Consider the following 55,301-nt stretch of genomic DNA (forward strand, 5'->3'; position numbering starts at 1 on the left):
CATCAGGCGGGCCGCGCTGTGCATCGAGGGCAGTGGGTCGATCTGCTGGGCGGCGATCGAGAGCACTCCGCCGGCGGAGTGCACGGCCGGGCGGAGGGCGTCGAGCAGGGCGAGGAAGTCGCCGTCGTCGCTGGGTACGGGCTCGACGTCCACGTGCACCCCCTCGAAGCCGGCCCGCATCACCTGCCGGGCACTGGCCACGACGGCGGCGCGGGCGGCCGGCGAGGCCAGCCACAGGCCGGCCCCGCCCGGCCCTTCCACCAGCTTGTTCCCCAGCCACGCCTGCACCCGGACGCCCGGCAGCTCGCGGTGCACGGCCCCGATCAGCCAGTTCACGTTCCTGTAGGCCGAGGCGGGCAGCGTGCCGTCGTGCTCCAGCGGCCCGGCGTGCACATAGAGGTCGCGGATGCCGGTGTCCCCGATCCGCCGCTTCAGCCGGGCGAGGTCGGCGTCGCCGCGGCGGCCGTCGACCCAGGCGTGCCCCAGCCAGATCGCGTCCCGGCCGCGGGTGACCGCGTCCTTGGCGGGCGACCCGGCGTACGAGGCCCGCAGCGCGCTGCCCGCCGTCACGACGGGTATGAGCACCAGCAGCACGAGGCCGACTGCGAAGCGCGCCGCGACGCGCTTGAGCAGCGCCTTGCGCTGGGTTTTTGGCCGGTTCATGTCGTCCCTCTCTTCCGAGTGAGGGACGTGTTCGAGCGGGTGCCGGTTGCGTTCCGGTCGCATGCGGAAGGGGAGGGGTGCCCGGGCACCCCTCCCCTTCCGTTCACGCGTCCGCCAGTGCGGGAGCGTCAGCGCTTTTCGCTCAGCACGTCCTTGACCCGGGCACGGACGTCCTCGGTGTCCAGGCCGCGGATGGTCAGGGTGGTGCGGCGGCGCAGCACGTCGTCCACCGTCTCGGCCCACTCGTGGTCGCGGGCGTAGACGACCTGGGCCCAGATCTCCGGGCCGTCCTCGTGGATCCGCTCGCCGAGCTCGGGGTTCTCGTTGACCAGGCGCGCGATGTCGAAGGACAGCGAGCCGTAGTGCGTCGCCAGGTGGCGGGCGGTCAGCGGGTCCATGCGGCTGCCGGGCTCGCGGTCCACGAGCAGGCGGTGGGCGACCGCGTTGGGGTTGGCGACGCCGGGCAGCGGGGTGCGGCGGACCAGCGAGGAGATGGGCTCCATGTCCTCGGTCAGCGGGCTGCCGGGCACCTGGGCCAGCTTCTTCATGACCGTACGGCCGATGTGGCGGTAGGTCGTCCACTTGCCGCCGGCGACCGAGAGCATGCCGCCCTTGCCCTCGGAGACGACGGTCTCGCGCTTGGCCTGGGCCACGTCGCCCGGGCCGCCGGGCAGCACGCGCAGACCGGCGAAGGCGTACGTCATCAGGGAGCGGTCGAGGTCCGCGTCCTGGATGGAGAAGGCCGCCTCGTCCAGGATCTGCTGGATGTCGGCCTCGGTGGCGTGCACGTCCGCCGGGTCGCCCTCGTAGGCCGTGTCGGTGGTGCCGAGCAGCAGCTGGTCCTCCCAGGGGAGGGCGAAGGTGATGCGGTACTTGTCGATCGGGGTGGCCATGGCGGCCCTCCACGGCGACTTGCGCTTCATCACGATGTGCGCGCCCTTGGAGAGGCGGATCGACGGCGCGGCGCCCTTGTCTTCCAGCTTGCGCAGGTGGTCCACCCACGGGCCGGTGGCGTTGAGGACGACGCGCGCGTCGATGCCGAACTCGGTACCGTCCGTGCGGTCCTTGAGCTCCGCGCCGGTGACCTTGCCGTGCGTGAAGCGCAGGCCGGTCACCTGGGCGTGGTTGAGGACGACCGCGCCGGACTCGACGGCCGCGCGGACCGTCATGACGGCCACACGGGAGTCGTTCATCTGGTGGTCGTAGTAGACCGCGACGGCCTTGAGGTTGTCCGTGCGCAGGCCCGGGTTGTCGGCCTGGGCCTTGGCCGGGGAGATCACCTTGCCGACGCCGTCGCCGAAGGCGGACAGCGCCGAGTAGGCGAACACACCGGCGCCGAGCTTGGCCGCGCCCACCGGCCCGCCCTTGTAGACGGGCAGGTAGAAGGTGAGCGGGTTGACCAGGTGCGGGGCCACGTCCTTGGCCAGCACCCGGCGCTCGTGGTGGTTCTCCGCGACCAGCTTGACCGCGCCGGTCTGCAGGTAGCGCAGACCGCCGTGGACGAGCTTGGAGGACGCGGAGGAGGTGGCGCCGGCGAAGTCACCGGCGTCCACCATGGCGACCCGCAGTCCGGACTGCGCGGCGTGCCAGGCGACCGAGGTGCCCAGGATGCCGCCGCCGATCACCAGGAGGTCGTACGTCGCGTTGGACAGTCGGTCCCGGGTCTCGGCGCGGCCCGGGTTGGTACCGGCAGCCGGGTGCGTTCCCAGGGTCGGAACGCTCTGCGGGGTGGTCATGATTACTCCTCGTCCTCGATCCAGCCCATGGTCCGCTCGACGGCCTTGAGCCAGCTCTTGTACTCGCGGTCACGCGTGTCCGCATCCATGCGGGGGGTCCACTCGGCGGCCCGGCGCCAGTTGGCGCGCAGCGCGTCGGTGTCCGGCCAGAAGCCGACGGCCAGGCCGGCGGCGTAGGCAGCGCCGAGGCAGGTGGTCTCCGCGACCATCGGGCGCACCACGGGGGCGTCCAGGAAGTCCGAGAGCGTCTGCATCAGCAAGTTGTTGGAGGTCATGCCGCCGTCGACCTTGAGCGCGGTCAGCTCGACGCCGGAGTCCTTCGTCATGGCGTCGGTGATCTCGCGGGTCTGCCAGGCGGTGGCCTCGAGCACGGCGCGGGCGATGTGCGCCTTGGTGACGTAGCGGGTCAGACCCGCGATCACGCCGCGCGCGTCGGAGCGCCAGTAGGGGGCGAACAGGCCGGAGAAGGCCGGCACGAAGTAGGCGCCGCCGTTGTCCTCGACGGAGCTGGCGAGCGTCTCGATCTCGGCCGCGCTCTTGATGAGGCCCATCTGGTCGCGCATCCACTGCACGAGGGAGCCGGTGACGGCGATGGAGCCCTCGAGGGCGTAGACCGGCTTCTCGTCGCCGATGCGGTAACCGACGGTCGTCAGCAGGCCGTTGTAGGACTGGACGGGCTCGTCACCGGTGTTCATCAGCATGAAGGTGCCGGTGCCGTAGGTGGACTTGGCCTCGCCCTTGTCGTAGCAGGTCTGGCCGAAGAGGGCCGCCTGCTGGTCGCCGAGCGCGGAGGCGACGGGCACGCCGGCCAGGGCGCCGCCCTTGGCGGTGCCGTAGACCTCGGCGGAGGAGCGGATCTCCGGCAGCACGGCGGCCGGGATCTCCATGGAGGCCAGGATGCGCTGGTCCCACTCCAGGGAGCGCAGGTTCATCAGCATGGTGCGCGAGGCGTTGGTGACGTCGGTGACGTGCACGCCGCCCTCGACACCACCGGTGAGGTTCCAGATGACCCAGGAGTCCATGGTGCCGAAGAGGATGTCGCCGCGCTCGGCGCGCTCGCGCAGGCCCTCGACGTTGTCCAGCAGCCAGCGGACCTTCGGGCCGGAGAAGTACGAGGCCAGCGGGAGGCCCGTCTCACGGCGGAAGCGGTCCTGGCCGACGTTGCGGCCGAGCTCCTTGCACAGGGCGTCGGTGCGGGTGTCCTGCCAGACGATGGCGTTGTAGACCGGCTCGCCGGTGGTCTTGTCCCACATCAGCGTGGTCTCACGCTGGTTGGTGATGCCGATGGCCTTGACGTCGGCGGCGGTGATGCCCGCCTTCTCTACGGCGCCGGCGACGACCTCCTGGACGTTGGTCCAGATCTCGACGGCGTCGTGCTCGACCCAGCCCGGCTTCGGGAAGATCTGCTCGTGCTCCTTCTGGTCGACGGAGACGATGCGCCCGTCGCGGTCGAAGACGATGCAGCGGGAGGAGGTGGTGCCCTGGTCGATCGCCGCGATGAACGGGCCGTGGCCGTGGGTGTCGGTCATGTGGAGTGTGCTCCTGAAATCTGAAGGGTCTCGGCGGGTGCGGGTCAGAACGCGATCTTGTGGATGCCTGCGGCGAGCGCGGCACCGACGAGCGGGCCGACCACCGGAACCCAGGCGTAGCCCCAGTCCGAACCGCCCTTGTTGGGCAGCGGCAGCAGCGCGTGCACGATGCGCGGGCCGAGGTCACGGGCCGGGTTGATGGCGTAACCGGTCGGGCCACCGAGCGAGAGGCCGATGCCGACGACGACGAGGGCGACCATCAGGGTGCCGGTGCCGCTGACGGCCAGGCCCTTGGTGAGACCCAGGGTGAGGATGAAGAGCACCAGGGCGGCGGTGCCGATGATCTCGGTGACGAGGTTCTGCACCGCGTTGCGGATCTCGGGGCCGGTGGAGAAGACGCCCAGCACCGGGCCCGCCTGGGGGGTCGCGGTCTGGTCGACCATGCCCTCCTTGGGGTTCAGCGTCGCGACCAGCTCAGGGTCGGTCAGGTGCGCCTGGAACTGGCCGTAGTAGGCGAGCCAGACCAGCGTCGCGCCGATCATCGCGCCGAGCAGCTGGGAGCCCATGTAGAGCGGCACGTCGCTCCACTCGACCGCGCCGTCTATGGCGAGGCCCAGGGTTACGGCGGGGTTGAGGTGCGCGCCGGACTTGGTGCCGATGTAGGCACCGGCCAGCACGGCGAAGCCCCAGCCGAACGTGATGGCGAGCCATCCCGCGTTGAGCGCCTTGGAGCGCTTCAGGGTGACGGCGGCGCACACGCCGCCGCCGAGCAGGATCAATACTGCGGTACCGATGAGCTCACCGGTGAAGATGTCGGAGCTGGACACCCGCGACTCCTTTGTCCTTCGTCCAGGGGAAGGCGAACCCCGGGTCCCTCCGGTGGTCCGCGCCCTCCGAGAGGGCGTTGATCGGTCCCGTGGCAATGCACACCATAGCGAATATTGTCGTTAGGTGTTCGACAATGCCGACCGATGAACGGCAGCTTCCAGCACGGTCAAGGGCGCGTCAAGGCCTGTGTGACGGGAAACTCTCGGCCAACTGGCCGTAAATTTACGTTCGGATACCGACCGGTAACGACCCGGTCTCGGGCGCCTTTACGCACCCGCATTATCCGACCGGACCACCGGTTTCAGAAGCGTCCGGCACCAAGGTCGCGGGAGACGGCCCGGGCGCAGTCCCGGACGGCCGCCACCAGGTGCGCCCGCAGCTCGCCGTCCTCGCAGACGCGCTCCACGGCGCCGGTGATGCCCACGGCGCCCACGGGCATCCGCCGCCGGTCGTGGATGGGGGCCGCGAGGGACGCGACGCCCGCCCAGGTTTCCTCGACGTCCGCCGCCCAGCCCCGGGCGCGGGTCAGGTCCAGCACGCCCTCGAGGTCGGGCAGGGCCGTCACGGTCTGCGGGGTGAAGGCCTCGCGGTCACCCTCGGTCATCTCGGCGTGGGCCACCGGGTCATAGGCGCACAGCACCTTGCCCAGCGCGGTGCTGTGCAGCGGCTGCATCGCGCCGACCTCCAGCACCTGGCGGCTGTCGTCGGGGCGGAAGACGTGGTGGATGATCAGGACGCCCTGCTGGTGGAGCACGCCGAGGTAGACGCTCTCGCCGCTGGAACGGGCCAGGTCGTCCGCCCAGACCAGGGCGCGGGCCCGCAGTTCGTGCACGTCCAGGTAGCTGTTGCCCAGCCGCAGCAGCTCGGCCCCGAGCTGATAGCGCCCGGAGGCGGGGTCCTGCTCGACGAACCCCTCCTGCTGCAGGGTGCGCAGAATGCCGTGCGCGGTCCCCTTCGCCAGCCCCAGCGCGGAGGCCACGTCGGACAGGCCGAGCCGCCGCTCGCCACCCGCGAGCAGCCGCAGCATCGCCGCCGCCCGTTCGAGCGACTGGATGGTCCGTGCCATCGAGCAACCTCCTCACACGCCGCCCGGCTGTCTCCGTTCGGCAATGCTGAACACTATCGGCCGATGCCGACCATGGGGTACGGCAGCCGCCATGACCATGATCATCCAGAGGGCGGCTCCCGGCGAAACCGGGTGGCCGGAACCATGGTGACCGAGGCGGCCCCGGGCCGGTCCGCAAGGTGGGACACCCCCTGCTCTCCACGATGCCGCCAGCTACGCTTGCCGCGTGCGCCCTCTGCAGGGAGGGCGTAAAGCCGACAGCCGTCGCACACCCGGGAGCACATCCATGGCCTCGCATACGCCATCGACCCTTTCCGCCCGAGCCGCGCAACTGCGCGAAGCACTGGCCACCCGAGTGGTGGTGGCCGACGGAGCGATGGGCACGATGCTCCAGGCGCAGGACCCCAGCCTCGAGGACTTCCAGCAGCTCGAGGGCTGCAACGAGATCCTGAACGTCACCCGGCCCGACATCGTGCGCTCGGTGCACGAGGCCTACTTCGCGGTCGGCGTGGACTGTGTGGAGACCAATACCTTCGGCGCCAACTTCGCCGCCCTGGGTGAGTACGACATTCCCGAGCGCATCGTCGAGCTCTCCGAGGCGGGCGCCCGTATCGCCCGCGAGGTCGCGGACGAGTACACCGCCGGCGACGGCCGCACCCGCTGGGTCCTGGGTTCCGTGGGACCGGGCACCAAGCTGCCGACCCTGGGCCACGCCCCGTACGTCAAGCTGCGCGACGCCTACCAGCAGAACGTCGAGGGCCTGGTCGCGGGCGGCGCCGACGCGATCCTGGTGGAGACCACCCAGGACCTGCTGCAGACCAAGGCCTCCGTCATCGGCGCCCGGCGCGCCCTTGAGGCGGCGGGCGTGGACCTGCCGCTGCTGGTCCAGGTGACGGTCGAGACGACGGGCACCATGCTGCTCGGCTCCGAGATCGGCGCGGCGCTCACCGCGCTGGAGCCGCTCGGCATCGACATGATCGGCCTGAACTGCGCGACGGGCCCCGCCGAGATGAGCGAGCACCTGCGCTACCTCTCCCGGCATGCCCGCACCCGCGTTTCCGCCATGCCGAACGCCGGACTGCCGGTCCTGGGCAAGAACGGCGCGCACTACCCGCTGACGCCGCGGGAGCTGGCGGACGCGCATGAGACGTTCGTGCGGGAGTACGGGCTCTCCCTGGTCGGCGGCTGCTGCGGCACCACGCCCGAGCACCTGCGCCAGGTCGTCGAGCGGGTGAAGGACCTCACGCCCACCGGGCGCAGCCCGCGCCCCGAGCCGGGTGCCTCCTCGCTCTACCAGACCGTCCCCTTCCGCCAGGACACCTCCTACCTGGCCATCGGCGAGCGGACGAACGCCAACGGCTCGAAGAAGTTCCGCGAGGCCATGCTGGCCGGCCGCTGGGACGACTGTGTGGAGATGGCCCGCGACCAGATCCGCGAGGGCGCGCACCTGCTCGACGTGTGCGTCGACTACGTCGGCCGCGACGGCGTCGCCGACATGGCCGAGATCGCCGGCCGCTTCGCGACGGCCTCCACGCTGCCGCTGGTGCTGGACTCCACCGAGCCGGCGGTCATCCAGGCGGGCCTGGAGAAGCTGGGCGGCCGGGCCGTGATCAACTCGGTCAACTACGAGGACGGCGACGGTCCCGACTCCCGCTTCGCGAGGATCACCCGGCTGGCCGTCGAGCACGGTGCCGCGCTGATCGCGCTGACCATCGACGAGGACGGGCAGGCCCGTACGCCCGAGCACAAGGTCGCCGTCGCCGAGCGGCTGATCGCCGACCTCACCGGGAACTGGGGGGTGCTGGAGTCGGACATCATCGTCGACTGCCTCACCTTCACCATCGCCACCGGCCAGGAGGAGTCCCGCAAGGACGGCATCGCCACGATCGAGGCGATCAGGGAGCTCAAGCGCCGGCACCCGGACGTCCAGACCACGCTGGGCCTGTCCAACATCTCCTTCGGCCTCAACCCGGCCGCCCGCATGGTGCTGAACTCCGTCTTCCTCAACGAGTGCGTCGAGGCGGGCCTGGACTCGGCCATCGTGCACGCGAGCAAGATCCTGCCCATCGCCCGGCTGGAGGCGGAGCAGCGCGAGGTCGCGCTCGACCTGATCTACGACCGGCGGCGCGAGGGCTACGACCCGCTGCAGCGGTTCCTGGAGCTGTTCGAGGGCGTGGACACCAAGTCCATGAAGGCGGGCAAGGCGGAGGAGCTGGCCGCGCTGCCGCTGGAGGAGCGGCTGCGGCGGCGCATCATCGACGGCGAGAAGAACGGCCTGGAGGCCGACCTGGACGAGGCGCTGCTGACCCGTCCGGCGCTGGAGATCGTCAACGACACGCTACTGGAGGGCATGAAGGTCGTCGGCGAGCTCTTCGGCTCGGGCCAGATGCAGCTGCCGTTCGTGCTGCAGTCGGCGGAGGTGATGAAGAACGCGGTCGCCTACCTCGAGCCGCACATGGAGAAGTCGGACGCGGAGGGCAAGGGCACCATCGTCCTGGCCACGGTGCGCGGGGACGTCCACGACATCGGCAAGAACCTCGTCGACATCATCCTGTCCAACAACGGCTACAACGTCGTCAACCTCGGCATCAAGCAGCCGGTCTCGGCGATCCTGGAGGCCGCCGAGGAGCACAAGGCGGACGTCATCGGGATGTCCGGGCTCCTGGTGAAGTCGACCGTGATCATGAAGGAGAACCTGGAGGAGCTCAACCAGCGCAAGCTGGCGGCGACCTATCCGGTGATCCTGGGCGGTGCGGCGCTGACCCGTGCGTACGTCGAGCAGGACCTGCACGAGATCTACGAGGGCGAGGTCCGCTACGCGCGTGACGCGTTCGAGGGCCTGCGTCTGATGGACGCGCTGATCGCGGTCAAGCGCGGCGTGCCGGGCGCGGCGCTGCCGGAGCTCAAGCAGCGCCGGGTGCCCAAGCGGGACGTGGCCGCCGTCCTGGAGGTCGAGGAGCCGAAGGGCTCGGTGCGCTCGGACGTCGCGGTGGACAACCGCGTCCCGGAGCCGCCCTTCTGGGGCACGCGGGTCGTCAAGGGCATTCCGCTGAAGGACTACGCGTCCTGGCTGGACGAGGGCGCCCTCTTCAAGGGCCAGTGGGGCCTGAAGCAGGCCCGTACGACCGGCCCGACGTACGAGGAGCTGGTGGAGACGGAGGGCCGGCCGCGGCTGCGCGGCTGGCTGGACAAGCTCCACACGGAGAACCTGCTGGAGGCGGCCGTCGTCTACGGCTACTTCCCGTGCGTGAGCAAGGGCGACGACCTGATCCTGCTGACCCCCCCTGGGGAAGATGGCGCCGGCACCGAGCGCACCCGCTTCACCTTCCCGCGCCAGCGGCGCGGCCGCCGGCTGTGCCTGGCGGACTACTTCCGCCCGGAGGACTCCGGCGAGCGGGACGTGATCGGCCTCCAGGTCGTCACGGTCGGCTCCCGCATCGGCGAGGCGACGGCGAAGCTCTTCGCCGAGGACGCCTACCGCGACTACCTCGAGCTGCACGGCCTGTCCGTGCAGCTGGCGGAGGCGCTGGCCGAGTACTGGCACGCGCGCGTCCGCTCCGAACTGGGCTTCGGCGACGAGGACCCGGACGACGTGGAGGACATGTTCGCCCTGAAGTACCGGGGCGCGCGCTTCTCCCTGGGCTACGGCGCCTGCCCGAACCTGGAGGACCGCGCCAAGATCGCGGACCTGCTGCGTCCGGAGCGCATCGGCGTCCAGCTGTCGGAGGAGTTCCAGCTGCACCCGGAGCAGTCGACGGACGCGATGGTGATCCACCACCCGGAGGCGAAGTACTTCAACGCCCGCTGACGGCGCTTGACCTCAAGCATGGTTGAGGCTCCATGATCCACACATGGATCTCACCCGGATGACCGAGCAGCTCCGCACGCTCACCGACCGCGCCGACGTCGACCGCCTCGTCACCGGCTACCTGCGTTCCCTCGACGAGGGAACGTTCGACGAGGCGTGGGCCCGTCCTGGCCGGGTGAGCGGCGGCCGCTAGGGGGTCGCGGCCGTGGCGCGGGCGAGGTTGGCCTCGAGGCGTTCGAGGACGCGCAGGGCCGTGGCCCGCTCGTCGGCGGTAAGGCCGCCGGTGACGCCGTCCTCCAGCTCGGACCAGATCTGTTCGACCTCGCGGCGCAGGGCGTGGCTGGCGGCGGTGGGTTCGACGATCACCGCGCGCTTGTCGCCGGGGCAGGTGCGGCGGCGGACGAAGCCGGCCGCCTCCAGCCGCTGGACGGTGCGGGTCATGGTGGCGGCGTCGGAGTCGAGCAGGCGGACGAGGTCCGTCTGGCGCTGGGGGCCGACGTCCCACAGCTGCATCATCACCAGCTCCTGGCCGCGGTGCAGTCCGACGCGGCGCAGGAGCTGTCCGGCGATCATGCGGTGCAGCCGGGCCACGCGGAAGATCGCATGGCTGACCGGCCCCGTACGGGCGGACGCCGGCACCGTCGCCTGACCGGAAGGGTTCCCGCCTTCGGGCGTCGGCCCCGTCATGGCCCACGCTCCCCTCAGATAGCTGCTCGAACAGACATCAGGCTAACGCAAGCCTTCGAACGGCGTGACACAGGACACTTTTCGGCAGGGGAATGACTTCGGCGCCTTTACTTGTTCGGACAGGTAATTGCGCCTCACTCGCTCCCCTCTCGTTGGAGGAAACGGACATGACGAACGCTTTTGACCCGATCGACCTGGGCGGGACGCGTCTGGCGAACCGCATCGCCATGGCCCCGATGACCCGCGGCCGCGCCTACGGTCCGGGCACCTCCCCGACCCCGGCGATGGAGACCTACTACGCACAGCGCGCGAGCGCCGGGCTGATGGTCACCGAGGGCGTCCAGCCGTCGGTGGTCGGCCAGGGCTACCCCGACACCCCAGGACTGCACTCCCAGGAGCAGGTGGCGGCCTGGCGGAAGGTGACCGACGCCGTGCACCGCGAGGGCGGAGTGATCTTCGCTCAGCTGATGCACACCGGTCGCATCGGCCACCCCAGCCTGCTGCCCGACGGCCTGGTGCCCGTCGGCCCCTCGCCGGTCGCCGCCCAGGGGCAGGTCTTCACCAAGGAGGGGCCGAAGGACTTCGTGGTGCCCCGGGAGCTGAGCGAGGAGGAGATCCGGCGGACGATCGCCGACTTCGCCGCCGCGGCACGCAACGCGATCGCCGCCGGGTTCGACGGGGTGGAGATCCACGGCGCGAACGGCTACCTGATCCACCAGTTCCTCGCCCCCAACGCCAACCACCGCACCGACGCCTGGGGCGGCTCTGTCGAGCACCGCGTCCGCTTCGCCGCCGAGGTCGCCGCCGCGGTGGCCGAGGCGATCGGCGGCGAGCGCGTCGGCTTCCGCGTCTCCCCCGGCAACCCGTACAACGACATCGCCGAGGACGACGTCGCCGAGGTCTACGAGGCCCTGCTGGCGCGGCTGGCGCCGCTGGGCCTGGCGTACCTGCACATGATCGAGGGACCGGACCGCGAGCTCACCCACCGGCTGCGCAAGCAGTGGCCGGCCGCCTTCGTCCTCAACCCGCTCACCTACCCGCGGCCGACCGGGCCGGACGCCCTGGGCCTGATCGCGGACGGCACGGCCGACATGGTCTCCTTCGGTGCGCTGTTCCTGGCCAACCCCGACCTGCCGGCCCGGCTGGCCGCCGACGGCCCCTTCAACTCCCCCGACCCCGCCACCTTCTACGGCGGCGACGAGCGCGGCTACACCGACTACCCGGCCCTGACCGCCGGCGCCTGACCGGCTTTTGCCGGTCGCCCGGGCCGGGCGGCGTTCCTCCCGCCGCCCGGCCCGGCCCCCGTGCGGAGCGCTCCGCCTCACCCCGCCCGGAGGGTCAGTGCGAAGGCGCGGTCCGTCGCCCGGGTCCCGGTCTTGACCTGGACGACACCGCCCCGGTCGGCCGGGTCGTACCACCAGCCCTGGTCCGCCTTCTCGAAGGCCTCCTTCGAGTCCAGCCTCGGCAGTTCCCGCCCGTCCAGCACGGCGGCCGCGGGTGCCGCGCCCGTGTGCACGGTGAAGCGGTACGGACGGGCCGTCTGCTTGCCGCGGAAGTCGCCGTTCAGCGCGTCCAGCGACAGCGTCACGTCACCGGGCCCCGACTCCGGCGCGCGGACCGTGAGCTTCTGCTCGGCGTAGGCGCCCGTGCGGTGGGCGCGGGTGACGCCGTCGTCCTCGTACAGGGTGAACGACGAGGTGCCCTGCGGATAGACGTCCCACGCCACCGGGGAGCCGGCCGTGCGGTCCTCGTAGGAGCGGATGCCGGGCCACATGGGGATGTTCGCGCCGGCCTTCACGAACAGCGGGAGCGTGTCCAGCGGGGCGCGGTAGCCGTTCACGGTCGTCGGGCCCTGGTACGTACGGCCCGTCCAGTAGTCGGTCCACTTGCCCTCGGGCAGGTAGATGCCGTCGCGGACCTCCTTGTCCTCGTACACGGGGGCCACCAGGAAGTACTCGCCCGTCAGGAACTCGTACTTCGCCGCGTCGGAGGCCGCCTTGGGATCGCCGGGGTACTCCAGCGCCAGCGGGCGCACCGGCCCGACGCCGGTCCTGCTCGCCTGGGCCGCGTAGGAGTACATGTACGGCAGCAGCGACTCCTTCAGCTTGAGGTACTTGCGGTTGATGGAGGTGTACGGATCGCCGTACCGCCAGGGCTGCTTGTCGCTCGGCGCCCAGCCGTCCATGGTCATCACGGCCGGCAGGAAGGCCTTCCACTGCAGGTCGCGCACGTACGTCTTCGGGCTGCCGCCGAAGATGCCGTCCACGTCGCCCGTGGTGTAGGCCAGGCCCGACATCGTCGCGCCCGCGTATGTCGGGATCTGCCAGCGGATGTACTCCCAGGAGCCCTTCTGGTCGCCGGACCACTGCACTCCGCAGCGCTGGGCGCCGGACCAGCTCTCGGGGGCCCAGGTGAAGCCGCGGGCGTCGCTGTTGTCCTCGATGCCCTTGTAGGCGTCCTTGCAGCCGTCGAGCGCGAACTTGTAGCCGTCGCCGACCCAGGCGACGTCCAGCTTGGCGACCCGCTGACCGGCCTTCACCTGCTCGCCGAGCCTGGCGAGGCCGTCCTCGGTCCACAGGCCCATCTTCATCTTCCGGTCGCCGAGCCCCTTGTTCACCCCGGCGAGGTTCTCGTAGCCGCAGCCGTAGCCGTCGTTGACGAGCATCCAGCCCAGCGGCAGGTCGTTGGCGGTGTAGCCGTCGGCGACCTTGAGGGCGTCGAGCGTGCGGCGCTCGCCGCGGTTCTTGTTGTGCAGGTAGCAGTCGGAGTCGCCGATCTCCAGCCCGTACAGCGGCGGCAGGAAGGGCCTCCCGGTCAGCTTCGTGTACCGCCCGATGACCTCCTTCGCCGAGCGCCCGGCGAAGTAGTAGGCGTCGAAGCGCCGTTCCTGCTCGCTCGTCGTCACCGGGTCGGTGAAGGCGTACGTGCCGGGCGCGTAGGTGTTGCGGTAGACGCCGTAGCCCGCCGAGGAGAGGTAGAACGGGACGGAGTTGGGGTGGCCGCCGTCGTCCCAGTTGTAGTCGACCCCGACCTCGACAGCCTTGCCCCGGTGCGAGGTGTTGCCGCGCCCGTTCTGCATCCCTGCGCCGTAGAACTGCTCGTCGGCGCCGCGCGCCAGGGTCTGGGTGGTGCGGTCCTTGGTCCAGGTCAGGCCCTTGGTCTCGGCCCACAGCCGCGAGCCGTCGGCGCGGTGCAGGGCGAAGCGCAGCGGGCTCTTGTACGCGCGCAGGGTGACGGCCGGGGTGCTCATCTCGTAGCGGTCGGCCCGCTCCCGCCAGCGGGTGGCCGGGGGCGGGCCCTGCGGCTGGACGATGTCCTTGCCGACCGGGTCGGTGAAGGTACCGTCGGGCGCCAGTTCGACGCGGAAGGTGTCGGCCGCCACGAAGGTGACGCGCACGCGGGCCTCGCCGGCGCGGAGGTGGAAGACGGCGCCCGCGGTCGAGAAGCCGGTGAGGTCTCCGACGGTCCGTTCGGCCGGGGCGGCGGGGCCGGCCGGCTCGGCGCGAGCGGCGCCGGCCGGGGCCGCGATGGCCGCCATGAGCCCGAGGAGGGCGGCGGCGGCCATCGCTCTGAGTCGTCGTGGTGTTCTCATGGTGGCGTGCCTAGCGCGCTTGGCGCGTACACGACCATGGACTCCCGTGCCGGGTGCGTGGACTTGTGGAGCGGGGGCCTCAGCGGGGTACCGCCACCGCGTCGTATTCCGTCGACGGCGTGGGGTCGACGTCGAAGCGGGCGTTGGGCAGGTAGAGGCGGTCGCCGTAGGCGGCCACCGTCGTGGGGATGCGGAAGCGGGGATCGGTGATGCGGCGGACCGCGCCGCCGCGGCGGCCGCCGGCGTCCAGGTGCAGCACGTCGACGGCGTTCTGCTTCTGCTGGACGACGTAGAGGGTGCGGCCCAGCAGCAGGACCCCGTCCCCGTCGGGGAGCCGGGTGGTGCCCAGGTCGACGCGGCGCGCGTCCCCGGTGCGCGGGTCCACCCGCAGCAGGCTGCCGCCGTCCTGGAAGACGTTGACGACCAGCAGCGCCCTGCCGTCGGGCGTGGGGGCGATGCCGTTGGAGGTGAAGCCGTCGTCCGGGGCCTCGGCCCACTCGCCCGTCAGCCGCAGCGTCACCACGTCGCGGGCCGGCGGCAGCTCGCCGCGCGGGCCGAGCGGGAGTCCGTAGACCTGGGCGTGGGTGGAGTCGGTGAACCATGCCGCGCCGGGCGTGAGCACCACGTCGTTGACCATGGTCGAGGCCGCGCCGACCTCGTACGTGGCGAGGATCCGGCCGCTGCGGGTGTCGACGACGCGCAGCTGGCGGGAGGTGCCGCCGGCGATGAAGGCCCGGCCGTGCCGGTCGGTCTTCAGGCCCACGGACATGGCCTCGGTGCCCGTGGGCACGATCGTGCCGCGCCCGGTGGCCAGGCTCACGCGGTACAGGGAGCCCCCGCCCAGCGAGCCGAACCAGGCGTACGGGCCGGGGCCGACGGCGATGCCCTCGGGCCGGAAGCCGGCGGGGAGCGGGAAGCGGTCCGGCCAGCGTCCGGAGGCGGCCGCGGCGGCGCGGGCGGCGGGACCGAGCGGCCCCACGGCCGTGCCGGCGCCGAGCGCGGCGCCGGTCAGGAGGAGTCTTCGCCGGGCCAGGGAGCGTGCCATGGTGTGCGTCCTTCCGACGGACGGTCAGCCGACGTGGCACACCCCAGCACAGCGCCCGCGCACCGCGCGCCCCCCACGCCGCGATCTCCACAAACGAAGGGGGGCGCTCCCCCGCAGGCGTTCCTGCGGGCGGGCGCCCCCTGACGGATGATGGATCAGCGCGTCACAACGCCACGCCGAGCAGCGCGTCGACCGCGCGGGAGACCAGGCCGGGCGCACCCTCGTCCGTGCCGCCGGCAGCGCTCTGGGCGGCGGCCCAGCGGTCGACCGCGGCGAGCGCGGCAGGGGCGTCGAGGTCGTCGGCGAGGGCCTCGCGGATCTCCTCGACGAGCGCATCGGCGCCGGGGCCGTCGGGCCGGGAGACCGCGGCGCGCCAGCGGGCCAGGCGCTCGACGGCCTCGTCCAGGACGGCGTCCGTCCACTCCCAGTCGGCGCGGTAGTGGTGGCTCAGGAGCGCGAGCCGGATGGCGGCCGGGTCGACGCCCTCGCGGCGGAGCGCGGAGACGAAGACGAGGTTGCCCTTGGACTTGGACATCTTCTCGCCGTGCAGGGCGACCATGCCGGCGTGCACATACGTCTTGGCGAAGGGGTGCTCGCCGGTGAGCGCCTGGGCGTGCGAGGCGCCCATCTCGTGGTGCGGGAAGATCAGGTCGGAGCCGCCGCCCTGGACGTCGAAGCCCATGCCGAGGTGCTCCAGCGCGATGGCGACGCACTCGATGTGCCAGCCGGGGCGGCCGGGGCCCAGGGACGCGCCGTCCCAGCTGGGCTCGCCCGGGCGGGCGGCCATCCACAGCATGGGGTCGACGGGGTTCTTCTTGCCGGGGCGCTCGGGGTCGCCGCCGCGCTCGGCGGACAGCAGGCGCATCGCCTCGGCGTCGAGGCGGGAGACGCTGCCGAAGGAGGGGTCGGAGGCGACGGAGAAGTAGATGTCGCCGTCGAGTTCATAGGCGGCGCCCGCGGCGCGCAGCCGCTCCACCAGGGGAACGATCTTCGGTATCGACTCCACGGCGCCCACGTAGTGGCGGGGCGGGAGCATGCGCAGCGCGGTCATGTCCTCGCGGAAGAGGGCCGTCTCGCGCTCGGCGAGGGCGGTCCAGTCGTCCCCGTTGGCGATGGCCCGCTCCAGCAGCGGGTCGTCGACGTCGGTGACGTTCTGGACGTAGTGGACCTGCCGCTTGGTGTCGAGCCACACGCGCTGCACGAGGTCGAACGCGTTGTAGGTCGCCGCGTGTCCCATGTGGGTGGCGTCGTACGGCGTGATGCCGCAGACGTAGATACGGGCGACGGGACCGGGAACGAGGGTCACCCGTTCACCGGTCGCGGTGTCGTGGATCCGGAGGTCGCGGCCACTGCCGGGCAGGGCGGGTACCTCTGAAGCGGGCCAGGCATGCATGACCTGAGCGTAACCGGATGCATGTTCCGGATACGAACCGGGCGCGGGGGTTGGCCGAACTTCCCTTCTTGCGAAGGGCTCCCGACATGTGTATTCCCGCATGCCGGCCCGGAAAGATCACACCGGCGGCCAGGGGATGGCCGGCCACTGCCCACTCGGCTCGCGGTGCCGCCCGGTGCGCAGCAGCTCGGCCACCCGTCCCCGCAGCGCCTCGATCTCCGCCGGAGTGATCAGTTCCGCCAGTCGCCCGGCCAGGGGGCGCCCCTCGGCCAGATCGGCCGAAAGTCGCCGCAGGGCCGCCAGCGCCTCCTCGGGCAGCGGCTCCCCCGCCCAGCCCCACAGCAGGGTGCGCAGCTTGTCCTCCGCGTTGAACGTCACCCCGTGGTCGATGGCGTAGAGCCGGCCGTCCGCGGCGGGCAGCAGGTGGCCGCCCTTGCGGTCGCCGTTGTTGATGACCGCGTCGAGGACGGCCAGCCGGCGCAGCCGCTCGTCGTCGGCGTGCACGAGCAGCGCGGTGCGGTCCTCGCCCACCTCCGCGAAGCCGACGGCCTTCCAGCCGGGCCCCGGCTCCTCGCCCTCGACCAGGGCCAGGAGCGCCTCACCGGTCTCCTCGTCCGCGGACGCCTCGATCCACAGCTGGCACATGCCCGGCCCGTACGGGCCCTCCCGCAGCACGGTCGGCGGGACGAGCCCCCAGCCCATGGCCTCGGAGAGCTCGTAGGCGGCGACCTCGCGCTGGGCGAGGGTGCCGTCGGGGAAGTCCCACAGGGGCCGCTCCCCCGCGACGGGTTTGTAGACGCAGGCGGCGCTCACGCCCTCGTACTCGACCGTGCAGTAGAGGACCGCGTTGGAGGCCTCGCGGACCCGCCCGCGGACGGTCAGCTCGCCCTCGGCCAGCAGCTCGTGCGGGGTCACGCTCCGCGGCGGTATCCGTTCTGGCGCGGACATACGTGTCCCTCCGGGTCGAGCGGCAGGCTGCACAGCGGGCACGGCGGCCGGCCGGCGTTGACGACTTCCAGGGCGCGCTTGGCGAAGGCGCGGGCCATGGTGCCGGTGAGCCGCACGCGCAGCATCGGCGGGCCGTTCAGCTCGTCCTGCAGCAGCCGCTCCTCGGCCTCGACGAGGTCCTCGTCGGAGCCGGCCTCCAGCTCCACCAGGGCCTGTGCCTCGACCACCATGCGCTGGCCCTCGCCGTCCCAGGCCAGGGCCATGGTGCCGACGCGGAACTCCTCCTCGACGGGGGATTCGAGGGGCTCGGAGTCGGTGAACTCCACGGGTGCCACGGCCGGCACCGGGGCGCTGCCGCCGGTGCGCCGCACGACCTCGTCGAGGAGCTCGTCGATGCGCTCGGCGAGCGCCTCGACCTGCGCCTTCTCCAGGGCGACGCTGGTGGTCCGGCCGGCCGCGGTGGCCTGGAGGAAGAAAGTGCGGCGGCCCGGCAGCCCGACCGTACCGGCGACGAAGCGGTCCGGTGGGTCGTAGAGGAACACCTGACGGGACAACGTCCTGCTCCATTGGGTTCGGTGGTCGGAGTGTCTGTGCCGGGTGCGGGATCACGTACGCGTCCCCCGGGCGCGGCCCGGGCGCTCCCGCGTCACCACCCTACTGCGCGCGACGATCACGGTGCTCCCGCACCGCCTCCCACGGCCGCGTCCGCGGCGGCCTCCTCGCGGGAGGGCTCGGCGGGGACGAGGCCGGCGAGGTCACCGGTGTCGCCGAGGCGCAGCAGATAGGGGCGCAGCCGGGTGTAGCGGATGGCGGTGACCGAGCAGGGGTCGGCGGTGATCCGCTGGAAGTGGTCCAGGTGCAGGCCCAGGGCGTCGGCGACGAGCGACTTGATCAGGTCGCCGTGGGTGCACACGAGGTAGGCGGCGTCCTGGCCGTACTCCCCCTCGATGCGCTCGTTCCACTCCCGTACGGCGTCGACCGCGCGCGCCTGCATGGCGCGGACGGACTCCCCGCCGGGGAAGGCGGCCGCGGCGGGGTGGCGCTGGACGACCTCCCACAGCGGTTCGCCGGCGAGGTCGGTGAGTTTGCGGCCCGACCAGTCGCCGTAGTGGCACTCGCCGACGCGCTCGTCGGTGTGCAGCGGCAGGGAGGGCCGGGCGTCGAGCAGCGGCTGGACGGTCTCGAGGCAGCGCTGCAGGGGGCTGGTGACGGCGGCGGCGAGGGGGACGTCCGCCAGCCGGGCCGGCAGGGCGGCGGCCTGGGCGGCGCCGCGCTCGTCCAGTGCCACGCCGGGGGTCCACCCGGCGAGCACTCCCTGGGTGTTGGCGGTGGACCGGCCGTGCCGGACCAGGATCAGCGTGGGCATGGCCGCCAGCCTACGACGCCGCCCGGTGCCGTCGGAGTGTGACGGAAGTGTCGTGGGAATGGGCGTGCGGGGGAAGGCGCGGGGGGTAGTTTTCCGGGAACGTTCCAGGAAAGGCTGTCTCGCGTGATCGTGGACTGCGCCATCTACCGCGACGGGCACCGCACCGAGGGGCCCGCCGACTTCTCCGACGCGCTGGACCAGGCGCGCGCCGACGGGAACTCGTTCCTGTGGATCGGCCTGCACGAGCCCACGGAGAAGGAGTTCGAGCTGGTCACCAGCGAGTTCGGGCTGCACCCGCTGGCCGTGGAGGACGCCCTGCACGCCCATCAGCGGCCGAAGCTGGAGGTCTACGACGACTCGCTGTTCATGGTGCTCAAGCCCGTGGTCTACGACGACGAGGCGGACACCGTCACCACCGGCGAGCTGATGCTGTTCGTCGGCGACTCCTTCGTGGTCACCGTGCGGCACGGCGAGGGCAGCCCGCTGGCGCGCGTGCGCAAGCGGCTGGAGCAGGACCCGGAGCTGCTGTGCCACGGGGCGACGGCGGTGCTGTACGCGGTCAGCGACGAGGTCGTGGACCAGTACACGGAGGTGGCCGCGCTGCTGCAGGCGGACCTGGACGAGCTGGAGGCGGAAGTGTTCGCGCCGCTGGGCGGGGACACCAAGCACACCGCGTCGCGGATCTACTCCTTCAAGCGGCAGGTCGTGGAGTTCCGGCGGGCCACGATCCCGCTGACCGAGCCGGTGGCGCGGCTGGCGTCGGCGGGGCTGCCGTTCGTCGACGACCGCTCGCGGCCCTTCTTCCGCGACGTCAGCGACCATCTGGCGCGGGCCAACGAGTCCGTGGAGGGCCTGGACCGGCTGCTGACGGACATCCTCTCGGCCCACCTCGCGCAGATGGGCGTCCAGCAGAACGACGACATGCGCAAGATCTCCGCCTGGGCGGCGATGGCGGCCGTGCCGACGATGGTCGCCGGGGTGTACGGCATGAACTTCGACCACATGTGGGAGCTGCGGCAGCCGTGGGGCTACCCGGCGGTCGTGGTGCTGATGGTCTCTCTGGTGTTCTGGCTGTACCGGATGTTCAAGCGGCGCGGCTGGCTGTAGGAGAGCGCCCCGGCCGGCGGCTCAGGCGAATTCGACGGCCGTGGTGGGGGCACCGCCCAGGGCGTCCCGCCGCTCCGGCATGCGCAGGGAGACCATCCGCCGCCAGCCGACGAGCCGTTCGTAGGCGTACACGGCGTGGACGGCCGCCGCGAGCGCGGCCGACTTGGGCTTCGGCCAGCGCAGGATGCGGCCCATGCGGCTCATCACGGCGAGGCTGACGTCCCGGTAGACGGCGATCTCCGCGAGCGCGCTCTCCCGCAGCAGGGCCTGGATGGTCCGGCCGTGCCCGGCGGCGGCGAGGCGCAGCAGTTCCTCGTGGCAGTAGGCGAGGTGGTTGGCCTCGTCGTCGCCGATCATGCGGACGGCCCTGCCGACCTCGGGGTGGTCGCCGAAGTACGTGATGAGCAGGGCCATCTGCTCGGAGGCGCGCTGCTCGGTGACCCGGCTGTGGGCGAGGTAGGCGATGATGTCGCGCTCGGTCAGCGGCTCCTCGCCGCGCAGCTTCCCGTGCGGGAGGCCGATGCCCTCGCGCTCGAGGATCATGGTGTAGTCGGTCTCCGGCGGCGCCTCGATCCGCGTCAGTCCGCGCTTGTGCAGCAGGGCCTGGAAGATCCGTCCGTGCTTGTCCTCGTCGGCACCGTGCCGGGCGATCTTGGGGGCGAGCGTGCGCCGGCTCTCCGGCACCAGGGCGGCGATCCGGCCGTTCTCCCAGCCGCCCTGCTGCTCACCGCTCGCGGCGATGGAGCAGAACAGCTGATAAGCCTCGTCGTTGTCGATGATCTCCTGGAACAGACTTCTGGCCGTGAGCATGGCCCTCACCTCCGTCTGCACCGAGTCAACGGCCCCGCACAGGGCGCGGCAATCAGGGACGGCGCACGCTCGGCCGAACGGAGGAGTTCGGGCGGAGATTCGAGGGTTCCCCGGCGCGTAACCACCGGGGCGCCCGGGCGTTGTGTTCGGTGTCGGCCGTGGCGGGGAAGACGACCCCCGAGCCCCCACCACGGCCGCGGCCCCTCCTTCGAGGGGCCGGTCGGGGTCCGCTCAGGCCAGTCCGGCCCGCTCCAGCGCCTCGACGCCGGTCCGCAGGCTCGCGAGCCGCTCCTCCCGGGTGAACCCGGCGGGGGCCAGCGACAGGGTGGTGACGCCCGCGTCGGCGTAGGCCTGCATGCGGTCGGCGATGCGCTCGACCGGCCCGAGCAGGGACGTGGAGTCGATCAGCTTGCGGGGGACGGCCGCGGCCGCGCCGGCCTTGTCGCCGCTGAGGTACTTCTCCTGGATCTCGGCGGCCTCCTTCTCGTACCCCATCCGCTGCGCGAGCTTGTTGTAGAAGTTCTGCTTGGCGCTGCCCATGCCGCCCACGTAGAGGGCGGTGTAGGGGCGGAAGAGGTCGGCGAGGGCGTCGACGTCCTCGCCCACGGCCATGGGGACGGTCGGGGCGAGGTCGAAGCCCTCGAGGTCCTTGCCCGCCTTGGCGCGGCCGGCGCGCAGGGCGCCGAGGGTGGTCTCCTCGGCGTGCTCGGGGGCGAAGAAGACGACGAGCGCGCCGTCGGCGATCTCACCGGTCTGCTCGAGGTTCTTCGGGCCGATCGCGGCGATGTACAGCGGGATGCGCTCGCGCACGGGGTGCACGGTGAGCTTGAGGGGCTTGCCGGGGCCGCCGGGCAGCGGCAGCGTCCAGTGGTCCCCCTCGTGGGTGACACGCTCGCGGGACATCGCCTTGCGGACGATCTCGACGTACTCGCGGGTGCGGGCCAGCGGCTTGTCGAACTTCACGCCGTACCAGCCCTCGGAGACCTGCGGGCCGGAGACGCCCAGGCCCAGCCGGAAGCGGCCGCCGGAGAGCGAGTCGAGGGTGGCGGCGGTCATCGCCGTCATCGTGGGCGTACGGGCGGGGATCTGCAGGATCGCCGAGCCGACGTCGATGCGCTCGGTCTGTGCGGCCACCCACGACAGCACGGTGGGCACGTCCGAGCCGTACGCCTCGGCGGCCCAGCAGACGGAGTAGCCGAGGCGGTCCGCCTCGCGGGCGACGGCGAGGTTGTCCGCGTCCATCCCGGCTCCCCAGTAGCCGAGGTTGATTCCGAGCCTCATCCCGCTCACGGGCACCCCTTACTCATCAGTAACGTCGTTGTCGCCGGACTCTAGCGCGCGGACCTGGGGTACGTCATCGGGCAGTTCACCGGGCCCGGCGGCGGCACGGCGACGCGGTGCGACGCGAACAGTACTCTCAGCGCTCATGGAACAAAGGCATCTCGGCCGCACTGGCCTGCGGGTATCCCGGCTCGGGCTCGGCACCCTGACCTGGGGCCGGGACACCGGGGAGCACGAGGCGGCCGGGCAGCTCAAGGCCTTCTGGGAGGCGGGCGGCACGCTCGTGGACACCGCGGACGTCTACGCGGACGGCGGCGCCGAGTACCTCCTCGGGCGGCTCCTGGAGGACCTCGTACCGCGCCGCGACCTGGTCATCGCCACCAAGGCCGGCAGCGTGCTGGACCCCGACCGGCGCGTCGACTGCTCGCGCGGCCACCTCCTCGCGGCGCTCGACGCCTCCCTGGAACGGCTCGGCACCGACTACGTCGACGTGTGGCAGATACACGCCTTCGACGCCGCCACCCCGGTCGAGGAGACGCTGCAGGCCGTCGACCTCGCCGTCCGCAGCGGCCGGGCCCGCTACGCCGGGGTCGCCGGATTCTGCGGCTGGCAGCTCGCCAAGGCCGCGACGTGGCAGCTCGCGGAGCCCGCGGTGCGCACCCGGCTGGCCTGTACGCAGATGGAGTACTCGCTGCTGCAGCGCGGCATCGAACGCGAGGTCCTGCCCGCGGCGCTCGACCTCGGCATCGGCGTGCTGCCGTCCTCGCCGCTGGGCCGGGGCGTGCTGACGGGCAAGTACCGGCACGGCACCCCGGCCGACTCCCGGGGCGCCTCCGAGCACCTCGCCCCCTTCGTCGCCCCCTACCTGGACGACACGGCGGCCCGCATCGTCGACGCGGTCACCACGGCGGCCCACGGCCTCGCCGTCACCCCCCTGCAGGTGGCCCTGGCCTGGGTCCGCGACCGCCCCGGCGTCGTCGCCCCGCTCGTCGGCGCCCGCACCACGCAGCAGCTCGGGGCGGCACTGTCAGTGGAGACCCTTAGTCTTCCGGACGAGATCTGCCAGGCGCTCGACGACGTGTCGGCGCCCGTGCACCGCTACCCCGACCAGGACTGGAGCACGCTGTGACCAACGACCGCGGTCACCTCGCCGGTGAACCCACCGCCGCGCCCGCGGAAGAGGCCGCCCCCCGCCCGACCGGCCCCGCCCCCGAGGCGGCCGAGGCATCGCACGGCAGCACCGACGACGCCGGCGCTACGGAGCCGGCCGCGCCCGGCGAGGGCGGCGGCGCCGAGGACACGGGTGCGGTGCGGGCTTCGCACGGCGAGGGCGGCACCGACAGCGGGGGCACGGCGCCGGACGTCCCCGGTGCGGCCGGCACTCACGCCGCGGCGGACGCGGAAGGCGGTGCCGAGCGCGGCAGCGACGCCGGGGCGGACGCGGGCGCGGTGCCCGCCGCGCGCGGCGAGGGCGGCGAGGGCGGCGAGGGCGGCGGCCAGGCGCGGTCGGCCGTGGCCGAGGCGTTGGCGGCCGCGGTGCGGGCCGTGGAGAGCGGGGAGCGGTCCGCGGCGTCGTTCTTCAACGAGCCCAAGCCCAGAACCAGGCCGGTGGCGCGGACCTCGCCCGCCCAACCCGCCCGGCCCGTACCGGCCCCCGCCGCCCGGGCGGCGGTCGCCCCCAGCGCGGGCCTCGTCGAGGTGCTCGCCGCGGGCGGCGCGCCGGAGCAGCTCGCGCCGCAGGCCGCGCAGGCGCTCGGCGAGCAGGCCGCCGGCGTCCTCCGCGAGGACCCCTGGCGGCTGCTCGCCGTGCCCGGCGTCCGGCCCGAGCAGGCCGACGGCTTCGCGCGCGCCCTGCTGGGCCCCGAGTGCGGGCCGGGCGACGAGCGGCGGGCCCAGGCGCTCGTCGTATGGCTGCTGGAGCGCGCCGCGCTCGCCGGGCACACCGTGCTGGACGCCCCGGCGCTGCGCGCCGAGCTCGCCCGGCGCTCGGTACCCGACCCGGACGAGGCGCTGCAGAGCGCCATCGCGGAGGGCGCGGTGCTGGTGTTCCAGGAGGGACCGGAGGGCGAGGGCGAGAGCGAGGAGGGCGACGCCGGGTCCCCGGTGTCCCTGCTGCTGGGCCTGGACCGCTACGCCATGGCGGAGGAGAGCCTCGCCGACGGCCTCGCCCGGCTGATCGCCGCCACCCTGCCCGAGGCCGACTGGGAAGCGGCGGCCGGCGCCGCCCCCTCCCCCTCCGCCGCCGAGCTGATCCGCGCGGCCGGGGCCTGCGGCCTGGTCGCGCACAGCGGCGGCGAGGCCGCCCGCGCCGAGCCCGCCGCACTGATCACGGCGGCGGCCGGGCTGGGCCTGCGCGCCTGCGCCGCCGCGCACACCGAGGACGGCCGGCGCCGCCTCACCGAGCTGGGCGTCCCCGACGCCGTCACTGTCGGCGGGCTGCTGTCCGGCCAGGAGGGCCCCGGGCGCGACGAGGACGACTGCCTGGCCCTGGACGTGCTCGCCGTCCTCGACGCCCCGCAGCTGGACGTGGAGACGGCGGCGCTGCTGGTGGAGTCGCTCGCGGACGGCACCCGGCTGGTGCTCGGCGGCGACCCCGGCGTGCTGTGGTCGGCGGGCCCGGGCCGTGTGTTCGCGGACGTCGTGGCGGCCCGCGCCTGCCCGGTGGTCGTCTCCCGCACCCCGGACCCGGGCCCCCTCGGCGAACTCGTCTCGGGCATCGGCGTCGGCGAGCTCCAGCAGGTGGCCGCACCCGGCAAGGAGGTCGTGATCGTCCCGGTGCGGGACCCGGGCGAGGCGGTGCACCGCACGGTGCAGCTGGTCGCCGACTCCGTGCCGCGCGCGATCGGCGTGCCCGCCGACCGCACCCAGGTGATCACCCCGGGCCATGGCGGCCCCGCCGGTACCCGCGCGCTCAACGCGGCGCTCAAGGAGCGGCTGAACCCCGGCCCCGGCCGGTTCGGCGGCTTCGACCCCGGCGACCGCGTCGCGTACGTCCCCGCCCCCGGCCGCATGCTCCCCGGGACCGTGACCTCGGCGGACGCCGAGGGGCTGCGTCTGGACTGCGGCGGCACACCCGTGGTCGTACCGCCGGACCGCGTCGCGGACGAGGTGCGCCACGGCTGGGCCGTGACCGCCCACCAGGCGGCCGGGACGCGCTGGCCCGCGGCCGTGGTGGTCCTGCCGGGCGACGCCGCCGCGTCGCTGACGCGCTCGTGGGTCTATACGGCGTTCAGCCGCGCCGAGCGGCATCTGTCGGTGGTGCACGGCGTGGACCAGGCGCTGCCCCGCGCCGTCGCCGAGGTGCCGGCGAAGGAGCGGACCACCCGCCTGCAGTCCCTGCTGCAGGCGCAGAGCCGCCCCGCCGAATGAGCGACGGCCGCCCCGCCGGCTCCGTCAGGAGCCGCCGCGGCGGCCGGAAAAGCCGAGGTCAGCGGCGTGGGCGCCGCACGGTCCGGCCGTCGTCGCCCTCCCCGTCGTCGACGTCGAGATCGTCGTCGAGGCCGTCGTCGTCCTCGTCGTCGTCATCGCCGTCCTCGATGCCCAGCTCCTCGTCGAAGACGGCGCTGACGTCGAAGCGGCAGATGACCCGCTGCGGATCGGCCTGGTCGAAGGGCTCGCCCAGCCACTCCCCCGGCTCGGCCGGTTCGTCGGCGGCCGACACCCACAGCGTGGAGTCGCCCTCCTCCAGGCCGAACTCCTTGTGGCGGGAGGCGATTTCGTCCGGCTCGTACTCGCCGAAGAGCACCCCGAGGGCGGCGTGCACGCTGTGGCCGACGATGCCCGCCGCGCCGCCGTGCCCCCCTGCGTCCGTGTCGACGTCGACGTCCGGATCGAGGTCGGCGACGCGCTGGGCCTGGGCGAGCAGCCGCTGTGGCTCGACCACCGCGTAGTCCCTGCGGATCAGCACGCTCAGCGCGCTGGGCTCGTCCGGCCCGGCGTAGGCGGGCAGCGTGTCGTCCCCGGGGATCTCGAAGGGGGTGACCTCGTCATAGGCGTCGTAGAGCAGCTCGTCGTACGCCTCGGCTGTCGCGGCCAGCTCGTTGAACGCGGCGTAGACGGCCGGGTCGTCCTCCCCCGAACGGCGTTCGACGGCCTCGAGGTGGCGGTCCAGAGCGGCTTTGACCGCCTCGGCGGCGGCCCGTACCTCGGCAGCGGTTGGCTGCGCAGCATCAGACATAGTGCAGACGCTATCCGCACCGGGCCCGTTCCCGCACAATAGATGCGATGCCGGAATACGAATTCTGCGATGTGTATGTGCCCCGGGGCGTCTCCCGCGGGGCGACCACACGCCTGCTGACCGAACACGCCGAGTACGGACACTGGGAGTTGGACCGACTGCGCCTCTATCCCGACGGCAGCCGCAGGGTGCGGCTGCGCCGACGGATCATCCGCCAGATCCGCGCCACATGGTGACCCGGTACCGCGTCGCGGTACCGCACGGCGACCGGGTGAGCACCCGGGCGTGAACGCATACGGAGCGGGCCCCGCGACCGCGGGACCCGCTCCGTGCCGGTGCTGGACCGGCTCAGCCGTTCAGGCGTGTCAGCCCTGCGCCCCACGGGCACGGCGGTAGAGCATCGCACCGCCGAGCAGCAGGCCCGCGCTGGCGGCACCGGCCGCACCCAGCTGACCGGCACCGGTGTGGGCGAGCTCCGCGGCCTTCTGGGCGACCGTGGCCGGACGGTGCTCGGCGAGGGGCGCGGCGGGAAGGTGCGCGTCCTTCACCTCCATGGCCGGCTTGGCCTGGTGGTGACCCGGCGCGCCGGGGTGGCCGGCCGGCTCGTCGTGGTGCTTGGCCGGCGGCTTGTGGCCGGGCTTCTCCTCGGTGGGCGGGTTGTGGTGCCCGCCACCGGGCTTCTGCGGGCCCGGGTGCCCCGGCTTCTCGCCGTGGTGCGGCGGCTTGTGGCCGTGGTCGTGGTCGTGACCCTGCTGGGCCGGACCGTGGCCGTTGTTGACGCACGTGTTGCCGTGCGTGGAGTTACCGATCCCGACGACGTTGACGCTGTTGCCGCACGCGTTGACCGGGATGCTGACCGGGACCTGCGCGGTGTTGCCGGAGGCCACACCGGGCGAGCCGGCGCTGTGGCCGTTCGCCAGCGCGCCGCCGTTGCCGTGGCCGCCGTGGCCCTTGTGGCCGTGGCCGCCGTTGGCACAGCGGTTGCCCGTCGCGGGGTTGAGCAACCCGACGACGTTCACGGTGTTGCCGCACGCGTTCACCGGCACGTGGACCGGAACCTGAACGGTGTTCCCCGAAGCGACGCCCGGGGAGTGCGCCGCGGCGCCGTTGGCACCCGAGTCGGCGTGAGCGTAGCCGCCGGTGACAGCGGCGATGACCCCACTGGCCGCCGCTACGGTGATCAGGCCCTTCTTGGTGACCTGTCGCATTTTCGTCTTGCCCCTCTGCTGCTCTGCTTGCCATGCGGAATGCGCAAGGGCGTACATTTCCCCACCCATGCGCGGAAAACCTGGTCCCATCCCTATGGCCCCAAAGCCCGGCGGCCCCGGAGCGCATGGCGCGCGCTCCGGAGCCACCGCGGTTCAGTCCCTCGGGTGGGGACACGGCGTCACTTGTTGACGCAGGTGTTACCGGTGGCGGGGTTGAGCAGCCCGACGACGTTGATCGTGTTGCCACACAGGTTCACCGGCACAGCCACCGGGACCTGGATGACGTTGCCCGAGACGACGCCGGGAGAGTTCACGGCAGCACCCTGGGCACCCCCGCTGGCGGCGGCGACGCCCGCGCCCACGAGTACGAGACCACTGGTGGCTGCCGCGGCGGCGACGACCTTCTTGAGCATGGATTCCTCCTTGTTGGCAATGCGGTCCCAGCCGCGGACCGCACACCTGTAACGACGAGGAGGAATAGGGGCTACGTAAGGACGTAGGCGTTCACTCTTTCCGGCGAAGGAAGCGCCAAATACGCGCAGCCTGACGCCCTTTCAGGACTGAAGTCAGCACTCATCCAGGAAGCGGTCGAGCACCCGCGCACCGAATTTCAGACCATCGACGGGCACGCGCTCGTCCACTCCGTGGAACATCCCGGCGAAGTCCAGCTCCGGCGGCAGCTGGAGCGGGGCGAAGCCGAAGCAGCGGATGCCCAGGTCGTCGAAGTGCTTGGCGTCCGTGCCGCCGGAGAGCATGTACGGGATGGCGCGGGCGATCGGGTCCTCGGCCCGCAGCGCCGTCTGCATCGCGTCGACCAGCTTGCCGTCGAAGTCGGTCTCCAGCGCCTTGTCCAGGTGCGAGCGCTCCTGGTCGATCTTCACCCGGGGGCCGAGGATGCGGGCCAGGTCGGCGTGGAACTCCTCCTGGTGCCCCGGCAGGAAGCGCCCGTCGACATGGGCGCTGGCCTGGCCCGGGATCACGTTCACCTTGTAGCCCGCGTCCAGCATGGTGGGGGCGGCGGAGTTGCGCAGCGTGGCGCCGACCATCTTGGCGATGCCGCCGAGCTTGGCGAGGGTGCCCTCCATGTCCTCGGGGTCCAGCTCCGTGCCGAGCGCGTCGGAGAGCTCGTCCAGGAAGGACCGCACGGTCTTGGTGACCCTGACCGGCCACTCGTACCGCCCCAGCCGCCCCACGGCCTCGCACAGCTCCGTGATGGCGTTGTCCTTGTTGGTCATCGAGCCGTGCCCGGCCGTGCCGTCCACGGTGAGGCGCATCCAGTGCATACCCTTCTGGGCGGTCTCCACCAGATAGAGCCGGAGCTGCTCGTTGACGGTGAAGGAGAAGCCGCCGACCTCGCCGATCGCCTCCGTCACGCCCTCGAAGAGGCCCGGGTGCTTGTCGACCAGGTAGCGCGCGCCGTACGTGCCGCCCGCCTCCTCGTCGGCGAGGAAGGCGAGCACGATGTCGCGCGGGGGCTTGCGGCCGCTGCGCAGCCTGTCCCGTACGACCGCGAGGGTCATCGCGTCCATGTCCTTCATGTCGACCGCGCCGCGCCCCCACACGCAGCCGTCCGTGATCTCCCCGGAGAACGGGTGGTGCGTCCAGTCGTCGGCGTTGGCCGGGACGACGTCGGTGTGGCCGTGGATGAGCAGCGCGGGCCGGGACGGGTCCTCGCCCTCGATGCGGGCGATGGTGGAGGCCCGCCCCCGGTGGGATTCGAGGATCGTCGGCTCCAGGCCCACCTCGGCGAGCTTCTCGGCGACGTACTCGGCCGCGGCGCGCTCGCCCGGGCCGGAGTGGTCGCCGTAATTGCTGGTGTCGATCCGGATCAGGTCGCGGCAGAGGTCGACCACCTCGGCCTCGGCGTTGCCCGCGCTCCTGCCCGTGCCGGCGGTGGCCGGCTTCGACTCGCTCACGCTGCCTCCTCGTGGTTCGCCGCCGGTCGGCCGCGGCAGGTGTGCGCGGCCCCCGGCGTGGGTCCACGGCCATCCTCCCCCTCCCGTTCCCCCAGCCCAAGGCCGCAATGCGGCCGACACACGCCCGCAACGACCGGCGCCGCCGGTGGCCCGGGAGCGTGATCGAGCACCGCTGAATGTTTGGTATTGTTTTCCATGTCGCCGCGGGGAACACCCCGCGAAGACAGACACCTGGTCCGGGTGGCGGAATGGCAGACGCGCTAGCTTGAGGTGCTAGTGCCCTTTATCGGGCGTGGGGGTTCAAGTCCCCCCTCGGACACCAGCGGGAACCCCAGCTATCAGCTGGGGTTCTTCTGTTTTCCCGGCCCTTTCGCGCCGGTGCCCCCCGGCGACCCCTCGTGCTGGCGTTCGACCCTGCGTAAGATCATCCGGATGACGCCCCAGAGCCCCCGCAGCGCCGCCCCGTCCGCCGCACCCTGCCGGGTCACCGTGTGCCGGGGTTGCTGCTGCGGCGACCCCGCGAAGGTGCCGGGCGTGGACCACGCGGGGCAGATCGCGCGGCTGCGGCGGGCCCTGGGGGATGCGGCGCCGGTGCGGGCCTCGGAGTGCCTGGACGTGTGCGACCAGGCGAACGTGGTGGTGGTGCAGCCGTCGGCGGCGGGGCGGGCGGCCGGGGGCCGGCCGGTGTGGCTGGGCCTGGTCAACGACGACGACGCGCTGGCGGACATCGCCGCGTGGGTGCGCTCGGGCGGACCGGGTCTGGCGGAGCCGCCCGGGGTGCTGGACCTGTACGAGTTCACCGTCTCGCGGCGGGTGGGGAAGGCGCTGGAGAGCTGAGGGCGCGTCCTCCCCCGGGCGTCACACCGCGCGGTGGCCGCGGCCCTTCTCCGCGGGCAGGTCCAGGGCGGGGTTGCGGTCGAAGAACCCCGTGGGCTTGAGGGAGAAGCCGGTGGGGTCGACCGGCATGACCGGCCACTCCTCCAGGCGCGGCAGGTGCGTGGGCCCGAAGGTGTGCCAGACGGTCAGCTCGGTGTTCTCCAGGTTCTCGCCGCCGGCGGTCCACTGCGGCAGCCCGGCACCCCCGGGGTGCTGGTTGGGGTAGTCGCCCGCCGGGTAGCGCCGGTCGGCGCGGTGGCGGGTGACCCACAGGTGCTTGGCGCCGTAGGCCGTGCGCCGGGCCACGGCCGAGTCGGGCCGGGCCAGGACGAGCGGCCCCGGCTGCGGTACGAGGGTGTAGGCGACGGGCTGTCCCATGCGGTTGTGCGAGCCGGGGTTGGTGATCCGCCAGCGCCGCCCCGCCGCGGGGTCGGCCACCCGGCCGCCGTCCGCGCTGTCGGCCAGGACGGTCGTGCGGGTGGTGAAGGCGTTGCCGGCGGGGTTGCCGGGGCCGGCGGGGACGGGGACGACGTCCACTTCCTCGACGGTGTTGGCGAGCCCGTCGACGGCTACGTCGAGCCGGACGCAGAACAGGTGCTGGTGGTACGGGGCGAGCAGGCCCGGCGCGACCTCGGTGCCGTGGGGCGAGCCGGCGCCGGGCTCGACGGCGGTGGTCTGCACCATGCCGGTGGACTTGGCCTCGAAGGCGATGGTGCCGTCCTGGTGGAAGTACCAGTAGAAGCCGTAGTCGTAGTTGCCGACGGTCGCGATGAAGGAGATGACCAGGCGGCGGGAGCGGCGGCTGTGGGCGGCGTTGTCGTTGAAGATGTCGGTGTGCTTCCACAGGAGGCCGTGGTCCTCCTCGTGGATGCAGATGGCGTTGGACAGGGTCTCGGGGTGGCCCGAGTCGTCGGCGACGACGGCGTCCAGGTAGCGGATCTCGCCGAGGCAGTCGCAGCCGAGCCGCAGGGCGTTGGCGTTGCGGCCCAGGGAGTACTCGCCGGCGTCGAGGAAGGCCACCCAGTTGCGGCTCTCCTCGGGCTCGCCGTAGGTGACGGCCATCTCGGCGAGGGAGGCGCGGTGCAGGACCGGCCGCTCCCTGCCGTCCTGCCCGTCCCGGTGGGTGATCCGGTGCAGGACGAGGCCCTCCCGCGCGTTGAAGTCGACGCGGAAGCTCCAGTTCTGCCAGGTCAGCAGGGGCCCGTCGAGCCGGAAGGACGGCCCCTCGGGCTGGGTGATCTCCAGCGGGCGCAGGTCGGTGCGGGGCGGGCCGGTGAACTCGGGCTCGTACCGGCCGCATTCGGTGGGTACGGGCACCGCTCCGGTGTCGATGATCCGTACGACGCGCCGCTCGATGACGTCGACGTCGGCCACGAGGCCGCCCACGGGGTGGGCCCAGGCGTTGTCGGTCGCGTCGCAGCGCAGCCAGGTCAGGCAGCGCAGCAGCCGGCGGCCGGGCCGGTCGAGCACGAGGTCGCCGGCCGCGAGCGGGGCGCAGACGGCCAGGCCGGTGTCGTCCACGCCGCGCTCGGCCATGGCCTTGCGCCAGCCGGGGTCGGCCTTCACGATCGCCTCGACGACCGGATACTCCTCGAACATGACCTGCGGCTGGCCGTCGGTGGCCACGTCCAGGGCGCGGTAGGAGAGCAGCAGGGCGCCGGTGACGTCGACGAGCGCCTCGGCGGCCGCGCCGGTTAAGGAGTCGAGCAGGGTGACGCGCAGCCGCCGTACGACGGGGTCGCCGGGCCGGTGGACGGCGGCGGTGTGCCGGTCGGGCTCGTCGAGCAGGACCAGCGGGAAGCGGGTGGACGGTGAGACCTTGCCCGCCTCCTCGAGCACGCGCCGGGCCGTCGCGATCTCGGCGGCGCTCAGCGGGTCGAGCGGATGGGGCGCGACGGCCGGGGAGCCGGAGGGGCAGCACGTCATGAGGAAACCTTTCTGGATGTCGTGGGACCGGTGGTTCCGGAGGGCTCCGTGGATGCCGCCTCCTTGGCGGCCTTCTCCAGCTGGAACGCCTCGTTGCCGAGCCCGATGCGGGCGTGCACCTGGGGGCGTACGGCCTTGAGCACGAGCCCGTAGCCGAGCCCGAGGACGACGGCCGCGCCGATCAGGCCGGGCAGGATCCAGGCCAGGACGCCGCCGGGGCCGGCGCCGAGCAGGACGTCGAAGTCCTTGACCGCGTAGCCGACGATGACCAGCAGGATCAGCCCGGCGGTCCCGGAGGCGATCAGCCGGGGCGCCTGGGCGCGGGCCGCGCCGCGGCGGACGAAGAAGACGATGACGGCGGCGCTGGCCGTGGCCATCAGGACGATGACGCCGAGCGCGCCGACGTTGCCCATCCAGGTGAACAGCCGCAGGACGGGCGCGGTCGGGTCGCCGTGGGGGCGGTCGTCGGTGAAGGCGAAGAGCGCGACGGCCAGCAGGGAGACAGCGCTCTGCAGCAGCGAGCCGTAGGCGGGCGCGCCGCTGGTCCTGGAGGTGCGGCTGACGGCGGCCGGCAGCAGGCCCTCGCGGCCCATGGCGAAGGCGTAGCGGGCGACGACGTTGTGGAAGCTGAGCATCGCGGCGAACATGCCGGTCACGTAGAAGAGGTGCATGACGTCGGTGAAGGTCGTGCCGAACCGTTCCTCCGAGAGGGCGAAGAGGAGGTTCGGGCCCTGCTTCTGCGCCAGCGCGATGATCTGCGAGGGCCCGGCGGCCACGCTCAGCGCCCAGGAGGCGAAGGCGAAGAACAGGGCGACGAAGCCGACGGCGAGGAAGGTCACGCGGGCGACGGCCACCTGGGGCCGGCTGGTCTCCTCGGCATAGACGGCGGCCTGTTCGAAGCCGACGAAGGAGGCGATGGTGAAGCACAGCGCGGTGCCCAGACCGGCGCCGGAGAGGGTGGCGGGGTCGAAGGCGTCGAGGGAGACACCGTCCGGGCCGGGGCTGCCGAGGGCCGCGGCGTCGAAGACGACGACCATGGCGCACTCGACGAGCAGGAGCACGCCGAGGACCTTGGCGTTGAGGTCCACCTTGAGCCAGCCGAGCGCGCCGACGAGGGCGACGGCGGCGAGTGCGGGCACCCACCAGGCGACGGCGATGCCGAGGTGCTTCCCGAGGAGCCCGGAGAGCTCGAAGCCGAAGATGCCGTAGATGGCGAACTGCATGGCGCTGTAGGCGACCAGGGCGACGACGGAGGCGGCGGCGCCCGCGGTGCCGCCGAGGCCGCGGGCGATGTAGGCGTAGAAGGCGCCGGCGTTGTGGACGTGGCGGCTCATCTCGGCGTAGCCGAAGCTGAAGAGTGTCAGGACCACGCCGAGGATGACGAAGAGCAGGGGCTGGCCGACGATGCCCATGGTCCCGTATGTGGTGGGCATGACGCCCGCGGTGACCATCAGCGGGGCGCTGGCGGCGACGACCGACAGCAGCAGGCCGGCCACTCCTATGCGGCCTGCGCGCAGGCGTCTCTCCTGCCCTTTGAAGGTGCTGATCTCGCTCGTGCTGCCCGTCGACATGGCGGGGCCGTCCTTCCCGTGGGGGTGAGCGGAGCCGGGGTGGTGCGGGTGGTGCGAGGCGGTGCGGGCCGCGGTTCAGGCGGCGCCGAGGGCGGCGCGGCGGGCGGCCCGGAAGCTCTTTCTGGGGTCCCGGTCGGGGTAGGACCAGGGGGCGTGCGTGGCGTGCGACCCGATGCGGGTGAGCAGCGCGGCGGCCTCGGCGGGCCGGCCCTCGTGCAGCTTGGCGTGGGCCAGGTAGTTGAGGTCGACCTTGCGTCGGGGGTGGGACGTGGTGCCCGCCGCGTCCGCCGTGTCCGCTGCGTCCTCATCGATGTCCCATTCGAGCCACCAGTCGAACGCGGCCTTCATCACCTGCCGGGCCCGGCGGGTGGACCAGTGTCCCGAGCGGGCGGGGTCGGCGGGCTCGAGTCCGGCGCCGGCCAGGACGCGGTAGCGCTCGGCGTGGGCGACGACGGGCAGCACGGCCAGCGGGGAGTCGGCGGGGGCCTGTTCGGCGGCCCAGGAGGCGAAGTCGTAGACCTCGTGCAGCGGGTCGTCGCGGTCGCCCTCCTGGCGTTCGGCCAGGCAGGCGGCCATCAGGTGGTGGGCGTGGTGGTGGTCCCGGTGCCGGGCGCGCACCTGGTCGAAGGCGCGCACGCGCTCGTCGTCGGTGCCGGTGCGGCGGGCGAGGAGGAGGATGGCGAGCCAGGGCGTCGGGTCGCGGGGGGCCATGCGGGCGGCGGTCAGGCACAGGGCGCGGGCGGCGTCGGGGCTGTCCTTGCCGTGCAGGGCGCGGACGACGGTGGAGCAGGCCAGGAGGGCGGCGGCGTCGGGGCTGTCGGGCTCGGCGAGCTGCCACTCCCGGGCCCAGGCGGCGCTGGTGGAGCCCTCGGCGAGGACGACGAGGCGGTGACCGCGGCGGTCCCAGTCGTCGCCGGTGCGGGCGAGCAGGGTGCGGGTGTCGGCCCAACGGCCCCGGATCAGCGCGTCGCGTACGGTCGCGAGTTCGCCGTCGTCCAGGGCGGGGTCGAAGTTCGGCCCGTCCTTGTTCCGGGGGCGGCCCAAGGGGGGTGGGGGCGTCATCTGCGGGGTTCCTCCACGGCGTACGTCCCCTCCGGGCGCCGGGTCGGGGGCGTCCGTGCGCATGCGTTCTCGATCACGCACAGCAAACCGGTAGTCACGGCTCCGAGTCAAGGCCGGTCTTGATGCTGACATTACGTCAAGTAACGTACCGTCAGCCCCAGTTGCCGAAAGGCCCCCGAGCGGGGGATGCGGAACGTCACGGGCATGCACACCTCTGCGAACTAGTGTTCGAAGAAGCCCGGGAATCGTCAACGCCCCGACCGGATGAAAGCCCTGAAAAGGGGTACTCGACCGCCACGTCGTCCCCTGCGGCGGCTATCGTCTGTGGTGTCAAGTCTCCGACGACCGCTCGGTCTTGAGGTGCGCGACGTGATGGTCTTCGCCTTCGCCGTGAGCGCGGCATGCTTCCTGGGTGTGGGGTTCGTCCTCCAGCAGGACGCCGCGCAGCGGGCCCCCATGAGCGACTTCCTCTCGCTGCGGCTGCTGCTGGACCTGGCCCGCATGCCGCGCTGGCTGGCGGGCATCGCGCTCATGGTGTGCGGCATGGCACTTGGCGCGATCGCGCTCGGCCGGGGCGAGGTCTCGCTGGTCGAGCCGCTGCTGGCGACGAACCTGCTGTTCGCGATGGCGTTCTCCCGATGGCGGACCAGAGCGCCGCTCGGGCTCACCGGCTGGGGCGGCCTGTGGCTGCTGGCGGGCGGGGTCGCCGCCTTCATCGTCGCGGGGCGGCCGCACGGCGGGCGCACCGTGACCGATCCGCTGCGCCACTGGCTGGTCGTCGGCGTCATGGTGGGTGGGGCCCTGCTGCTGGCGGCCCTGTCCAAGCGGGTGCGGATGAGCACGGAGGCGGCCCTGCTGGCGGTGGCGGCCGGGCTGCTCTACGGCGTGCAGGACGCGCTCACCCGGGTGTGCGGCGGCCTGCTGGGCCAGGGGTGGACCGTCCTGGCCACGAGCTGGCAGCCGTACGCGGTGGCGGCGCTCGGTGTGACGGCGCTGGTGCTGGTGCAGAGCGCCTTCGAGACGGCTCCCCTGCGGATGTCGCTGCCCGCCCTGACCGCCGCCCAGCCGCTGGCGGGGATCGCCTGCGGCGTCGGGTTCATGGGCGACCAGCTGCGGACGACGCCGGGGGCGCTGGCCGCCCAGGCGGCGGGCGTGGTGGCGATCGTCCTCGGGATCGTCCTGATCGGCCGGCATCCGGCCATGCCCTCGGGGACGGCGGCGCCCGGCCAGGTCCGCGACCTGCAGCCGCACTGACCCCCGGCTGGTTGGATGGCCCCATGACCGATCAGCAGCCGCTCGGGGCCGATGAGGTGCTGGACATCGTCGACGAGCACGACAGGGTGGTGGGGCAGGCGCCGCGGGGCGAGGTGTACGCGCGGAAGCTGCGGCACCGCTGTGTGTTCGTCCAGGCGCGGGACGCCCGGGGGCGGATCTTCGTGCACCGGCGCACCGCGCGCAAGCTCGTCTTCCCCTCGCACTACGACATGTTCGTCGGCGGGGTCCTCGGGACGGGCGAGTCCTACGACGGGGCCGCGCTGCGGGAGGCGGAGGAGGAGCTGGGTGTCAGCGGCCTGCCCGCCCCCACGCCGCTGTTCCGTTTCCTCTATGAGACACCCGAGCACAGCTGGTGGTCAGCGGTCTACGAGGTCCGCTTCGACCTTCCGGTCCGGCCCCAGGAGGAAGAGGTCGCCTGGTACGGCTTCCTGTCCGACGAGGAGCTGGGGGCCCGCCTGGACGACTGGCTGTGGGTGCCGGACGGGCTCGAGGCGTACCACCGGCTCGTAGAACACCGCGAGGCCCGGGGATAGCCCCCGGGCCCCGCTCGGCGGGCGGGCCGGCCCGCCCCGTACTCAGTCGACCGTGACGACGATCTTGCCTCGCGTGTGTCCCGCCGCGCTCAGGCGCTGGGCGTCGGCCGTCTTCTCCAGCGGGAAGACCTCGGCCACCTCGACCGACAGCACGCCCTGCTCCGCCAGGCGGCTGAGCGCGGTGAGGTCGGCGGTGTCGGGGCGCACCCACAGCAGGCGGCCGCCGAGGCCGGCGACGGCCGGGTCCGCGATGGAGACCAGGCGGGCGCCGTCCGCCGCGACCTCGGGCGAGGTCTCGATCGCCCCGCCGCCCACCAGGTCGAGGACCGCGCTCACGCCCTTGGGGGCCAGGGCCCGTACGCGCCCGGCCAGGCCCTCGCCGTAGGTGACGGGCTCGGCGCCCAGGGAGCGCAGGTAGTCGTGGTTGCGCTCGCTGGCCGTGCCGATGACGCGGGCGCCGAGGTGCCGGGCGAGCTGCACGGCCATGGTGCCGACGCCGCCGGCCGCGGCGTGGATCAGCACGGTGTCGCCCTCGCCCGCGCCCACCGCCTTCAGGGCCTGGTAGGCGGTCAGGCCCGCCAGCGGGATGCCCGCGGCCTGCTCGAAGGTGAGGTTGGCGGGCTTGGGCGCGAGCGTGCGCGCCGGGGCGGCCACGTACTCGGCGAACGTGCCCCGGGAGAGGAAGTCCTCCCGGACGTAGCCGATGACCTCGTCGCCCACCTGGAACTCGGGGGTGTCCGCGCCGAGCCCGACGACCACGCCGGAGACGTCCCAGCCGGGCACGACCGGGAAGACGGGCTCGATCATGCCGTCGAGGTAGCCGGCCTGCGCCTTCCAGTCGACGGGGTTGACGGCAGCCGCCTTGACCTTGATCAGGACGGCGTCGGGGCCGACCTTGGGCCGGGGGAGGTCGCCGTACTCGAGGACCTCGGGGCCGCCGTAGGTCCGGTAGCTGACAGCCTTCATCGTGCTGGCTCCTTTGATGCTGTGGGCGGTGTTCAGCGTGTGGCGGGTGCGGTTTCAGCCTGGGACGCGCCGGCCGGGCCCGCCACCGCTGCCGGCCGCAGGGTCCGGATCTTCCGCAGGCCCAGCCAGGCCACGGCGGAGACCAGCAGGAACGCGGTGCCCGCGATGACGAAGGTCAGCGTGAACTGGCTCTCCGCGGGAAGCTTGGGCGCGCCCGGCGGCAGGTGCTCGATGCTCTTGGAGGCGAGGACCGTGGTGATCATCGCGCTGCCGATGGCGCTGCCGGTCGAGCGGGAGATGGAGTTGATGCCGTTGGCGATGCCGGTCTGGTGGTGCGGGACGCTGGCGACGATCACGGCCGGCATGGCGGCGTAGCCGAGGCTGATGGCCGCGCCGACGAACATGCCGGCGGCGATCACGGAGAACGTGTGCTCATGGTCGAGGGCGATCCACACGAAGCCGGCGGTGCCGATCAGTGAGGCGAGCAGCAGCACCAGGCGCGGGCCCTTGTGGCGGACGAGCTGGCCGCCGACGGGGGCCGCGAGCAGCGAGACGATGGTGCTGGGCAGCAGGTACTCGACGGAGGCGCGCAGGACGCTGGCGTCGAAGCCGTAACCGGTGATCTTCGACGGCATCTGGACGAGGTAGGAGACACCGATGAAGAGGGCGAAGGAGCCGAAGCCTACGAGGAGGCCGGCGAGGTTGGCGAAGAGCACCGGGCGGTGGGCGAACATCTTCATGTCGACCAGCGGCTCGCGGACCTTGCGCTCGACCAGCGTCCACACCGCGGCCATCACGACGGCGCCGGCGAAGCAGCCGAGGGTGCGGGCGGAGGACCAGCCCCACTCGTGGCCCTGGGTGATGGGCAGCAGGAGCAGCACCAGGGTGGCGGCCAGGGTGAGGGCGCCGAGGACGTCGGTGCGTCCGCCGGTGGTCTCGCGGGTGGCGGGCACCAGGGTGACGACGGCGATCAGGGCGAGCGCGGCGAGGCCGGTGGCCAGCCAGAAGGCGCTGCGGTAGTCAGGGTCGTCACCGGAGGTGAGCAGGCCGGTGGCGACGAGCGCCAGGCCGCTGCCGAAGGCGAGGGTGCCGCTGACCATGGCCATCGCGCCGGGCAGCTTGGCCGGGCGGACCTCCTCGCGCAGGACGGACAGCGCGAGCGGGAAGATCGCGGTGGCGGCGCCCTGCAGGACGCGGCCGACGATCAGCCAGAGCAGGGAGTGCGTCACGGCCGCGAGGACGGATCCCGCGACCATCACGATCAGCACGCCGACCAGCGTCTTCTTCTTGCCGTGCTGGTCGCCGAAGCGGCCGAGCAGCGGGGTGAAGACGGCGGCGGAGAGCAGGGTCGCGGTGGTGACCCAGCTGACGTTGGCGGAGGTGGTCTCGAGGTCGTTCTGGATGAGGCCGAGGATCGGCACGACGAGGGTCTGCATCATCGAGACGACCATGGCGGCGAGGCTCAGGGCGAAGACGATGACGGTCTCGTTCCGCGTGCCGGCCGGTCCTGCGGGCGCTTGCGAGGTCATGAGGGGGTGGGGTTCCTTCGGGCTGCTTCTCGTTACTTCACGACATTGATGCTTGAGATCGTCAAGCAACTCACACCACGGTATGACCCAATACTTCACATAGTCAAGTTAATGATTTAAGCCATCAAGCTCTTTGAGTACACTCGACCCATGACCGGCCCGAACGCACCGCACCCGACCAAGGCCCAGCTCCTGGAGCTGGTGGCCGCACTCGGCACCGCCCAGTGGCAGGACTTCGCGGCCGCCGCCGCCCGCCACGGCCTCACCTCCGTCCAGGCCAAGCTGCTGGCCCAGCTCAAGGGCCCGGTGCCGATGCGGGGCCTGGCCACGCTGCTGGTCTGCGACGCCTCCAACGTCACCGGCATCGTGGACCGGCTGGAGGCGCGCGGCCTGGTGCGCCGCGAGCCCGACCCGGCCGACCGCCGCGTGAAGAACGTGGTCGCCACCGACGAGGGCCACGAGATCATCCGCCGGGTGCGGGCCGAGATGCAGGCCACACACAGCGCCCTCGACGCCCTGGACGAGGACGAGCGCGCCACGCTGTTCACCCTCCTCGAACGGCTGCGCCCCGGACTGGAGCACCGCGCCTGACACGCGCCTGACACGCGGCCCCACCTCCTCGCCCACGCCCTTCCGGCCGCCCGTATTCTGACGGTCGGTCGGATCCGCCCAGCCGTGCGGCGGACGGCAAGGGAGGCCATCGATGACCACGACGCACAGCAGCGTGCCCACCGACGGGACGGCGGCCACCGAGCCGTACACCGTCCCCCTCGCGCCCGGCGTGAGCGCCTTCATCCAGCCCGACGGCGGCTGGTGCCTGAACAACGCGGGCTTCGTGACCGACGGCGGCCGCACCCTGCTGATCGACACCGCCGCCACCGAGCGGCGCGCCCGTCTGCTGCGCGACGCCGTGGCCGCGAGCGGCGCGCCGCAGCCGCAGCTTCTGGTCAACACCCACCACCACGGCGACCACACCTACGGCAACTGCGTCTTCACGCCCGGGGCCACGGTCATCGGCCACACCGACTGCCGCCGCGAGACCCTCGCCTGCGGCCTGCAGCTGCACCAGGCCTGGCCCGGCGTCGACTACGGCGAGATCGAGGTCAGCGCCCCGAACCTCACCTACACCGACACGCTCACCGTGCACATCGGCGACATCGAGGTGCGGCTGATCCACCCCGGCCCCGCGCACACCGTCGGCGACACCATCGCCTGGCTGCCCGAGCAGGGCATCGTCTTCACCGGCGACCTCGTCTTCAACGGCGGCACCCCGTTCGTGATGATGGGCTCGCTCAGCGGCTCGCTGCGCGCCATGGAGACACTGCGCGCACTGGACGCGCAGACCGTCGTGCCGGGGCACGGCCGCGTGACCGACCCGGGCGTCTACGACACCGTCGAGCGCTACCTGGCTTACGTCGAGGAGCTGGCCCGCACCGCCCGCGCCGCCGGCCGCACCCCGCTGGAGGCCGCGCGCGAGGCGGACCTGGGCGAGTTCGCCGCCCTGCGCGAGAGCGAGCGGCTGGTCGCCAATCTGCACCGCGCCTACGCGGAACTGGACGGGCTGCCGCTGGGCTCGCCGCTGGACCTGATGCCCGTCCTCGGCGACATGACGCAGATGAACGGCGGCAAGCCCCTGCCCTGCCACGCGTGATCCGGCCGGGGTGACCCCTGGACGGCATACCGACTGGTCGGCATGATGAGGCCGGTCGTCATGCCGTCCGTCCACGGGACGTACGGCCGTTACGTTCACCTGCGCGTGGAGGGGCACTCGATGAGCAAGGACAACCTGCCGGGGCTCGACACGGAGCGGCTGCGCGCCCATCTGGAGCGGGAGCGCCCCGGGCTGGTCCGGGGAGCGCTGCGGGCCGAGCTGATCGAGGGGGGCCGGTCCAACCTCACCTACGCGGTGCGCGACGAGGGCGCCGGGCGCTGGGTGGTGCGCCGGCCCCCACTGGGGCACGTGCTGGCCACCGCACACGACATGCGGCGCGAGCACCGGGTGATCGGCGCGCTGCGCGGGACGGCGGTGCCGGTGCCCGAGGTGCTGCTGCTGTGCGAGGACGAGGACGTCATCGGGGCGCCCTTCTACGTCATGGAGTTCGTCGAGGGCACGCCCTACCGCACGGCGCGCCAGCTCACCGCCCTCGGCCCGGAGCGCACCCGCACGGTCGTGCTGGGCCTGGCCGACACGCTCGTCGCGCTGCACGCCGTGGACCCGCAGGCGGCCGGGCTGGCGAACTTCGGCCGGCCGGAGGGCTTCCTGGAGCGGCAGCTGCGCCGGTGGGGCAAGCAGCTGGAGGCCTCGCGCGGGCGCGACCTGGCCGGCATCGACGAGCTGCACCGCACGCTCGCCCGGGCGCTGCCCCACTCCCCCGCGCCCACCGTCGTGCACGGCGACTACCGCCTCGACAACGTCCTGGTCGGCGCCGACGACACGATCGCCGCGGTCCTGGACTGGGAGATGTCCACCCTCGGCGACCCGCTCACCGACCTCGGCCTGCTGATGATGTACAGCGGGCAGCGGGAGGTCCCCGGCTCCCCGCTCGCCACCACGCGCGGCGCTCCCGGCCACCCCGAGCCCGCCGAGATCGCCGAGCGCTACGCGGCCCGCTCCGGCCGTGACGTCTCGGCGCTGCCCTGGTACACCGCCTTCGCCTACTTCAAGCTCGCGGTGATCCTGGAGGGCATCCACCGCCGCTACACCCTCGGGCAGACGGTCGGCGACGGCTTCGACCGCATCGGGGAGCTCGTCCCGCTGTTCATCGGCAACGGACTCACCACCCTGCGGAAGGGCTGAGCGCGCCATGGACTTCGCATTCGACGCCCGCACCGAGGAGCTGCGCGGCCGGCTGCTGGCCTTCATGGACGAGCACGTCCACCCGGCGGAGGCCGTGGCGGCCGGGCAGCGCGAGGCGGCGGCCTCGCCCTGGGACGTCCCGCCGGTGGTGGAGGAGCTCAAGGCGGAGGCGCGCCGGCAGGGGCTGTGGAACCTTTTCTTCACCAATGAGCACAGCCTGCCCGGCCCCGTGCACGGCGCCGGCCTGACCAACCTCCAGTACGCCCCGCTGGCCGAGATCACCGGCCGCAGCCCCCAGCTCGCCCCCACCGCGCTGAACTGCGCGGCCCCGGACACCGGGAACATGGAGCTGCTCGCGCAGTTCGGCACCGAGGAGCAGCGAAGGCTCTGGCTGGAGCCGCTGCTGGCGGGCACGATCCGCTCGGCGTTCGCGATGACCGAACCGGACGTGGCCTCCTCGGACGCGACGAACATCGAGACCCGCATCGAGCGGGACGGCGACGCGTACGTCGTCACCGGCCGCAAGTGGTACATCTCCGGTGCCCTGCACCCGGATTGCCGGATCTTCATCGTGATGGGCAAGACCGACCCCGGCGCCGCGGACATCCGCCGTCAGCAGTCCATGGTGCTCGTCCCCCGGGACGCACCCGGCGTTCAGGTCCGCCGCGCCATGCGGGTCTACGGCTACGAGGACCATTACCACGGCGGGCACGCGGAGGTCGTGTTCGACGGCGTACGCGTCCCGGCGGACCACCTGGTCGGCGAGGAGGGCGGCGGCTTCGCGATCGCCCAGGCCCGGCTCGGCCCGGGCCGGATCCACCACTGCATGCGGCTGATCGGCATGGCCGAGCGCGCCATCGAGCTGATGTGCCGGCGGGCGGTGGCGCGCACGGCCTTCGGTGAGCCGCTCGCGCGGCAGGGGGTGGTGCAGGAGTGGATCGCGGACGCGCGCGTGGCCGTCGAGCAGCTGCGTCTGCTGGTGCTCAAGACGGCGTGGATGATGGACACGGTGGGCAACCGCGGCGCCCACACCGAGATCCAGGCCATCAAGATCGCCACGCCGCGCACGGTCGTCGGCATCATCGACCGGGCGGTGCAGTTGCACGGGGCGGGCGGGGTGAGTCAGGACTTCCCGCTGGCGGAGCTGTGGGCGGCCGCGCGGACGCTGCGGCTGGCGGACGGGCCGGACGAGGTGCACCAGCGGTCGCTGGCGCGGCGGGAGCTGGGGCGGTACCGCTAGCGCCGCGCGCGTGCGGCCCGCCGGTCAGGGCCGCAGCGCCCGCATCAGCAGGTCCGCCAGGTGGTCGGCGACCTGCCGGGCGCTGAGCGGGCCGTCCGGGCGGTACCAGCTGGCCAGGTGGTGGACGGAGCCGAAGTGGTAGTCCACCACCAGGTCGGCGGGGGTCGCCGAGCCGAACACCCCCGAGCGCTGGCCCTCCTCCACCAGCGCCCTGAACCGCTCGTGGTAGCGGCGCCGCTCGGCGCGCACCTGCTTGAGCTTCTCGGGGCCCAGGTGGTGCATCGACCGGAAGAAGATCTTCGTGTCGTCGAGGTTCTCGATGGTCGTCACCACGACGTCGGCCGCCGCGTCCCGCAGCCGCCGCTCGACCGGCGCGTCGGCGCCCGCGAAGGCGTCGAGCCGCTCCTGCTGCAGGCGCAGGACCCTTCCGTACACCTCGTGCAGCAGATCGTCCTTCGAGCCGAAGTAGTGGTAGAGCGCCCCCTTGGTGACCCCGGCCGCCCGCACGATCTCCTGCACCGACGTGCGGTCGTACCCCTGCTCGGCGAAGAGCCGGGTGGCGGCCGCCAGCAGCCGCTGCGGCACGGGCCTGCCGCACTTGTCCGTCGCTCCGGCCACCGCCGTCGTGGCAGTCATCGTCACCACCTGCCTTTCCGTGTCCGGCACACTAACCAGTCGGTATGCCGGGGCGGAAGACCCTCACGGACGGGTGAAGTGGCCGCGGGAAGGCTGGACACGCACCCTTGACGGCAGGACGATGCGCGCACATTCGGACCGGCCGCAGGGGGACAGCGTGACGGGCATAGGCGTGGAGCCGTACTGGGAACTGACGTTCGATGCCGAGGGAGACATGGCCCCGGCAGGGCGGGATGCCCTGGTCCGGGGCGTGGCGGACGCCCGCCTCACCGATCTGGTGATCTTCGCCCACGGCTGGAACAACAGCCGCACGCTCGCCAACGACCTCTACGGCCGGTTCTTCACCCCCTTCCCCGCCGTCCTCGCCGCCTCCGGGGCCCCCGCGCGCCTCGGCTACGGCGGCGTGATCTGGCCGTCCATGCGCTTCACCGACGAGCCCATACCCGACTTCCCGCGGCAGCCCCCCGCGCTCGCCGGCGCCGGCCCGGTGCTGGAGCCCGGCACCCTCCAGGCGCTGGCGGGCGTCTTCCCCGGCAGCGAGGCCCTGCTGGACCGGATGGCCGAGCTGATCGAACGGCGGCCGGAGGAGCCGGAGCGGCTGGAGGAGTTCGCCGGGCTCGTCCGCCGGCTCGTGACCGGACCCGGGCGGGGCGCGGTGGCCGGCGCGGCGGACCCCTGCCTCCACGACACCGAGCCGGGGCCGGACGAGCCCGGGGAGCCGGCCATGTTCACCGACGGCGCGGCGGCGGTGTGCGGGCGCTTCGCCGACGCCGTGGCGCCCGGCGGCACGGCCGGGGGCGAGCTGTTCGGGGGGCTCGGCCGGCTGTGGGCCGGCGCCCTGGAGCTGCTGCGCCAGGGCTCGTACTGGGAGATGAAGCGGCGCGCGGGCACGGTCGGCGAGGGTGGTCTCGGCCCGGTCGTCGGGGCACTGGCCGAGGCCTCGCCGGACCTGCGCGTGCATCTGATCGGGCACAGCTTCGGGGGGCGGCTCGTCGCCTTCGCGGTGCGCGGCCTTGCGGAGCGCGCACGGTGCGTGCACTCCCTCACCCTGCTTCAAGGCGCCTTCTCGCACTACGCGTTCGCGCCCCGCCTGCCGTTCGCCGCGGACCGCTCCGGGGCCCTGAAGGACGTGCACCGCACGGTCTCGGGCCCGGTGCTGTGCTGCCATTCGCGCCACGACCTGGCACTGAGCGTGCTCTATCCACTGGCGTCCCGGCTGTCCGGGGACAGCCAGTCGGCACTGGGCCTGAAGGATCCCCGCTGGGGCGCGATGGGCCACGACGGCGTCCAGGCCGTGGACGGCTCCCTGACGCTGAAGCTGGAGCAGGCACTGGCCGGACCGCTGCCGGAGCGCGGCTGCGTCAACGTCGACGCCGCGGCGGTCGTACGGCGCGGAGGCCCGCCGTCCGGCGCGCACAGCGACATCTGCCACGGGGAGCTGGCCCGTCTCGTCCTGCTGGCCGGGAGGGTCGTGCGCTGACCGGTGGACGAGGATCCGCCACCTTCGCACGGGCCCACATCTGTGCGCCCGATGGGGGTAGCAGAGCGGAGTCGGCCGCGTATCGCGTCCGGGTTCGCATATCCGATGGATCCGAATCGCGACGGGATACGTCCCTTCCATGTCGATCCGAGTCCGCGCCGCCGGAGGTGGGATGCAGTGGCAGGTTTCAGAGCACTAGCCCGGGAAGTCCGCAATCCACGGAACACCATCGCACTGCGACGGACCTCTTTGCGCAAATGCCTCGAGCGCTTCGCTCCCTACGGGCACCGGGCGACCTGGCGCCATCTGTGCGCCCGCGCCGGCCTCGCCCCTGACGACCGCGCCCCCGACCCCGCGCTGCTGATCGCCGCGCTGTCCGAGCTGGAGGAGGCCCGCGAGGTCTGGCTGGCGTACGAGGCAGAGTTCGCCGGCCGGCGCCGCAAGGAGAAGCACGACGGCATCCGCCAGCCCAGCGCCGTCGACGACTGGCACCGCAACACCTGGGGCGGCTGCGACATCGTGCCGTGCGCGTCACCGGAGGTGCAGCCCGACGCCCGGCTCGCGGAGGTCCTGCGCCGGGTGATCAGGGCCATGGAGTCCGCTCCCGGCGACGCCTGCCCGGTGTGCGCCCAGGAGCGCATCGAGTGGCGCACGGACCTGGAGCGCTACCCACTGGAGGGGCCCGTCTGCACGGACTGCGGCATCGTGGTCCCCGTGCCCGTCCTCACCCCCGCCGCGCTGTCCGCGGCACGGCGGTACACCTTCGCCGAGCGCTACGCGGCGGTGTGACGGCGTTCCCCGGGGCGCCCCGGGGGACGTCCGGACCGGGCGCGGGATCAGGTGTTGCGCTGGCCGTACAGGATCGAGCCGGTGCCCAGGGTGCCGAACCGGTCGTCCGGGTTGGACAGGGCGCACTTGTCGAGCGAGAGGCAGCCGCAGCCGATGCAGTCCTCGAGGCGGTCGCGCAACGCGTTCAGCTGCTGTATCCGCTGGTCGAGCTCCACCCGCCAGACCTCCGACAGCCGGGCCCAGTCGGCACGGTTGGGGGTGCGCTCGTCCGGCAGCTCGGCGAGCGCGTCACGGATCGTGGCGAGCGGGATGCCGACGCGCTGGGCGGCGCGGATGAACGCGACCCGGCGCAGCGCGTCGCGGTCGTAGCGGCGCTGGTTGCCCGCTGTTCGACGGCTGTTGATGAGCCCCTTGGTCTCGTAGAAGTGCAGTGCGGAGACGGCCGCGCCGCTGCGCGCGGAGAGCTGCCCGACGGTGAGCTCGTGAATCTTGTTCGAAATCTGCGGCACGGCTCAGACTGTACGTCAGCACTCGTCGGGCAGGGGCCCGCCGTGTCCCACCATGCGCAGCACCAGGCCCGCGTGGAGTTCGCCGACCTCTTCGGGGGTGCGCTTGCCGTCCGCGTTGAACCAGCGGGCGACGTCGATGCACAGGGAGAGCACGGCCAGGGTCGTGCCGCGTACGTCGGGGACGTCGAAGTCGCCCGAGGCGACGCCGTCCTCGATGATGGCGCGGACCGCGGCGTCGGTCTCGCGGCGCATGGCGAGGATCTCGGCGTAGTGCTCCTCGGAGAGCGCCCCGAGTTCGTACTGCACGACGCGTGCGGTGGTGTGGTGCTCGGCGTGCCAGCGCACGAAGCGGCGCACGGCGGCGGCGAGCCGCTCGGCGGGCGTGCCGGCGCCGTCGTGGGCGCGGCGCAGGATGTCGAGGGCCAGCCGGTGGCCGACTCCGCTGATGCGGAAGAGGAGTTCTTCCTTGGTGCGGTAGTGGATGTAGAGCGCGGCGGGACTCATTCCGGCGCGGCCGGCGATGTCGCGGGTGGTGGTGGCGTGGTAGCCGCGCTCGGCGAAGGCCTGGACGGCGGCGGTCAGCAGCCGCCTGGCGGCGTCGGGCGTGACGTCGGCCCACTCCTCGCTGCGCTGCGCCTGCGAGCCCATCGTGTGCCCCGCTCTCCGGGCCCGCTCCGGGCCCCTCGCCGACAGAAGAACGAACACCATACCCCGGAGCTGAGCAAGCGCTTAGGCGGGCGTACGGGTCCGGTCGCAGGGGAAGGAATCGCCTTATGACCGCTGAGCGCACCCTGCCGGTGGCGGCCACGGCTCTGACCGCCACGGTGGCGGTCTACATCACCCTCGTCGCCTTCGGCAACATCACCGACTTCGGCACCAACCAGGAATTCGTGCGGCACGTCCTGGCCATGGACACCACGTTCCAGGACGAGGACCTGATGTGGCGGGCCGTCACGAACCGCACACTGCAGGACGCCGCCTACGTCCTCATCATCGGCTGGGAGGTCGCCTCCGCCGTCGTGCTCGTGGCGGCCACGCTGCTGTGGATCCGCGGCCTGACCCGGCCCGGGCACGGCTGGGCCCCGGCCCGGCGGGCCACCACGCTGGGGCTGCTGATGCTCATGCTGCTGTTCGGGCTGGGCTTCATCGCCATAGGCGGCGAGTGGTTCGCGATGTGGCAGTCGGCCAAGTGGAACGGACTGCAGGCCGCCGTCCGCACGGTCACGCTCGCCGGGTTCGTGCTCATACTGATCCATCTGCCGTCCCCGCAGTGGCTCCGGCGCTAGCCCGGGAAGATCACCAGGGTCCGGCCGCCGCGCCCCGCCAGCATCGCCGAGAACGCCTCGGCGATGCCGTCGAGCCCCGTGCGCGCCGTCACCATGCCCGACAGGTCGAACCGCCCGGCACGCACATGGGCGGCGACGGCGGGGAGGTCCTTGGCCGGGTCGCTGTTGCCGTAGACACAGCCGGAGAGGCTGCGGCCGAAGTGGAAGAGCTCCAGCGCCGAGAAGGCCACCTGCTGGTCCCGGCCGCCGATGCCGACGACGGTCGTACGACCGCCCCGGCGCGTGGAGGACCAGGCGGTGCGGATCGCGTCGGCGCGCCCGGCGCACTCGATCGCCACGTCCGCGCCGTGCCCGCCGGTGAGCTCGCGCACGGTCCGGGCGGTGTCCTTGGACGCCAGGAGGAACTCGGTGGCCCCGGCCGCCCGCGCCAGCTTCTCCTTCTCCGGTGAGACGTCCACCGCCACGATGGTGCGCGCCCCCGCGATCCGCGCGGCCTGCAGCGTCGCGAGCCCGACCCCGCCGGCGCCGAACACCGCCACCGACTCGCCGGGCCGCACGCGGGCGCTGTGGTGCACGGCGCCGTAGCCGGTGAGCACCGCGCAGCCCAGCAGGGCGGCCTCGGCGAGCGGGACCCCGTCCGGCAGCGGCAGCACGGCGTTCGCCCGCACCACGGTCTCCTCAGCGAAGACCGCGGTGCCCAGGGCGGGGTAGAGCGGGCTGCCGTCGCGGCGCAGCGTGGCGTACGGGGTGCCGGCACCGGCGGCGGCGTCCGTGCACAGCCAGGGTTCGGCCAGGCCGCAGAAGTGGCAGTCGGCGCAGGCGGGCGCCCAGTTGAGGACCACCCGGTCGCCGGGCGTCACCTCGTGCACGCCCTCGCCCACCGCGGTGACGGTTCCCGCGCCCTCGTGGCCGAGCACGGCCGGGACGGGCTGGCGCAGGGTGCCGTCGGACAGGGAGAGGTCGGAGTGGCAGACGCCGGCGGCGGCGAGCCGGACCCGCACCTGGCCGGGCCCGGGTGCGGGCAGGTCGATCTCGGTGATCTCCAGAGGGGCGCCCACGGCGGGCAGTACGGCGGCGCGGACCATGACGAACCCTTTCTTCGGCGGGGGCGGTGCGAAAGGCGGGTCAGAACTGGAGCGACTTGGTCTGCAGGTACTCCGTCAGGCCGTGGACGCCCAGCTCGCGGCCGATCCCCGACTGCTTGTGGCCGCCGAAGGGCGCGAGCAGGTTGAAGCGGCCGCCGTTGATGTCGACCTGCCCGGTGTCCATGCGGCGGGCGAAGGCGGCGGCGTGGTCGTCGTCGCGCCCCCACACCGCGCCCGCGAGGCCGTAGACGGTGCCGTTGGCGATGCGCAGGGCCTCCTCCTCGTCCTCGTACGTCATGACCGAGACGACGGGCCCGAAGATCTCCTCCTGGGCGATGGTCATTCCGGGCGTGACGTCGGCGAAGACGGTCGGCCGGACGTAATAGCCCTTCTCGAGACCCTCGGGGGCCCCGGGGCCGCCCTCGACGAGGCGGGCGCCCTCCTCGACGCCCTTGGCGAGGTAGCCGCGGACCCGCTCGCGCTGTGCGGCGCTGACGAGGGGGCCGAGGCGGGTCGCGGGGTCGGTGGGGTCGCCGGGCGCGAAGCCGCGCGCCGCCTCGGCGGCGAGCCGGACGGCCTCCTCGTAGCGGTCGGCGTGGACCAGCAGCCGGGTCAGGGCGTTGCAGGACTGGCCGGTGTTGCGCATGACGTCGGCGACGGTGACGGTGACCGCCTTGGTGAGGTCGGCGCCGGGCAGGACGACACAGGCGGACTTGCCGCCGAGCTCGAGGGCGACGCGCTTGATCGCCGCGCCGGCGGCCGCGGCGACGGTTCTGCCGACGGCCGTCGAGCCGGTGAAGGAGACCAGGTCGACGCCGGGGTGCTCGGCAAGCGCCCGGCCGGCGACCGGCCCGAGGCCGGTGACCAGGTTGACCACGCCGGCCGGCAGGCCGGCGGTCGCCACGCACTCGGCGAACAGCTGCGCGGTCAGCGGGGTGTCCTCGGCCGGCTTGAGCACGACCGTGCAGCCCGCGGCGAGGGCGGGGGCGACCTTGGCGACGATCTGGTGGAGCGGGTAGTTCCAGGGCGTGATCGCGCCGACGACGCCGACCGGCTCGTGCAGGACGGTGGAGTGGGCGATGCGCTCCTCGAACGCGTGGGTGGCGGCCAGCTCGGCGTAGGAGCCGGCCACGGCGACCGGCACGCCGGCGTGGACGCGCTGCGCGAAGCCGATGGGCGCGCCGAGCTCCGCGGTGACGGTGGCGGCGATCTCCTCGCGGCGGGCGTCGAGCGCGTCGCGCAGGGCGGCCAGGTGCTCGCCGCGCCGGGCGGGCGGGGTGGCGGCCCAGCCGGGCAGGGCGGCGCGGGCGGCCCGTACGGCGGCGTCGACGTCCTCGGCGGTGCCCGCGGGGACGGCCGCGATGACCTGTTCGTCGGCCGGGTTGATCACCTCGATCGTGTCGGTGCCGGCGGCGGGCCGCCAGCTGCCGTCGATGTACATCCCGTCGTGGGCGATCACAGGTGCTCTCCTCGCGGTGTGGGTCGCTCGGTCGCCTTCGACCCTACCCACCGGTAGGGACAACTGACAGGGGCTTCGACGGATTTGGCCGTTCCGGGGCGATTCCCGGGCAGCTCCGCGCGTCGGGGCAGCTGATCCATTGACGCGCCGGGCCGGGAATCCTACGGTCTCCCATAGGAATCCACCGGCAGCAGCGGGAGCACGCGATGAGCGGTAGGGGCAACGAGCAGGCGCGCAAGACGGCCGAGGGGCTGACGTACCTGTCCGGCTTCGGCAACGAGCACAGCAGCGAGGCGGTCCCCGGCGCGCTGCCGCACGGGCGCAACTCCCCCCAGCGGGCCCCCCTGGGGCTGTACGCGGAGCAGCTGAGCGGTTCCGCCTTCACCGAGCCCCGCGGGCACAACCTGCGGTCGTGGCTGTACCGCGTCCGCCCCTCGGCCGCCCACCCGCCGCTGACCCGGACCGACAGCGGCGCGCTGCGCGGCGCTCCCTTCACCGAGACCGTCCCCGACCCCAACCGGCTGCGCTGGAACCCGCTGCCGGAGCCCGCCCCGGGCACGGACTTCGTCGCCGGGCTGTGGACGCTGGGCGGCAACGGCGACGCCGCCCAACGCACGGGCATGGCCGTGCACCTGTACGCCGCCAACGCCTCGATGACCGACCGCGTGTTCAGCGACTCCGACGGCGAGCTGCTCATCGTGCCCGAGCGCGGCGGGCTGCTGCTGCGCACCGAGTTCGGCCTGCTGCGCGCCGAGCCGGGGCACGTGGCGCTGATCCCGCGCGGGGTGCGCTTCCGCGTCGAGCTGCTGGACGCCGGCGCGCGCGGCTACGTCTGCGAGAACTACGGCCGTCCCTTCGTCCTGCCCGACCTCGGCCCGATCGGCGCCAACGGGCTGGCCAACGCCCGCGACTTCCTGGCGCCGGTGGCCGCCTACGAGGAGGCCGAGGGACCGGTCGAGGTCGTCACCAAGTTCTGCGGCAACCTCTGGACGGCGACGTACGACCACTCACCGCTGGACGTCGTCGCCTGGCACGGCAACTACGTGCCCTACGTCTACGACCTGCGCCGCTTCAACGTCATCGGCTCGATCAGCTACGACCACCCCGACCCGTCGATCTTCACCGTGCTCACCTCGCCGTCCGACACCCCGGGGCTGGCCGGCGTCGACTTCGTGGTCTTCGCGCCCCGCTGGCTGGTCGGCGAGGACACCTTCCGGCCGCCGTACTTCCACCGCAACGTGATGAGCGAGTACATGGGCCTGATCGAGGGCGCCTACGACGCCAAGGCAGAGGGCTTCGTCCCCGGCGGCGGTTCGCTGCACAACATGATGTCGGCGCACGGCCCGGACCGGGAGACCTTCGAGCGGGCCAGCGCGGCGGAGCTGAAGCCGCAGAAGGTGGACGACGGGCTCGCCTTCATGTTCGAGACCCGCTGGCCGGTGACGCTGACCGGGCAGGCGGCCGGCGCCGACCACCTGCAGACGGGGTACGACGACGTGTGGCAGGGTCTGCAGCGCCACTTCGACCGCTGACGCCTGGAGAGCCGGAGCCCCCGTGACCACCTTCGCCCCCGACTCCCTCGCACTCAACCGCAAGCTGCCGCTGTGGTACCAGGTCTCGCAGTCGCTGCGCGCCTCCATACTGGGGCGGCGCCCGGACGATCCGCTGCGCCTGCCCACCGAGGACGCGCTCGCCGAGCACTACGGCGTCAGTGTGCTGACGATGCGGCAGGCGCTGAAGGAGCTGGAGACGGAGGGCCTGATCAGCCGGCACCGCCGGCGCGGCACCTTCATCGAGCCGAGCGCCCGGCGGGGCTCGCCCGTACGGCTGCTCGGCTCGGTGGACACGATCGTCGCCCAGCAGTCCGGCGAGCGCACATCGGTGCTCGGCCACGGCCCGGAGCCGGTCCCGGCCGAGCTGGCCGAGCACTTCCCGGGACTGAAGGAGGCCATGGCCTACCGGCGGCTGCGCTGCGACGAGAAGTCGGGAGAGCCGACGAACTGGGCGGAGAACCTCGTCCGCCCCGAGCTGGCCGACCGCATCGACCTCGCGGACCTCGCCCGCTGGCCGATGACGAAGGTGCTGCGGGACACCGTGGGCGTGACGATCAGCCGCATCACGGACACGGTGGAGGCGCGGCTGGCGGACCCGGAGACGGCCCGGCTGCTGCAGGTGCCGCTGCTCAGCCCGATCCTGCACTACACGGGCGTCACCTACGACGATGCGGGGCGGGCCGTGGACGTGGCCCGCATCCGCTACCGCGGTGACCGCTTCTCGTTCACGGTCACGCTGGACGCCCACTGATCAGGCGAGCGGGTCGGGGTGTCGCGCCGGGTGAGGTGTCGAAGGGTGCCGGGGATGCCGGGGGAGCCGACCGGCATGCCCCGGGGGTAGGGCAGACCGCACGGGCCGGGGTCAGGCGTGGTGGTTGCCGCCGTGGCTGCCGAAGAGCGAACGGCGCAGCCGTCGCAGCGGGGCGAACAGGGAGACCCGGGCGGTCCGGCTCTGGCTCCCGCCCTGTCCGGCACGGACGTGATCACGCGAGGTGAGCTCGCGCATCAGCACGGTCGCGCCCTCGACCTCGCGCTGCGGCAGGGCGGGCCCGCCGAGCACCGCGAGGTGACGGTCCAGGCGCGCACTCGACGCGCCGCTGCCGTAGCTGATGGCGGGCACACGTGCCCTGCTACGCATTGCTATCTGATCCATGAGACTCCCCACCCGTACGAGGCACCCGGCCCAGGCAGGGTAACCCTATCGCCCCATCGCGTCACCCGCGCATCGGCGGGTCCGATTCACCACCCCGTCAAGGGGGTTGACAGGCATGGCGTGAACCTGACGTCACTGTGCGCGAGTTGACCAGGACAATACGGCACGAGGGCGAGGCAATCACGCTCCGTTGCGGTACATTCACCCCGAATTGCTCTCGGGGGAGGGACACGGCATGGACGCGAGTTCCGGCGCCGGGCGGGTGCTGGCGGGCCGTTACCGGCTGCTGGACGAGCTGGGGCGCGGCGGCATGGGCGTGGTATGGCGGGCACGGGACGAGGTGCTGGGCCGCGAGGTGGCCGTCAAGGAGGTGCGGGCGCCGGCCGGGCTGCCGGCCCCCGACGTGCGGCATCTCTACGCCCGGCTGGAGCGCGAGGGGCGCGCGGCCGCCCGCATCTCGCACCGCAACGTCGTCACCGTCCACGACGTGGTCGACGAGGAGGGCCGCCCCTGGATCGTCATGGAGCTGGTGCGCGGCATGTCCCTGGCGGACCTCCTGCAGGCGGACGGCCCCCTCGACCCGGCCCGCGCGGCGCACATCGGCGCGCAGGTACTGGCCGCGCTCCGGGGCGCGCACGCGGTGGGCGTACTGCACCGCGACGTGAAACCGGGAAATGTACTGATAGCCAACGACGGGCGTGTCGTCCTCTCCGACTTCGGCATCGCGGTGATCGAGGGCAGCTCGGCGCTGACGGCGACCGGACAGCTGGTGGGCTCGCCCGAGTACCTGGCCCCGGAGCGGGCGCTGGGGCACCCGCCGGGGCCGGAGTCGGATCTGTGGTCGCTGGGGGTGACCCTGTACGCGGCGGTGGAGGGCATGTCGCCGTTCCGTCAGGACACGCCGCTGAGCACCCTGCGCGCCGTGGTGGACGCGGAGCTGCCGCCGCCGCGCCGGGCGGGCGGGCTCGCGCCCGTACTGGACGGGCTGCTGCGCAAGGACCCGGCGCTGCGGCTGGGCGCCGCCGAGGCCGAGCGGCTGCTGCGCCAGGTGGCGGCCGAGCGGCCGGCGCGCCCGGCGCCGGGTGCCTACGCCCCGACGGTCGCGGCACCGCAGGCGCCTTCGCCGTCGCAGGGCGCGGCGCACCACGGCGGCGGACCTGTGCCGCCGGCGGCGCCGGAGACGGGCGGGAGCGCCCCGGGTACTCCCGCGCCCGGCCGGCGGCGGGCGGCTCTCGTGGCCGGGGCGCTGGTCGCGGTGCTGGCGGTGGGCGGGTTGGTGTGGGCGCTGACCGGGGGCGGCGGGTCGGACGGCGGGGGCTCGGCGGGCGCGGGCGGGGCGAGCGGCAGCGGCGAGAAGAACGCGGGGGCGGCTTCGCAGGGCGGCGGGACGGCGGCCCCGTCGTCGGCCGGTTCCGGCCAGGGCGTGACGGGTGTGACGCTCGCCGCGCTGCGCGACCGCTACTCCGGGCCCTGTCCGCCGCCGGAGGGGTCGGCGCCCGCCTTCCAGGCGGCCGTCACCGTGGACCGCTCGCCGGTGGACGTCGTCTACCGGTGGGTCACGGGCAGCGGGAGCGTGACGGACGGCGGCTGGAAGACCGTCCGGGCCGGCGAGGGCACCCGGGCCCTGGTGCTCAAGCACACCGAGGTGAGCCACCGCGCCACCGACCCGGACCAGGACTGGATCGCCCTCGAGGTCAGGAGTCCACGGCAGCTGACGTCCCGTCGGGTCGCGTTCACCGTGTCGTGCGCGAGGCCCCCGACGGGTGGGGCGTCCCCCTCCGGTTCCTCCACCTGGTCCGGCTCCCCCCGGCCTTCGGCGTCCTCCGGCTATCCGGCCCCCGGCCCGTCGGCGGTCTCGCCGACGGGCCAGGCCGCCTACGGCGGGGTGTACGGATCAGGCCGCTGAGGAGAAGACCGGCAGATAGCCGCCCGACTGTCCGGCGGCGTTGGGGTGGTAGGACTCCTCGATGGGGAAGGCGACGCTGTGCAGCCAGGAGTTGCCGGAGCAGATCTCGTGTCCGGCGAAGGTGGTGTTGACGTCCCCGTAGGCGAAGCCGTGGTCGGCGGCGCGCTTGGCGATGACGGAGTTGATGTGGTCGGAGGCGGCGTTGATGGCCTTTCTCTTGGTGTCGCTGAGGCCGACGCAGGTGCCGCCGGTCCTGTAGAAGCGCGGGTAGCCGAGGACGACGACGTGGGCCCGGGGGGCTCTGGAGTGGATGGCCGTGTAGACGCCGTCGAGCTTGGCGGGCAGTTCGTTCTGGATGAAGGTGCGCGCCGTGGCGATGCGGTTCAGGCAGGCGCTGTCCGTGCCGAGCACACAGGACGTCATGGTGTCGGCGAATCCCGCGTCGTTGCCGCCGACGCTGATGCTGACGAGGCCGGTGGAGGCGTTCAGCGGACCGAGCTGACCGCTGAG

Annotated in this window: 49 protein-coding genes, 1 tRNA gene and 1 pseudogene (2 of these 51 running past the window's edge); 21 read left to right on the top strand and 30 right to left on the bottom strand. The window is 72.9% G+C overall.

The annotated features are described in order from the left end of the window. From ACIGXW_RS29280 to ACIGXW_RS29300, 5 genes are all read right to left on the bottom strand, one after another. A protein-coding gene (locus tag ACIGXW_RS29280) for a glycosyl hydrolase family 18 protein (protein WP_399575750.1) crosses the window boundary here: on the bottom strand, window positions 1-663 show its 5' portion. It extends 378 nt beyond the left edge of the window; only the first 663 of its 1,041 coding nucleotides appear in the window; it begins with the start codon at window positions 661-663; the stop codon falls past the left edge of the window. Between the two features lie 128 nt (window positions 664-791). Then, on the bottom strand, window positions 792-2,399 hold the full coding sequence (locus ACIGXW_RS29285; protein WP_399575751.1) for an FAD-dependent oxidoreductase: 1,608 nt from the start codon (window positions 2,397-2,399) through the stop codon (window positions 792-794). A 2-nt stretch (window positions 2,400-2,401) separates the two neighbouring features. Next, window positions 2,402-3,928, bottom strand: a complete 1,527-nt coding sequence (gene glpK, locus ACIGXW_RS29290) for a glycerol kinase GlpK (RefSeq protein ID WP_071961909.1) — start codon at window positions 3,926-3,928, stop codon at window positions 2,402-2,404. 44 nt (window positions 3,929-3,972) lie between these two features. Further along, window positions 3,973-4,755, bottom strand: a complete 783-nt coding sequence (locus ACIGXW_RS29295) for an MIP/aquaporin family protein (protein WP_071961910.1) — start codon at window positions 4,753-4,755, stop codon at window positions 3,973-3,975. Window positions 4,756-5,057: 302 nt separating this feature from the next. Then, on the bottom strand, window positions 5,058-5,822 hold the full coding sequence (locus tag ACIGXW_RS29300) for an IclR family transcriptional regulator (protein ID WP_071961911.1): 765 nt from the start codon (window positions 5,820-5,822) through the stop codon (window positions 5,058-5,060). Between the two features lie 286 nt (window positions 5,823-6,108). Here ACIGXW_RS29300 and metH point away from each other — a divergent pair, with 286 nt between their 5' ends. Continuing rightward, window positions 6,109-9,630 (top strand): methionine synthase, encoded by a 3,522-nt coding sequence (gene metH, locus ACIGXW_RS29305; protein ID WP_071961912.1) that lies wholly within the window; start codon window positions 6,109-6,111, stop codon window positions 9,628-9,630. Between the two features lie 43 nt (window positions 9,631-9,673). After that, on the top strand, window positions 9,674-9,823 hold the full coding sequence (locus tag ACIGXW_RS29310; RefSeq protein WP_399575752.1) for a hypothetical protein: 150 nt from the start codon (window positions 9,674-9,676) through the stop codon (window positions 9,821-9,823). Here the strand turns inward: ACIGXW_RS29310 and ACIGXW_RS29315 are convergent. Continuing rightward, the gene (locus ACIGXW_RS29315; RefSeq protein WP_399575754.1) at window positions 9,820-10,317 is read right to left on the bottom strand and encodes a MarR family winged helix-turn-helix transcriptional regulator; all 498 of its coding nucleotides are present in this window, start codon (window positions 10,315-10,317) and stop codon (window positions 9,820-9,822) included. The two genes, ACIGXW_RS29310 and ACIGXW_RS29315, sit on opposite strands and share 4 nt — an antisense overlap. A 167-nt stretch (window positions 10,318-10,484) precedes the next feature. On the opposite strand from ACIGXW_RS29315, the gene ACIGXW_RS29320 reads away from it, so the two are divergent. Next, window positions 10,485-11,561 carry an alkene reductase gene (locus ACIGXW_RS29320; protein ID WP_399575756.1) on the top strand — a complete coding sequence of 359 codons (1,077 nt, stop codon included), beginning with the start codon at window positions 10,485-10,487 and terminating at the stop codon, window positions 11,559-11,561. A gap of 89 nt (window positions 11,562-11,650) precedes the next feature. Here the strand turns inward: ACIGXW_RS29320 and ACIGXW_RS29325 are convergent. The 6 genes and pseudogenes from ACIGXW_RS29325 to ACIGXW_RS29350 form a co-directional block, all read right to left on the bottom strand. After that, window positions 11,651-13,882, bottom strand: a pseudogene (locus ACIGXW_RS29325) (TIM-barrel domain-containing protein); the annotation flags it as partial. 106 nt (window positions 13,883-13,988) lie between these two features. After that, the gene (locus ACIGXW_RS29330; RefSeq protein ID WP_399575757.1) at window positions 13,989-14,954 is read right to left on the bottom strand and encodes an SMP-30/gluconolactonase/LRE family protein; all 966 of its coding nucleotides are present in this window, start codon (window positions 14,952-14,954) and stop codon (window positions 13,989-13,991) included. Between the two features lie 163 nt (window positions 14,955-15,117). Next, window positions 15,118-16,347, bottom strand: coding sequence for a cysteine--1-D-myo-inosityl 2-amino-2-deoxy-alpha-D-glucopyranoside ligase (gene mshC, locus ACIGXW_RS29335; RefSeq protein WP_399575758.1), 1,230 nt, complete (start codon window positions 16,345-16,347; stop codon window positions 15,118-15,120). A 117-nt stretch (window positions 16,348-16,464) separates the two neighbouring features. After that, window positions 16,465-17,295: an SCO1664 family protein gene (locus ACIGXW_RS29340; RefSeq protein ID WP_399575759.1), complete on the bottom strand. Its 831-nt coding sequence runs from the start codon at window positions 17,293-17,295 to the stop codon at window positions 16,465-16,467. Further along, entirely contained in the window at window positions 17,259-17,849 is a 591-nt protein-coding gene (locus ACIGXW_RS29345) for a DUF3090 domain-containing protein (RefSeq protein ID WP_399575761.1), read from the bottom strand. The genes ACIGXW_RS29340 and ACIGXW_RS29345 overlap by 37 nt, the downstream gene beginning before the upstream one ends. Window positions 17,850-17,965: 116 nt before the next feature. Then, a complete protein-coding gene (locus ACIGXW_RS29350) occupies window positions 17,966-18,661 on the bottom strand; it encodes a histidine phosphatase family protein (protein WP_071961921.1) in 696 nt (231 codons plus the stop codon). A 114-nt stretch (window positions 18,662-18,775) separates the two neighbouring features. On the opposite strand from ACIGXW_RS29350, the gene corA reads away from it, so the two are divergent. After that, the gene (gene corA / locus ACIGXW_RS29355) at window positions 18,776-19,768 is read left to right on the top strand and encodes a magnesium/cobalt transporter CorA (protein ID WP_399575932.1); all 993 of its coding nucleotides are present in this window, start codon (window positions 18,776-18,778) and stop codon (window positions 19,766-19,768) included. 21 nt (window positions 19,769-19,789) lie between these two features. On the opposite strand, the gene ACIGXW_RS29360 is transcribed toward corA, so the two are convergent. Together ACIGXW_RS29360 and ACIGXW_RS29365 are read right to left on the bottom strand one after the other, a co-directional pair. Next, window positions 19,790-20,578 (bottom strand): ferritin-like domain-containing protein, encoded by a 789-nt coding sequence (locus ACIGXW_RS29360; protein WP_399575763.1) that lies wholly within the window; start codon window positions 20,576-20,578, stop codon window positions 19,790-19,792. 231 nt (window positions 20,579-20,809) lie between these two features. Continuing rightward, entirely contained in the window at window positions 20,810-21,859 is a 1,050-nt protein-coding gene (locus ACIGXW_RS29365) for an LLM class F420-dependent oxidoreductase (RefSeq protein WP_399575934.1), read from the bottom strand. 145 nt (window positions 21,860-22,004) lie between these two features. Here ACIGXW_RS29365 and ACIGXW_RS29370 point away from each other — a divergent pair, with 145 nt between their 5' ends. Both ACIGXW_RS29370 and ACIGXW_RS29375 read left to right on the top strand, forming a co-directional pair. Then, a complete protein-coding gene (locus ACIGXW_RS29370) occupies window positions 22,005-22,988 on the top strand; it encodes an aldo/keto reductase (protein ID WP_399575764.1) in 984 nt (327 codons plus the stop codon). Continuing rightward, window positions 22,985-25,228 (top strand): helix-hairpin-helix domain-containing protein, encoded by a 2,244-nt coding sequence (locus ACIGXW_RS29375; RefSeq protein WP_399575765.1) that lies wholly within the window; start codon window positions 22,985-22,987, stop codon window positions 25,226-25,228. The genes ACIGXW_RS29370 and ACIGXW_RS29375 overlap by 4 nt, the downstream gene beginning before the upstream one ends. Before the next feature lie 58 nt (window positions 25,229-25,286). On the opposite strand, the gene ACIGXW_RS29380 is transcribed toward ACIGXW_RS29375, so the two are convergent. Further along, complete coding sequence (locus ACIGXW_RS29380; RefSeq protein ID WP_399575767.1) at window positions 25,287-26,036, bottom strand: hypothetical protein; 750 nt, start codon at window positions 26,034-26,036, stop codon at window positions 25,287-25,289. Between the two features lie 47 nt (window positions 26,037-26,083). On the opposite strand from ACIGXW_RS29380, the gene ACIGXW_RS29385 reads away from it, so the two are divergent. Then, on the top strand, window positions 26,084-26,272 hold the full coding sequence (locus ACIGXW_RS29385) for a DUF5703 family protein (RefSeq protein WP_071961927.1): 189 nt from the start codon (window positions 26,084-26,086) through the stop codon (window positions 26,270-26,272). 129 nt (window positions 26,273-26,401) lie between these two features. On the opposite strand, the gene ACIGXW_RS29390 is transcribed toward ACIGXW_RS29385, so the two are convergent. From ACIGXW_RS29390 to ACIGXW_RS29400, 3 genes are all read right to left on the bottom strand, one after another. Further along, window positions 26,402-27,244 (bottom strand): chaplin, encoded by an 843-nt coding sequence (locus ACIGXW_RS29390; RefSeq protein ID WP_399575769.1) that lies wholly within the window; start codon window positions 27,242-27,244, stop codon window positions 26,402-26,404. Between the two features lie 179 nt (window positions 27,245-27,423). Beyond that, window positions 27,424-27,657 carry a chaplin gene (locus tag ACIGXW_RS29395; protein WP_071961929.1) on the bottom strand — a complete coding sequence of 78 codons (234 nt, stop codon included), beginning with the start codon at window positions 27,655-27,657 and terminating at the stop codon, window positions 27,424-27,426. Window positions 27,658-27,810: 153 nt separating this feature from the next. Then, window positions 27,811-29,160 carry a M20/M25/M40 family metallo-hydrolase gene (locus ACIGXW_RS29400; protein ID WP_399575771.1) on the bottom strand — a complete coding sequence of 450 codons (1,350 nt, stop codon included), beginning with the start codon at window positions 29,158-29,160 and terminating at the stop codon, window positions 27,811-27,813. Between the two features lie 234 nt (window positions 29,161-29,394). On the opposite strand from ACIGXW_RS29400, the gene ACIGXW_RS29405 reads away from it, so the two are divergent. Beyond that, a tRNA-Leu gene (locus ACIGXW_RS29405) sits at window positions 29,395-29,482 on the top strand. 110 nt (window positions 29,483-29,592) lie between these two features. Next, window positions 29,593-29,997 carry a (2Fe-2S) ferredoxin domain-containing protein gene (locus ACIGXW_RS29410; RefSeq protein ID WP_360911590.1) on the top strand — a complete coding sequence of 135 codons (405 nt, stop codon included), beginning with the start codon at window positions 29,593-29,595 and terminating at the stop codon, window positions 29,995-29,997. 21 nt (window positions 29,998-30,018) lie between these two features. On the opposite strand, the gene ACIGXW_RS29415 is transcribed toward ACIGXW_RS29410, so the two are convergent. From ACIGXW_RS29415 to ACIGXW_RS29425, 3 genes are all read right to left on the bottom strand, one after another. Then, the gene (locus ACIGXW_RS29415) at window positions 30,019-31,962 is read right to left on the bottom strand and encodes a primary-amine oxidase (protein WP_399575773.1); all 1,944 of its coding nucleotides are present in this window, start codon (window positions 31,960-31,962) and stop codon (window positions 30,019-30,021) included. Next, entirely contained in the window at window positions 31,959-33,533 is a 1,575-nt protein-coding gene (locus ACIGXW_RS29420; RefSeq protein ID WP_399575775.1) for an APC family permease, read from the bottom strand. Before ACIGXW_RS29420 ends, ACIGXW_RS29415 begins: the two co-directional genes overlap by 4 nt. Window positions 33,534-33,608: 75 nt before the next feature. After that, window positions 33,609-34,595 (bottom strand): hypothetical protein, encoded by a 987-nt coding sequence (locus ACIGXW_RS29425; protein WP_399575776.1) that lies wholly within the window; start codon window positions 34,593-34,595, stop codon window positions 33,609-33,611. A gap of 372 nt (window positions 34,596-34,967) precedes the next feature. On the opposite strand from ACIGXW_RS29425, the gene ACIGXW_RS29430 reads away from it, so the two are divergent. Continuing rightward, complete coding sequence (locus ACIGXW_RS29430) at window positions 34,968-35,849, top strand: DMT family transporter (protein ID WP_071961955.1); 882 nt, start codon at window positions 34,968-34,970, stop codon at window positions 35,847-35,849. 23 nt (window positions 35,850-35,872) lie between these two features. After that, window positions 35,873-36,403: an NUDIX domain-containing protein gene (locus ACIGXW_RS29435; protein WP_071961934.1), complete on the top strand. Its 531-nt coding sequence runs from the start codon at window positions 35,873-35,875 to the stop codon at window positions 36,401-36,403. 42 nt (window positions 36,404-36,445) lie between these two features. Here the strand turns inward: ACIGXW_RS29435 and ACIGXW_RS29440 are convergent, their stop codons facing one another. Then, window positions 36,446-37,369, bottom strand: a complete 924-nt coding sequence (locus ACIGXW_RS29440) for an NADP-dependent oxidoreductase (protein WP_399575777.1) — start codon at window positions 37,367-37,369, stop codon at window positions 36,446-36,448. A 32-nt stretch (window positions 37,370-37,401) separates the two neighbouring features. After that, a complete protein-coding gene (locus tag ACIGXW_RS29445; RefSeq protein ID WP_399575779.1) occupies window positions 37,402-38,898 on the bottom strand; it encodes an MFS transporter in 1,497 nt (498 codons plus the stop codon). A 150-nt stretch (window positions 38,899-39,048) separates the two neighbouring features. Between ACIGXW_RS29445 and ACIGXW_RS29450 the strand changes: the two genes are divergently transcribed. The 4 genes from ACIGXW_RS29450 (at window position 39,049) to ACIGXW_RS29465 (ending at window position 42,935) form a co-directional block, all read left to right on the top strand. Continuing rightward, complete coding sequence (locus ACIGXW_RS29450; protein WP_399575780.1) at window positions 39,049-39,489, top strand: MarR family winged helix-turn-helix transcriptional regulator; 441 nt, start codon at window positions 39,049-39,051, stop codon at window positions 39,487-39,489. 112 nt (window positions 39,490-39,601) lie between these two features. Beyond that, window positions 39,602-40,549, top strand: coding sequence for an MBL fold metallo-hydrolase (locus tag ACIGXW_RS29455; RefSeq protein ID WP_399575781.1), 948 nt, complete (start codon window positions 39,602-39,604; stop codon window positions 40,547-40,549). 120 nt (window positions 40,550-40,669) lie between these two features. Then, a complete protein-coding gene (locus ACIGXW_RS29460) occupies window positions 40,670-41,695 on the top strand; it encodes a phosphotransferase family protein (RefSeq protein WP_399575783.1) in 1,026 nt (341 codons plus the stop codon). 7 nt (window positions 41,696-41,702) lie between these two features. Next, entirely contained in the window at window positions 41,703-42,935 is a 1,233-nt protein-coding gene (locus tag ACIGXW_RS29465) for an acyl-CoA dehydrogenase family protein (RefSeq protein WP_399575785.1), read from the top strand. Window positions 42,936-42,959: 24 nt separating this feature from the next. Here the strand turns inward: ACIGXW_RS29465 and ACIGXW_RS29470 are convergent, their stop codons facing one another. Continuing rightward, window positions 42,960-43,571 carry a TetR/AcrR family transcriptional regulator gene (locus ACIGXW_RS29470; protein WP_399575786.1) on the bottom strand — a complete coding sequence of 204 codons (612 nt, stop codon included), beginning with the start codon at window positions 43,569-43,571 and terminating at the stop codon, window positions 42,960-42,962. A 121-nt stretch (window positions 43,572-43,692) separates the two neighbouring features. Between ACIGXW_RS29470 and ACIGXW_RS29475 the strand changes: the two genes are divergently transcribed. Further along, window positions 43,693-45,051: a serine-threonine protein kinase gene (locus ACIGXW_RS29475; protein ID WP_399575787.1), complete on the top strand. Its 1,359-nt coding sequence runs from the start codon at window positions 43,693-43,695 to the stop codon at window positions 45,049-45,051. Between the two features lie 177 nt (window positions 45,052-45,228). Next, on the top strand, window positions 45,229-45,840 hold the full coding sequence (locus ACIGXW_RS29480; RefSeq protein WP_071961942.1) for a hypothetical protein: 612 nt from the start codon (window positions 45,229-45,231) through the stop codon (window positions 45,838-45,840). A gap of 47 nt (window positions 45,841-45,887) precedes the next feature. Here the strand turns inward: ACIGXW_RS29480 and soxR are convergent, their stop codons facing one another. Then, complete coding sequence (soxR, locus tag ACIGXW_RS29485) at window positions 45,888-46,349, bottom strand: redox-sensitive transcriptional activator SoxR (protein WP_399575789.1); 462 nt, start codon at window positions 46,347-46,349, stop codon at window positions 45,888-45,890. Between the two features lie 15 nt (window positions 46,350-46,364). Further along, window positions 46,365-46,997, bottom strand: coding sequence for a TetR/AcrR family transcriptional regulator (locus tag ACIGXW_RS29490; protein WP_399575935.1), 633 nt, complete (start codon window positions 46,995-46,997; stop codon window positions 46,365-46,367). Between the two features lie 125 nt (window positions 46,998-47,122). Between ACIGXW_RS29490 and ACIGXW_RS29495 the strand changes: the two genes are divergently transcribed. Then, complete coding sequence (locus ACIGXW_RS29495) at window positions 47,123-47,635, top strand: DUF2165 domain-containing protein (protein ID WP_360913705.1); 513 nt, start codon at window positions 47,123-47,125, stop codon at window positions 47,633-47,635. Here the strand turns inward: ACIGXW_RS29495 and ACIGXW_RS29500 are convergent. Together ACIGXW_RS29500 and ACIGXW_RS29505 are read right to left on the bottom strand one after the other, a co-directional pair. Continuing rightward, window positions 47,632-48,720 carry a Zn-dependent alcohol dehydrogenase gene (locus ACIGXW_RS29500; RefSeq protein ID WP_071961945.1) on the bottom strand — a complete coding sequence of 363 codons (1,089 nt, stop codon included), beginning with the start codon at window positions 48,718-48,720 and terminating at the stop codon, window positions 47,632-47,634. The two genes, ACIGXW_RS29495 and ACIGXW_RS29500, sit on opposite strands and share 4 nt — an antisense overlap. A gap of 40 nt (window positions 48,721-48,760) precedes the next feature. Beyond that, window positions 48,761-50,179 (bottom strand): aldehyde dehydrogenase family protein, encoded by a 1,419-nt coding sequence (locus ACIGXW_RS29505; RefSeq protein WP_399575790.1) that lies wholly within the window; start codon window positions 50,177-50,179, stop codon window positions 48,761-48,763. A 206-nt stretch (window positions 50,180-50,385) separates the two neighbouring features. On the opposite strand from ACIGXW_RS29505, the gene hmgA reads away from it, so the two are divergent. Both hmgA and ACIGXW_RS29515 read left to right on the top strand, forming a co-directional pair. Beyond that, entirely contained in the window at window positions 50,386-51,711 is a 1,326-nt protein-coding gene (gene hmgA, locus ACIGXW_RS29510) for a homogentisate 1,2-dioxygenase (protein ID WP_399575792.1), read from the top strand. Window positions 51,712-51,733: 22 nt separating this feature from the next. Then, window positions 51,734-52,483, top strand: a complete 750-nt coding sequence (locus ACIGXW_RS29515) for a GntR family transcriptional regulator (protein ID WP_399575794.1) — start codon at window positions 51,734-51,736, stop codon at window positions 52,481-52,483. Window positions 52,484-52,594: 111 nt separating this feature from the next. Here ACIGXW_RS29515 and ACIGXW_RS29520 read toward each other — a convergent pair whose 3' ends face one another. After that, complete coding sequence (locus ACIGXW_RS29520; RefSeq protein ID WP_071961949.1) at window positions 52,595-52,885, bottom strand: hypothetical protein; 291 nt, start codon at window positions 52,883-52,885, stop codon at window positions 52,595-52,597. A gap of 235 nt (window positions 52,886-53,120) precedes the next feature. Between ACIGXW_RS29520 and ACIGXW_RS29525 the strand changes: the two genes are divergently transcribed. After that, window positions 53,121-54,791, top strand: a complete 1,671-nt coding sequence (locus ACIGXW_RS29525) for a protein kinase (protein WP_399575795.1) — start codon at window positions 53,121-53,123, stop codon at window positions 54,789-54,791. On the opposite strand, the gene ACIGXW_RS29530 is transcribed toward ACIGXW_RS29525, so the two are convergent. After that, window positions 54,780-55,301: the 3' portion of an SGNH/GDSL hydrolase family protein gene (locus ACIGXW_RS29530; protein ID WP_399575797.1), read on the bottom strand. 282 nt of this gene lie beyond the right edge of the window; only the last 522 of its 804 coding nucleotides appear in the window; its start codon lies off the right edge, out of view — the gene reads right to left on this strand; it ends in the stop codon at window positions 54,780-54,782. The two genes, ACIGXW_RS29525 and ACIGXW_RS29530, sit on opposite strands and share 12 nt — an antisense overlap.

The organism is Streptomyces sp. NPDC053079, assembly GCF_044546695.1.
GTDB lineage: Bacteria > Actinomycetota > Actinomycetes > Streptomycetales > Streptomycetaceae > Streptomyces.

Excerpts from the sequence above, each read along its gene's own strand:
- ACIGXW_RS29285 (WP_399575751.1), bottom strand. The coding sequence starts at position 2,399 with ATGACCACCCCGCAGAGCGTTCCGACCCTGGGAACGCACCCGGCTGCC.
- ACIGXW_RS29315 (WP_399575754.1), bottom strand. The coding sequence starts at position 10,317 with ATGACGGGGCCGACGCCCGAAGGCGGGAACCCTTCCGGTCAGGCGACG.
- hmgA (WP_399575792.1), top strand. The coding sequence starts at position 50,386 with ATGAGCGGTAGGGGCAACGAGCAGGCGCGCAAGACGGCCGAGGGGCTG.
- ACIGXW_RS29395 (WP_071961929.1), bottom strand. The coding sequence starts at position 27,657 with ATGCTCAAGAAGGTCGTCGCCGCCGCGGCAGCCACCAGTGGTCTCGTA.
- ACIGXW_RS29465 (WP_399575785.1), top strand. The coding sequence starts at position 41,703 with ATGGACTTCGCATTCGACGCCCGCACCGAGGAGCTGCGCGGCCGGCTG.
- ACIGXW_RS29445 (WP_399575779.1), bottom strand. The coding sequence starts at position 38,898 with ATGACCTCGCAAGCGCCCGCAGGACCGGCCGGCACGCGGAACGAGACC.
- ACIGXW_RS29440 (WP_399575777.1), bottom strand. The coding sequence starts at position 37,369 with ATGAAGGCTGTCAGCTACCGGACCTACGGCGGCCCCGAGGTCCTCGAG.
- ACIGXW_RS29370 (WP_399575764.1), top strand. The coding sequence starts at position 22,005 with ATGGAACAAAGGCATCTCGGCCGCACTGGCCTGCGGGTATCCCGGCTC.
- ACIGXW_RS29455 (WP_399575781.1), top strand. The coding sequence starts at position 39,602 with ATGACCACGACGCACAGCAGCGTGCCCACCGACGGGACGGCGGCCACC.
- ACIGXW_RS29475 (WP_399575787.1), top strand. The coding sequence starts at position 43,693 with ATGCGCGCACATTCGGACCGGCCGCAGGGGGACAGCGTGACGGGCATA.
- ACIGXW_RS29340 (WP_399575759.1), bottom strand. The coding sequence starts at position 17,295 with ATGTCCGCGCCAGAACGGATACCGCCGCGGAGCGTGACCCCGCACGAG.
- ACIGXW_RS29495 (WP_360913705.1), top strand. The coding sequence starts at position 47,123 with ATGACCGCTGAGCGCACCCTGCCGGTGGCGGCCACGGCTCTGACCGCC.
- ACIGXW_RS29470 (WP_399575786.1), bottom strand. The coding sequence starts at position 43,571 with ATGACTGCCACGACGGCGGTGGCCGGAGCGACGGACAAGTGCGGCAGG.
- ACIGXW_RS29310 (WP_399575752.1), top strand. The coding sequence starts at position 9,674 with ATGGATCTCACCCGGATGACCGAGCAGCTCCGCACGCTCACCGACCGC.
- ACIGXW_RS29360 (WP_399575763.1), bottom strand. The coding sequence starts at position 20,578 with ATGCTCACGGCCAGAAGTCTGTTCCAGGAGATCATCGACAACGACGAG.
- ACIGXW_RS29460 (WP_399575783.1), top strand. The coding sequence starts at position 40,670 with ATGAGCAAGGACAACCTGCCGGGGCTCGACACGGAGCGGCTGCGCGCC.
- mshC (WP_399575758.1), bottom strand. The coding sequence starts at position 16,347 with ATGCATGCCTGGCCCGCTTCAGAGGTACCCGCCCTGCCCGGCAGTGGC.
- ACIGXW_RS29330 (WP_399575757.1), bottom strand. The coding sequence starts at position 14,954 with ATGGCACGCTCCCTGGCCCGGCGAAGACTCCTCCTGACCGGCGCCGCG.
- ACIGXW_RS29380 (WP_399575767.1), bottom strand. The coding sequence starts at position 26,036 with ATGTCTGATGCTGCGCAGCCAACCGCTGCCGAGGTACGGGCCGCCGCC.
- metH (WP_071961912.1), top strand. The coding sequence starts at position 6,109 with ATGGCCTCGCATACGCCATCGACCCTTTCCGCCCGAGCCGCGCAACTG.
- ACIGXW_RS29410 (WP_360911590.1), top strand. The coding sequence starts at position 29,593 with ATGACGCCCCAGAGCCCCCGCAGCGCCGCCCCGTCCGCCGCACCCTGC.
- ACIGXW_RS29500 (WP_071961945.1), bottom strand. The coding sequence starts at position 48,720 with ATGGTCCGCGCCGCCGTACTGCCCGCCGTGGGCGCCCCTCTGGAGATC.
- ACIGXW_RS29430 (WP_071961955.1), top strand. The coding sequence starts at position 34,968 with ATGGTCTTCGCCTTCGCCGTGAGCGCGGCATGCTTCCTGGGTGTGGGG.
- ACIGXW_RS29425 (WP_399575776.1), bottom strand. The coding sequence starts at position 34,595 with ATGACGCCCCCACCCCCCTTGGGCCGCCCCCGGAACAAGGACGGGCCG.
- ACIGXW_RS29450 (WP_399575780.1), top strand. The coding sequence starts at position 39,049 with ATGACCGGCCCGAACGCACCGCACCCGACCAAGGCCCAGCTCCTGGAG.
- ACIGXW_RS29385 (WP_071961927.1), top strand. The coding sequence starts at position 26,084 with ATGCCGGAATACGAATTCTGCGATGTGTATGTGCCCCGGGGCGTCTCC.
- ACIGXW_RS29300 (WP_071961911.1), bottom strand. The coding sequence starts at position 5,822 with ATGGCACGGACCATCCAGTCGCTCGAACGGGCGGCGGCGATGCTGCGG.
- glpK (WP_071961909.1), bottom strand. The coding sequence starts at position 3,928 with ATGACCGACACCCACGGCCACGGCCCGTTCATCGCGGCGATCGACCAG.
- ACIGXW_RS29435 (WP_071961934.1), top strand. The coding sequence starts at position 35,873 with ATGACCGATCAGCAGCCGCTCGGGGCCGATGAGGTGCTGGACATCGTC.
- ACIGXW_RS29320 (WP_399575756.1), top strand. The coding sequence starts at position 10,485 with ATGACGAACGCTTTTGACCCGATCGACCTGGGCGGGACGCGTCTGGCG.
- ACIGXW_RS29525 (WP_399575795.1), top strand. The coding sequence starts at position 53,121 with ATGGACGCGAGTTCCGGCGCCGGGCGGGTGCTGGCGGGCCGTTACCGG.
- ACIGXW_RS29350 (WP_071961921.1), bottom strand. The coding sequence starts at position 18,661 with ATGCCCACGCTGATCCTGGTCCGGCACGGCCGGTCCACCGCCAACACC.
- ACIGXW_RS29415 (WP_399575773.1), bottom strand. The coding sequence starts at position 31,962 with ATGACGTGCTGCCCCTCCGGCTCCCCGGCCGTCGCGCCCCATCCGCTC.
- ACIGXW_RS29420 (WP_399575775.1), bottom strand. The coding sequence starts at position 33,533 with ATGTCGACGGGCAGCACGAGCGAGATCAGCACCTTCAAAGGGCAGGAG.
- ACIGXW_RS29490 (WP_399575935.1), bottom strand. The coding sequence starts at position 46,997 with ATGGGCTCGCAGGCGCAGCGCAGCGAGGAGTGGGCCGACGTCACGCCC.
- ACIGXW_RS29365 (WP_399575934.1), bottom strand. The coding sequence starts at position 21,859 with ATGAGGCTCGGAATCAACCTCGGCTACTGGGGAGCCGGGATGGACGCG.
- ACIGXW_RS29520 (WP_071961949.1), bottom strand. The coding sequence starts at position 52,885 with ATGGATCAGATAGCAATGCGTAGCAGGGCACGTGTGCCCGCCATCAGC.
- ACIGXW_RS29390 (WP_399575769.1), bottom strand. The coding sequence starts at position 27,244 with ATGCGACAGGTCACCAAGAAGGGCCTGATCACCGTAGCGGCGGCCAGT.